The organism is Thermus sp. KWY1 (assembly GCF_057547025.1).
On sequence record NZ_BAAJPG010000035.1, the window covers coordinates 1 to 48,824 of the forward strand.

Annotated in this window: 40 protein-coding genes and 3 pseudogenes; 30 read left to right on the forward strand and 13 right to left on the reverse strand. The window is 65.8% G+C overall.

The window, feature by feature from the left end:
• The 6 genes from AC27GT_RS09640 to AC27GT_RS09665 form a co-directional block, all read left to right on the forward strand.
• Positions 1-7,640, forward strand: a 7,640-nt coding sequence (locus tag AC27GT_RS09640) for a translocation/assembly module TamB domain-containing protein (RefSeq protein WP_487224064.1), incomplete at its 5' end; no start/stop codon positions are given.
• 12 nt (positions 7,641-7,652) lie between these two features.
• Entirely contained in the window at positions 7,653-8,684 is a 1,032-nt protein-coding gene (gene tdh, locus AC27GT_RS09645; RefSeq protein ID WP_015716692.1) for an L-threonine 3-dehydrogenase, read from the forward strand.
• A gap of 81 nt (positions 8,685-8,765) precedes the next feature.
• Positions 8,766-9,827, forward strand: coding sequence for a PQQ-dependent sugar dehydrogenase (locus AC27GT_RS09650; RefSeq protein ID WP_487224065.1), 1,062 nt, complete (start codon positions 8,766-8,768; stop codon positions 9,825-9,827).
• Between the two features lie 9 nt (positions 9,828-9,836).
• Positions 9,837-10,829: an S-methyl-5-thioribose-1-phosphate isomerase gene (gene mtnA, locus AC27GT_RS09655; RefSeq protein ID WP_487224066.1), complete on the forward strand. Its 993-nt coding sequence runs from the start codon at positions 9,837-9,839 to the stop codon at positions 10,827-10,829.
• Positions 10,810-11,424 (forward strand): ComF family protein, encoded by a 615-nt coding sequence (locus AC27GT_RS09660; protein ID WP_487224082.1) that lies wholly within the window; start codon positions 10,810-10,812, stop codon positions 11,422-11,424. Before mtnA ends, AC27GT_RS09660 begins: the two co-directional genes overlap by 20 nt.
• 56 nt (positions 11,425-11,480) lie before the next feature.
• Positions 11,481-11,879 carry a DUF4258 domain-containing protein gene (locus tag AC27GT_RS09665; protein WP_015716696.1) on the forward strand — a complete coding sequence of 133 codons (399 nt, stop codon included), beginning with the start codon at positions 11,481-11,483 and terminating at the stop codon, positions 11,877-11,879.
• On the opposite strand, the gene AC27GT_RS09670 is transcribed toward AC27GT_RS09665, so the two are convergent.
• A complete protein-coding gene (locus AC27GT_RS09670) occupies positions 11,876-12,244 on the reverse strand; it encodes a zinc uptake transcriptional regulator (protein WP_019551417.1) in 369 nt (122 codons plus the stop codon). The genes AC27GT_RS09665 and AC27GT_RS09670 overlap by 4 nt on opposite strands.
• A 57-nt stretch (positions 12,245-12,301) precedes the next feature.
• Between AC27GT_RS09670 and AC27GT_RS09675 the strand changes: the two genes are divergently transcribed.
• From AC27GT_RS09675 to AC27GT_RS09695, 5 genes are all read left to right on the forward strand, one after another.
• Complete coding sequence (locus AC27GT_RS09675; RefSeq protein WP_487224067.1) at positions 12,302-13,318, forward strand: YibE/F family protein; 1,017 nt, start codon at positions 12,302-12,304, stop codon at positions 13,316-13,318.
• A 33-nt stretch (positions 13,319-13,351) separates the two neighbouring features.
• On the forward strand, positions 13,352-14,476 hold the full coding sequence (locus AC27GT_RS09680; RefSeq protein WP_487224068.1) for a metallophosphoesterase family protein: 1,125 nt from the start codon (positions 13,352-13,354) through the stop codon (positions 14,474-14,476).
• Complete coding sequence (locus AC27GT_RS09685) at positions 14,451-17,384, forward strand: AAA family ATPase (protein WP_487224069.1); 2,934 nt, start codon at positions 14,451-14,453, stop codon at positions 17,382-17,384. The genes AC27GT_RS09680 and AC27GT_RS09685 overlap by 26 nt, the downstream gene beginning before the upstream one ends.
• A 131-nt stretch (positions 17,385-17,515) precedes the next feature.
• A complete protein-coding gene (locus tag AC27GT_RS09690) occupies positions 17,516-17,893 on the forward strand; it encodes a CBS domain-containing protein (protein ID WP_126186927.1) in 378 nt (125 codons plus the stop codon).
• Positions 17,894-17,981: 88 nt separating this feature from the next.
• The gene (locus AC27GT_RS09695; RefSeq protein ID WP_487224070.1) at positions 17,982-18,971 is read left to right on the forward strand and encodes a pectin acetylesterase-family hydrolase; all 990 of its coding nucleotides are present in this window, start codon (positions 17,982-17,984) and stop codon (positions 18,969-18,971) included.
• On the opposite strand, the gene AC27GT_RS09700 is transcribed toward AC27GT_RS09695, so the two are convergent.
• Both AC27GT_RS09700 and recG read right to left on the reverse strand, forming a co-directional pair.
• Positions 18,955-19,701, reverse strand: a complete 747-nt coding sequence (locus AC27GT_RS09700) for a hypothetical protein (RefSeq protein WP_487224071.1) — start codon at positions 19,699-19,701, stop codon at positions 18,955-18,957. The genes AC27GT_RS09695 and AC27GT_RS09700 overlap by 17 nt on opposite strands.
• Positions 19,702-19,764: 63 nt before the next feature.
• Complete coding sequence (gene recG / locus AC27GT_RS09705; RefSeq protein WP_487224072.1) at positions 19,765-22,092, reverse strand: ATP-dependent DNA helicase RecG; 2,328 nt, start codon at positions 22,090-22,092, stop codon at positions 19,765-19,767.
• A 15-nt stretch (positions 22,093-22,107) separates the two neighbouring features.
• Between recG and AC27GT_RS09710 the strand changes: the two genes are divergently transcribed.
• The 5 genes from AC27GT_RS09710 (at position 22,108) to malQ (ending at position 27,865) form a co-directional block, all read left to right on the forward strand.
• Positions 22,108-23,322 (forward strand): M16 family metallopeptidase, encoded by a 1,215-nt coding sequence (locus AC27GT_RS09710; protein WP_487224073.1) that lies wholly within the window; start codon positions 22,108-22,110, stop codon positions 23,320-23,322.
• Positions 23,312-24,532 (forward strand): M16 family metallopeptidase, encoded by a 1,221-nt coding sequence (locus AC27GT_RS09715; protein WP_487224074.1) that lies wholly within the window; start codon positions 23,312-23,314, stop codon positions 24,530-24,532. The genes AC27GT_RS09710 and AC27GT_RS09715 overlap by 11 nt, the downstream gene beginning before the upstream one ends.
• Positions 24,522-25,382 (forward strand): DMT family transporter, encoded by an 861-nt coding sequence (locus AC27GT_RS09720; RefSeq protein ID WP_487224075.1) that lies wholly within the window; start codon positions 24,522-24,524, stop codon positions 25,380-25,382. The genes AC27GT_RS09715 and AC27GT_RS09720 overlap by 11 nt, the downstream gene beginning before the upstream one ends.
• Before the next feature lie 16 nt (positions 25,383-25,398).
• A complete protein-coding gene (locus AC27GT_RS09725) occupies positions 25,399-26,271 on the forward strand; it encodes a 3-hydroxybutyryl-CoA dehydrogenase (protein ID WP_015716710.1) in 873 nt (290 codons plus the stop codon).
• Between the two features lie 91 nt (positions 26,272-26,362).
• Positions 26,363-27,865 carry a 4-alpha-glucanotransferase gene (gene malQ, locus AC27GT_RS09730; protein WP_038030496.1) on the forward strand — a complete coding sequence of 501 codons (1,503 nt, stop codon included), beginning with the start codon at positions 26,363-26,365 and terminating at the stop codon, positions 27,863-27,865.
• A gap of 45 nt (positions 27,866-27,910) precedes the next feature.
• On the opposite strand, the gene sucD is transcribed toward malQ, so the two are convergent.
• The 5 genes from sucD to AC27GT_RS09755 all read right to left on the reverse strand — a co-directional run bounded on the left by sucD (position 27,911) and on the right by AC27GT_RS09755 (position 34,547).
• Entirely contained in the window at positions 27,911-28,777 is an 867-nt protein-coding gene (sucD, locus tag AC27GT_RS09735) for a succinate--CoA ligase subunit alpha (RefSeq protein WP_015716712.1), read from the reverse strand.
• The gene (gene sucC, locus AC27GT_RS09740; RefSeq protein WP_015716713.1) at positions 28,774-29,910 is read right to left on the reverse strand and encodes an ADP-forming succinate--CoA ligase subunit beta; all 1,137 of its coding nucleotides are present in this window, start codon (positions 29,908-29,910) and stop codon (positions 28,774-28,776) included. The genes sucD and sucC overlap by 4 nt, the downstream gene beginning before the upstream one ends.
• A 62-nt stretch (positions 29,911-29,972) precedes the next feature.
• The gene (locus tag AC27GT_RS09745) at positions 29,973-30,986 is read right to left on the reverse strand and encodes a PIN/TRAM domain-containing protein (RefSeq protein WP_015716714.1); all 1,014 of its coding nucleotides are present in this window, start codon (positions 30,984-30,986) and stop codon (positions 29,973-29,975) included.
• Positions 30,983-32,260, reverse strand: a complete 1,278-nt coding sequence (gene radA, locus AC27GT_RS09750; RefSeq protein WP_487224076.1) for a DNA repair protein RadA — start codon at positions 32,258-32,260, stop codon at positions 30,983-30,985. The genes AC27GT_RS09745 and radA overlap by 4 nt, the downstream gene beginning before the upstream one ends.
• Positions 32,261-32,336: 76 nt before the next feature.
• Positions 32,337-34,547 (reverse strand): ATP-dependent Clp protease ATP-binding subunit, encoded by a 2,211-nt coding sequence (locus AC27GT_RS09755; RefSeq protein ID WP_038030500.1) that lies wholly within the window; start codon positions 34,545-34,547, stop codon positions 32,337-32,339.
• A 170-nt stretch (positions 34,548-34,717) separates the two neighbouring features.
• On the opposite strand from AC27GT_RS09755, the gene AC27GT_RS09760 reads away from it, so the two are divergent.
• The 4 genes from AC27GT_RS09760 to AC27GT_RS09775 all read left to right on the forward strand — a co-directional run bounded on the left by AC27GT_RS09760 (position 34,718) and on the right by AC27GT_RS09775 (position 37,869).
• Positions 34,718-36,238: a glycine--tRNA ligase gene (locus AC27GT_RS09760; protein WP_487224077.1), complete on the forward strand. Its 1,521-nt coding sequence runs from the start codon at positions 34,718-34,720 to the stop codon at positions 36,236-36,238.
• Positions 36,239-36,256: 18 nt separating this feature from the next.
• Positions 36,257-36,583: a DUF6883 domain-containing protein gene (locus AC27GT_RS09765; RefSeq protein WP_038030504.1), complete on the forward strand. Its 327-nt coding sequence runs from the start codon at positions 36,257-36,259 to the stop codon at positions 36,581-36,583.
• Positions 36,580-36,801: a DUF4926 domain-containing protein gene (locus tag AC27GT_RS09770; RefSeq protein WP_015716720.1), complete on the forward strand. Its 222-nt coding sequence runs from the start codon at positions 36,580-36,582 to the stop codon at positions 36,799-36,801. Before AC27GT_RS09765 ends, AC27GT_RS09770 begins: the two co-directional genes overlap by 4 nt.
• Before the next feature lie 72 nt (positions 36,802-36,873).
• Positions 36,874-37,869, forward strand: a complete 996-nt coding sequence (locus AC27GT_RS09775) for an aspartate-semialdehyde dehydrogenase (RefSeq protein WP_038030506.1) — start codon at positions 36,874-36,876, stop codon at positions 37,867-37,869.
• On the opposite strand, the gene AC27GT_RS09780 is transcribed toward AC27GT_RS09775, so the two are convergent.
• Entirely contained in the window at positions 37,856-38,563 is a 708-nt protein-coding gene (locus AC27GT_RS09780; protein WP_487224078.1) for a TlyA family RNA methyltransferase, read from the reverse strand. The genes AC27GT_RS09775 and AC27GT_RS09780 overlap by 14 nt on opposite strands.
• A 20-nt stretch (positions 38,564-38,583) precedes the next feature.
• Here AC27GT_RS09780 and AC27GT_RS09785 point away from each other — a divergent pair, with 20 nt between their 5' ends.
• Both AC27GT_RS09785 and AC27GT_RS09790 read left to right on the forward strand, forming a co-directional pair.
• Positions 38,584-38,889 carry a DUF3234 domain-containing protein gene (locus AC27GT_RS09785; protein WP_487224079.1) on the forward strand — a complete coding sequence of 102 codons (306 nt, stop codon included), beginning with the start codon at positions 38,584-38,586 and terminating at the stop codon, positions 38,887-38,889.
• The gene (locus tag AC27GT_RS09790) at positions 38,882-39,310 is read left to right on the forward strand and encodes a hypothetical protein (protein WP_126170855.1); all 429 of its coding nucleotides are present in this window, start codon (positions 38,882-38,884) and stop codon (positions 39,308-39,310) included. Before AC27GT_RS09785 ends, AC27GT_RS09790 begins: the two co-directional genes overlap by 8 nt.
• Positions 39,311-39,315: 5 nt before the next feature.
• Here the strand turns inward: AC27GT_RS09790 and AC27GT_RS09795 are convergent, their stop codons facing one another.
• Positions 39,316-40,965, reverse strand: coding sequence for a glutamine--tRNA ligase/YqeY domain fusion protein (locus AC27GT_RS09795; protein WP_487224080.1), 1,650 nt, complete (start codon positions 40,963-40,965; stop codon positions 39,316-39,318).
• Between the two features lie 61 nt (positions 40,966-41,026).
• Positions 41,027-41,788 carry an enoyl-CoA hydratase/isomerase family protein gene (locus tag AC27GT_RS09800; RefSeq protein ID WP_370534269.1) on the reverse strand — a complete coding sequence of 254 codons (762 nt, stop codon included), beginning with the start codon at positions 41,786-41,788 and terminating at the stop codon, positions 41,027-41,029.
• Positions 41,789-41,879: 91 nt separating this feature from the next.
• On the opposite strand from AC27GT_RS09800, the gene infC reads away from it, so the two are divergent.
• The 6 genes from infC (at position 41,880) to mqnB (ending at position 45,954) form a co-directional block, all read left to right on the forward strand.
• Positions 41,880-42,395 (forward strand): translation initiation factor IF-3, encoded by a 516-nt coding sequence (infC, locus tag AC27GT_RS09805; protein ID WP_081454909.1) that lies wholly within the window; start codon positions 41,880-41,882, stop codon positions 42,393-42,395.
• Positions 42,396-42,520: 125 nt separating this feature from the next.
• Positions 42,521-42,718, forward strand: a complete 198-nt coding sequence (gene rpmI, locus AC27GT_RS09810) for a 50S ribosomal protein L35 (RefSeq protein ID WP_028493146.1) — start codon at positions 42,521-42,523, stop codon at positions 42,716-42,718.
• Positions 42,719-42,729: 11 nt separating this feature from the next.
• A complete protein-coding gene (gene rplT, locus AC27GT_RS09815) occupies positions 42,730-43,086 on the forward strand; it encodes a 50S ribosomal protein L20 (protein WP_015716736.1) in 357 nt (118 codons plus the stop codon).
• Positions 43,087-43,154: 68 nt separating this feature from the next.
• Positions 43,155-43,619, forward strand: a complete 465-nt coding sequence (locus AC27GT_RS09820; protein WP_038029553.1) for a COG2426 family protein — start codon at positions 43,155-43,157, stop codon at positions 43,617-43,619.
• Complete coding sequence (locus AC27GT_RS09825) at positions 43,616-45,277, forward strand: glycerol-3-phosphate acyltransferase (RefSeq protein WP_487224081.1); 1,662 nt, start codon at positions 43,616-43,618, stop codon at positions 45,275-45,277. Before AC27GT_RS09820 ends, AC27GT_RS09825 begins: the two co-directional genes overlap by 4 nt.
• Entirely contained in the window at positions 45,277-45,954 is a 678-nt protein-coding gene (gene mqnB / locus AC27GT_RS09830; protein WP_015716739.1) for a futalosine hydrolase, read from the forward strand. Before AC27GT_RS09825 ends, mqnB begins: the two co-directional genes overlap by 1 nt.
• A gap of 158 nt (positions 45,955-46,112) precedes the next feature.
• On the opposite strand, the gene AC27GT_RS09835 is transcribed toward mqnB, so the two are convergent.
• Positions 46,113-46,727, reverse strand: coding sequence for a superoxide dismutase (locus AC27GT_RS09835; RefSeq protein ID WP_126205410.1), 615 nt, complete (start codon positions 46,725-46,727; stop codon positions 46,113-46,115).
• Positions 46,728-46,762: 35 nt separating this feature from the next.
• Positions 46,763-47,669 (reverse strand): annotated as a pseudogene (locus AC27GT_RS09840) (transposase).
• Between the two features lie 219 nt (positions 47,670-47,888).
• Here AC27GT_RS09840 and AC27GT_RS09845 point away from each other — a divergent pair.
• Both AC27GT_RS09845 and AC27GT_RS09850 read left to right on the forward strand, forming a co-directional pair.
• A pseudogene (locus AC27GT_RS09845) lies at positions 47,889-48,190 on the forward strand (transposase); the annotation flags it as partial.
• Positions 48,191-48,506: 316 nt separating this feature from the next.
• A pseudogene (locus AC27GT_RS09850) lies at positions 48,507-48,824 on the forward strand (helix-turn-helix domain-containing protein); the annotation flags it as partial.

Consider the following 48,824-nt stretch of genomic DNA (forward strand, 5'->3'; position numbering starts at 1 on the left):
ACCCCTATACCTTCGTGGCCCGGCTCCCCGGGGGGAGCTTCCAGGGGGAGGCCAGGGCCCTGGCCCCGGACCTCTCCGCCTGGGAGGTGCGCTACCAGGGAGAGGTGCGGGGGCTTTCCTTCTTCTACGAGGGGCTGAAAGGGGGCAGGCTCTGGGGGAGCTGGCGCCTTGGGCCCGGAGGACTGGAGGGGGAGAACCGGGTAGAGGGCGGGGTGGTGGAGCTGGTGGGCTTCCTCCTCACCGGGGTCAAGGGGGAGGTGGCCTTCCGGGAGGACCGGGTGGAGGCCAGGCTTCAGGGGGTGGGCCTCGAGGGGCCCCTTTCCGCAAGGGCCGAGGTGGACCTGAAGGCGGAACGCTACCGCTTCTTTCTCACGGGCCGGCCCCGGCTTCCCGCCCTGGCCCGGCACTACCGCCTTTCCCTGCCGGTGGAGGGGGATGGGGAGCTTCGGCTTGAGGGGGAAGGCTGGGACCGGATCCGGGTCAAGGGGAGGTTTTGGGGGGAGGGGCGGTTTCTCTCCGAGCCCTTCCGCCACCGGGGAACCCTTTCCTTCGACCGGGTCTTCTCCCTGAAGGCCGAGGCGGAGGGCAGGCTTTTTGACCGCACCTACCGGCTGGGCTTTGGCCTGATGGGCCAGGGCTACCAGGCGAGCCTGGAGGACTCCTTGGGAAGCAGGGTTGTCCTCAAGGGCCAGGGAAACCGCACGGAAGCCCAGGGCCAGGTGGCCTGGCCCAGGCCCCTAGAGGGATGGGCCCAGGTGGCCTTTGAAAGCGACGGAAGCCAGTGGCAGGCCCGGGTGCAAAGCCCTGGGGTGCACCTTCCCTTCTTCCGGCCCCTGGATCTTTCGGGGGAGGTGGCGGGGGAAGGGGACCGGGTTTCGGGAAGGCTTGGTCCTCTGGCCCTTGGGGGGAGCTGGGGCCAGCTTGGGCTAAAGCTTTCCCCCACGCCCTTGCAGGTGGGGAGCCTGGAAGGGGAGGGAAGGCTTTTAGGGGGAAGGCTTCAGGCCCACCTGCGCTACGCTTCCCCTTACACGGGCTTTCCTCTATGGGTGTGGCAGGAAGGTGGGGCCTACCGTTTCCAAACCCCTCACGGGGAGGGGGAGTACCGGGGTGGGATCCTGGCCCTGCGCCTGCGGGACCTGCCCATCCACGCCCTGGACGAGTTCCGTCTTTCCGGGCAAGCCCTGTACCGGGATGGCGAGCTTTCGGGAAGGCTTGCCCTGAAGGGCCGTTATCTGGAGGCGGAAGGGAACCTGCGCCGCCTGGGGGCGGAGATCCAGGGAAGGTTCATGACCCCCTGGGGAAGCCTCCCCTTTGCTGGGGCTTACGGCCCAAAGCCGGGCCTCACCTTGAAGGCCCAGGACCTTCTCCTGCGCTATCAAGGGGGCTTAAGCCTGAGGGGAAGGGCGCGGCTGGGACCCTTGGTCCTTGGGGCCGACCTCCTCTATGATGGGGGCTTCCAGGGCTGGGCCCGGGTGGAAACCCCTTGGCTGGCAGGGGTTTTGCAGGGGGAGAGTGGAAGGCTGGTCCTGGCGGGGCTAAAGGGGTACGCCCAGGGGGAAGGGGAGGTCTACCCGGAGCTGCGGATTGCGGGTAGGTTCCTCCCTCCCCTGCCGGAGGGCCTCGAGGTGCCTCCTTTGGCCTTCCGTCTGGACCGGAAAGGTTTGGAAGTGCTGGGGGTGGGGAGGCTGGAGTTCGCCGGGCGGTATCCCTTCCACCTGGCCCTTCCTTGGAGGTACCGAGGGGTTTCCGGCCGCTTCCAGGCGGAGGGTACCCTGGAACGAGGCCAGCTTAGCCTTTCCTCTCCCTATGGCCGCGTGGAGGCTCAGGGAGGCTGGCGGGATCTAAGGGTAAGGGGGCAGGGGGAGGTTCCCTATGTGGGTCCGGTGCGGATGGCAGGGAAGCTGGACCTCCTGGGGCTTGCCTACCAGGCCCAGGCCCACCTGGAGAAGCTGGACCTAAGGCTCGGCCTGGTGGGGCGGGGGGCGGGCTTCCGCTTCCAGGGCCAGGCTCCGGGTCTTCGTCTCCTGGGAGGGTACGAGGAGGAGCTAAGCCTTCTGCTCCAGGCGGAGGCCTTTGACCTCTCCCCTTGGGGGCTTCCCGCACGGGCCAGCGGCACCTGGGGCACCCGGGGTGGAAGGCTTAGGCTGGAAAGCCCCTATGGGGAGGTCCTTTTCACCGGGGAGGAACTTCTTTCCGCCCAGGCAAGGCTTTCTGGGCCCTACTTCCAGGGAGAGGGCCAGGTTTCCCCGGAAGGGCTTTCCTTGGCGGTGCGGGGAGAGTACGAGAAAAACGGGCTAGGAGTGCGCCTAAAGGCGGAAGGGGAAGGGCCCTGGCGGGCCTTCCGCCTGGGGCTTTCCGGGGAGACTCGGCTTCCCTACTTTGGCGGCCTGCCCCTTTCGGGCCAGGTGTGGACCGAGGAGGGAGGTCTTCGCTACCGGTTGCAAGGTCCCTTGTCCCTCGAGGGGGAGGGACCTAGCTATAGGGGTAGCCTGGCCTTGCCCTTTGCTGCCCTGGGAAGGGAGGGAAGGATTGCGGGGAGTTTCCAGGGCCAGGGGCTTCAGGTGGCGGGGAAGGGGGAGGGGAACTTTGCCGGCCTGCCCTTCACCTTCCAGGGGGAATACCAGGGTAAGCCCTTCCTGGCCCTAAGGTGGGAGGGCGGCGAGGCGGCGCTAACGGGGGAGGAGGTGAGGTTTTCCCTGGAGGAGGTGGCCCCTTTGGCCCGGGCCCTGGGCCTTTCCCTTGCGGGAAGGGCGGGGGGAAGGCTGACCCTTTCTGGCGAAGGGGAGGCCTGGGCGCGGGTGCGCTATGGAGCGGAATCCCTGGTCCTGGACTACCGGGAAGGGATTCTCCGCCTCCTCCTCGCCGATCGGGATGCGGGTTTGGCCTGGGCTCCCAAGGAGGGGAGGCTCTGGGGGCTAGGGGAGGTGTCCGGGGAGGGTAGGTTCCACCTGGGGCCCGGGCTTCAAGGGGAGGTGGAGGGGAGTTTCCGCTACGGTCCTGTGGGGCTTGGGCTTAGAGGTTCCTTGGAGGGTGTAGCCCTGGAAGCCCGCTACCAGCAAGAGGGGCTTGGGTGGACGGAGCTTGCGGGCCGGGTAAACCTCTTGGCCTTGAGGGGGGAGGGTACCCTGCGCCATGCCTCCCCGTATGGGGAAGGGGAGGTGGCGTGGGCCTTTGAGGGAAGCCGCTACCGGGGGGAGGGAAGGTTTAAGAGCCTCCGCTACCTGGAGCAGGAAGGGCCCTTGCGCCTAGAGGGGGAGGGAACCCGGGCGGAGGTTTCCTGGGAGGCGCCCTTGGCCTTGATGGCCCGGTACGACGGGGCCTGGCACCTTTCGGCGCAGGGCGAGGGCAAGGTGGAGGGAATGGTCCTTCGGTTGGATCTTTCCTGGGGCCCGGAGGGGTATCGGGGAAGGCTTTGGGGGGAGGGGCATGGGCTTCTCCTAAAGGGGGAGGGGGAAGGGCCTTTGCACCTTACCCTAAAGGGCAAGGACCTTCCGGGGGAGGTGGCGGCGGAAGCAACCCTGGAGGACCTTTTCCTTTCCGGAAAGGCCCAATACCGCCTGGAGCTGGGCCAGGCCCGGCTGGAAGCCCAGGGGAGTTTTCAAGCGGGGTGGCCTGGGTTTTCCGGGGGTCAGACCTTGGGCCACCTCGAGGGCCAGGGAAGCCTCTTGGGGAACGGGGAGGTTTTGCCCTTCCGCTTTGCCTACCGCTACCGGGGCGGGCCCTTAGGGGTGGAGGCCCTTTCCCTGGTGGGGGAGGCGGAGGGTTTCCGCTTGAGGCTTGCGGAGGGGCATCTGGTCCTGGACTTGGACCGGGACCTCGCCCCCTTTGGCCTTCCCGTGCGGGTTAAGGCGGAGGCGGATGGGCCCTGGCAGGAGGCCCTTCAGGTAAGCCTGGAGCGTCCGGAGGGACGGCTATCCGGGAAGGCCTGGCTCTGGCCTCTTGGGGCGGAGCTTCTGGGGGAGGTGCTTGGGGAGAAGGTGGGGGTGAGGTACCGGGATGGGGAGGTGGTGGGGAGCTTCCAGGGGCCGGGGCTTATGGGGGAAGCCCGCTACCGGAAGGGGCTTTCCGGCCTCCTCACCCTCCGCTACCTCCTGCCCCAGGGGGGGCTTGCTGGAAGGGTGGACCTCGGGGCGGGCTTGTTCCAGCTCCAGGGGGAGGGGGCCTGGCAGGGCCTATGGGAGGGAGGGTTCTGCCTGCCTTTGCCCTTGGGGAGGTGCCCGGGCCTCGAGGCCTGGGCTTCAGGGAGCCTGGCGTACCAGGGCGTGGCCTTCCAGGGCCAGTACCGCTACCTGGCGGAAAAGGGGTACCCGGGAAGGGTTACGGGGGAGGGCAGGCTTTCCACTCCCTATGGAGCGGTCCTGGCCCGGGGAGAGGGGCTGGGCCTGGATCTTTTGGGAGAGGGGCTTCCCCTTTCCGGGCGGCTGGATCTTTCCCCCTTCCGCCTGGCCTACCGCTACGCCGGGGCCCTGCCCCGGGGCCTGGGGGAGCTTTGGGCCCATGGGGTTTATCCCGGGGAGTGGCTTAAGGGCCAGTACCGCTACGGGGAGGTGGCGCTTTCCCTTAAGGGGCTTCAGGGCTTCCAGGTGGGGGTTTCCGGGGCGGGGGTTTCCGGCGAGGTGGGGCCTAAGGGCGTGGCCTTCCAGTTTGAGGGGTTCCGCTATGGTCCCTTGACCCTTTCCGGCAGAATGGAGGGTCCCTGGCGGGAAGTGGGGTTGAACCTGGCCCTCCTGGCCTGGGGCCGGAGGGCTGAGGTGGAAGGGCGGTACGGAAGGGAAGGGCTCACCCTGGGGTTCCACGGGGACCTCGAGGGGCAGGTGGCCTGGCAGGAGGCCTGGAAGGGAAAGGTGGCCTTTAAGGAGGGAAGCCTGGAGCTTTCCGGCAAACAGGTTCCCGAACTCCAGGGGGAGGTTTTGGGGGAAAGGGTGCGCCTGGCCTGGCCTCGTCTGGAGGTGGGGGAAGTGCGCCTGGACCTGGCGGCCCGCCAGGCGGAAGGGGAGGGCAGGATCCTTAAAGCCCTGTTGCCCGGAGGCCTTGGGGTTTTGGGGCAGGGGGATAGGCTTCTTCTGGAGTACCGGGTGCCCGGGGTGGGCCTGCCCCTGGAGGGCAGCGTGAACCTGAAGGATCTGTCCCTGACCCTGACCAGCCCCCAAGGGGAAGGGGCCTTGGCCTATGCCGGGGGCCAGGTGGAGGGGGCCTTGGCCTTGGACCTTTCCGGCTTCCGCTTGCGCCTGGAAGGGGCGAAGGACCGGGTGCGCCTCTTGGGGGAGCATCCTGCCTTTTCCTGGTGGGCGGCGGGGGCGGGGAGGCTTCAGGGAGAGGTGGATCTTGGAGGGGCCTACCGGGTTTCCTACCGGGCGGGGGAACAGGCCCTGGAGGTGGAGGGGAGGCTTTTGGAAGCCAGGCTCCGGGCGGAGGGTCCCTACCTTGCCGGCGAGCTTACCTATCCCCCTGCCGGGGAGGTTCGGGTGGACCTTCCCCTTCCCCCCCTGGAAAGCCGCTTCCGGGGCCGGGTTTTTGGGGAAGGATACCAGGTGGAGGGGGCGTTGGAGGGAGCGGTGGGCCGGATCACCGCCAAAGGAAGGCTTCTTCCCCTTAGCGGCAGGCTTCGCCTGGAGGGAGCGGCCTTGGAGGATCTCGTGGGCCGCTACGCTCCGTATCTGAAGGGGGTGGTTTCCGGGGAGCTGGCCCTGGAGGGTACCCGGGCCCAGGGCCGGCTGGAGGGGGAGGCGGAGGTGGCGGGAAGCCGCCTGCCCTTCCTCTTCGCGGGAGCTTTGGGTCCTGGGTTGGTGCAGGGGGAGGGGCAGCTTGGGCAAAGTCCCTTCCAAGTGGCCCTCGAGGGGGATCGGCTGGACCTTTCCGCTTCCCTCCGGGGCTTTCCCCTCCATCTCCTCCTCATGGCGGTGGCGGGGCCCCTGGAGGGGGAGGCCTACTGGACGGGGGCGGTGCGGCTCCGCCTTCCCCTTTCCCACCCCTTGCGGGGCGAGGGGGTCCTGGTGGGGGAGGCCTTGCGCTTCGTGGGGGCTGGGGATGAGCTTAAGGGCCAGGCGGTCTTCCGCCTGGAAGGAGGCCGGGTCCTGGTGGACCGGCTCCGCCTTCTGGGCCGGGGAAGCTGGGAGGGCGGGGGGTACTGGAGCCCGGAGGGAAGCGACCTTTACCTAAGCCTCAAGGACACGGTCTTCACCCCGGTGCTCCAGGTGGTGCCCCCCTTAAAGCCGTACCGGCCCGAGGGTTCGGGAAGCCTCCTCCTGAGGCTTAAGGGGGAGGGTTTCCAGGTGGAGTTCAAGGACTTCCGCTTCCGCTTGGGGCCGGTGGCGGGATACCTTCCCCAGGGGCTACTCTCCTTGAACGGGGGGGCGCGGGCGGAGGGGGAGCTCACCCTTTTGGCTCCCTTCCCCGGGAAGGCCAGGCTGGGCCTCGAGGGCAGATTGGAGGAATTTCAAGTTAGCGCCAAGGGCGTGGTTACCCTGCCCGGGCTGAAGGAGGAAACCCCGGCGGAGGTAGCCTTCCGCTACCCGGGCTACGGGGTGGAGATCCGCCTTGGGGAGGCCCAGGCCCAGGGAACCCTCTTTCCCTTGCGCCTTGCCGGCTACGGCCGCCTTCCCCTTTACTATCCCCGGTACTACCTGCAAGAGGGCCTTCTGGACGTGAAGAGCTTCTTCCTCTACGAGGAGAAGGGCACCTACCACCTCACGGGCAACGCCGAGGTCCTTCGGGCCAGGCTGGCCCTGCCGGAGGCAAGGGCCAAGGAGCTGACCCAGGGGGGGGTGGAGCTGGGGGGAAGCGGGGCGGGAAAGCCCACCCCCGTGCCCCTGGTCTTCGAGGGGGTGCGGGTGTATGCGGAAAGGGGAGTCCTGGTGCAGGAAAGCCTGGCCCAGGGGGAGCTCAAGGGGGAGGTGTTTCTGGGGGGAAGCTACACCGACCCCTACCTGTCGGGACAGGTGGAGGCCCTGTGGGGTAACTTCCGCCTCTGGGATTCCCTCTTTACCCTGGATTCCACGGCAAGCTTCCTGCGCTTTTTCCCGGACCGGGGCATCCTCCCCGAGTTTCGCCTTAAGGCCCAGACGGAAACCCGGGGCCACAAGGTCTTCCTGGAGGCCACGGGGGAGTTTTTGCGGGAAAACGGCCGGGTGAAGGTGCGCCTCGAGCCCCACTTCACCTCGGATCCCGCCCTCAGTGAGCCCGAGATCTACGCTCTCCTCACCCTGGGTACCCCCGATGTCACCCGGCTGGCGGAAACCCTTCCCCAGGTGGCCCTGGGGGCCGCTTTGGAGAACCTGGTGCTGGGCCAGCTGGAGCGGGAGCTCGCCCGTTCCTTGGGCCTTGACCGCTTCCAGGTGCAGCTTCCCCTTCTCCAGGGGGGAGATCTGGAGGAAACCCGCTTTTCCGTGGGCAAGTACCTGAGCCCCGAGCTCTTCTTGGGCTACGAGCTGGACCTCAGGGGGGAGCAGACCCTGAGCGCCCAGTACCGCCGGGATGGCCTCACCTTTTCCCTGGGCTCCACCTTCCTGCCAGGGGATGGCAGGCTTGCCCGCTTCACCTTCACCCTGGGGTACGACCTTACCCCGGCGTTGGGCTTGAGCTTTAGCCTCGAGGCGGCGGACACCACCCGCTTTGGCGTGGGTGCCCTTTACCGGTGGTAGCATGGCCCAGGTATGCGCGCTTTGGCCAAGCTGGCCCCGGAAGAGGGCCTAACCCTGGTGGAACGCCCCGTGCCCGAGCCGGGCCCGGGGGAGATCCTGGTGCGGGTGGAGGCTGCCAGCATCTGCGGCACCGACCTCCACATCTGGCGGTGGGACCATTGGGCGAGGGGCCGGATCAAGCCTCCCCTCATCACCGGCCACGAGTTCAGCGGGGTGGTGGAACGGGTGGGGCCCGGAGTGAAAAGGCCCCAGGTGGGGGACCACGTGAGCCTGGAAAGCCATGTTGTTTGCCATGCCTGCCCCGCCTGCCGCACGGGCAACTACCATGTCTGCCTCAACACCCAGATCCTGGGGGTGGACCGGGACGGCGGGTTTGCCGAGTACGTGGTGGTGCCGGCGGAAAACGCCTGGGTGAACCCCAAGGACCTGCCCTTTGAGGTGGGGGCCATCCTGGAGCCCTTCGGCAATGCGGTGCATACCGTGTACGCGGGAAGCGGGGTTTCCGGGAAAAGCGTCCTCATCACCGGGGCGGGGCCCATCGGCCTGATGGCGGCCATGGTGGCCCGGGCCAGCGGGGCCGGGCCTATCCTGGTATCCGACCCCAACCCCTACCGCCTGAACTTCGCCAGGCCCTACGCCGACCGGCTCGTGAACCCCCTGGAGGAGGATCTCCTTGCCGTGGTGGAGGAGGTGACGGGAAGCGGGGTGGAGGTCCTCCTGGAGTTTTCCGGGAATGAGGTGGCCATCCACCAGGGGCTTAAGGCCTTGATCCCGGGGGGGGAGGCCAGGATCCTGGGCATTCCCTCGGACCCCATTCGCTTTGACCTGGCGGGGGAGCTGGTCATGCGGGGGATCACCGCCTACGGCATCGCGGGAAGAAGGCTCTGGCAGACCTGGATGCAGGGCACCGCCTTGGTCTACTCGGGCCGGGTGGACCTTACCCCCCTCATCACCCACCGCCTGCCCATGAGCCAGTACCGGGAGGCCTTTGGCCTCTTGGCCTCGGGGCAGGCGGTGAAGGTGATTTTGGATCCCAAGGCCTAGGTTCCCCTGGCCTCCAGGGGTGTGCGGGGTACACCCTGGGTGCCAGGTTCGTGTGTTAGGCTTCCCCCAAAGGGGGTGGGCATGGTTTCCCGCAGGCGGGTGCTCCTGGGTTTTTTGGGGCTTTCCCTGGTTCGGGCGCAGGGGATTCGGGTGGAGGAGGTGGTGGGGGGCCTCGAGGTGCCCTGGGCCTTGGCCTTTTTACCCGACAGGAGCTTCCTGGTCTCCGAACGGCCGGGGCGGATTCAGTGGGTGCAGGGGGGAAGGGCCTCGCTTTACGCGGAGCTTCCCGTTTACCACCGGGGGGAGTCGGGGCTTCTTGGCCTCGCCCTCCATCCCCAGTTTCCCCGGGTGCCCTACCTCTACGCCTACCGCACGGTGGAGGAAGGAGGCCTCAGGAACCAGGTGGTGCGCCTGAGGCACCAAGGGAATAGGGGCGTGCTGGACCGGGTGGTCCTGGACGGCATTCCCGCCCGCTTTCACGGCCTGCACTCCGGGGGACGGCTCGCCTTCGGTCCCGATGGGATGCTGTACGTGACCACAGGGGAGGTGTACGAGCGGGAGCTGGCCCAGGACCTGTCCTCCTTGGGGGGTAAGGTTCTCAGGATCACCCCGGAAGGCAAGCCGGCACCGGGGAACCCCTTCCTGAACCGTCCCGGAGCCAGGCCCGAGATCTATAGCTATGGCCACCGCAACCCCCAGGGCCTGGCCTGGCACCCGAGGACCGGGGAGCTTTTTGCCAGCGAGCACGGGCCCAGCGGGGAACAGGGCTTCGGCTATGACGAGGTGAATGTGATCGTGGCGGGGGGCAACTACGGCTGGCCCCGGGTGGTGGGACGGGGGGACGACCCCCGCTACCGCGACCCTCTTCACTTCTGGCCCGAGGGTTTCCCTCCCGGAAACCTGGCCTTCTGGAGGGGGGACCTGTACGTGGCGGGCCTCAGGGGGCAGGCCCTCTTGCGGCTGGTACTGGACGGGGACAAGGGCCACTGGCGGGTGGCGCGGGTGGAAACGGCCCTTTCGGGTTTTGGCCGCCTGAGGGAGGTGCAGGTGGGTCCCGATGAAGCCCTTTACGTCACCACCTCCAACCGCGATGGCCGGGGCCAGGTGCGCCCCAACGACGACAAGGTGTTAAGGCTGCGTTAGGCTTTAGGGGTGGAAAGGATCCTGCCCTTTCGCTTTGATGAGAAGGAAAGGGTCTTCTGGCTTCTGGACCAGAGGAAGCTTCCCCTCGAGGAGATCTGGGTTCCCGTGCGCACCGCCAAGGAGATGGCGGAAGCCATCCGGGCCATGGTGGTGCGGGGGGCCCCGGCCATCGGGGTCTCCGCCGCCTATGGCATGGTGCTGGCCCACCTGAGCGGGGAGGACCCTGAGGGGGCGGACCGCCTTCTAAGGCAGAGCCGGCCCACGGCGGTGAACCTCTTCTACGCCCTGGATCGGATGCGCCCGCACTGGGGGAACCTGGCGGGAAGCCTTAAGGAGGCCCAGGCCATCTGGCGGGAGGTGGAGGAAACGGAAAGGGCCATAAGCCTAAATGGGGCCAAGGTGCTAAGGGGCCAGGTCCTCACCCACTGCAACACCGGCCCCCTGGCCACGGGGGGGTACGGCACCGCCTTGGGGGCTATTGTGGAGGCTCACCGCCAGGGGCGGGTTTCCCATGTCTGGGTGGATGAAACCCGGCCCTACCTGCAAGGGGCCAGGCTCACCGCCTACGAGCTAAAGAAGGCTGGGGTTCCCGCCACCTTGATCGCGGACAACATGGCGGGCTTCCTCATGACCCAGGGCCGGGTGGATGCGGTCATCGTGGGAGTGGACCGCATGGCCCTGAACGGGGACTTTGCCAACAAAATCGGCACCTATACCCTGGCGGTTCTCGCCCACCACCACGGGATTCCCTTCTATGCCGCCCTGCCCCTTTCCTCCGTGGACCCAAGCCTGGAAAGTGGGCAGGGGATCCCCATAGAGGAACGCTCCCCCGAGGAGGTCTTGGAGCTAAGGGGAGTGCGCCTCGCCCCCTTGGGGGTGGCTGCCTACCATCCTGCCTTTGACATTACCCCTCATCGCTACCTTACGGGCATCATCACGGAGAAGGGGATCCTCTACCCACCCTTTGACGAAGCCTTACGGGATGCTTTGGGGATTTCTTGAGGGCCTATTGGGCCATGCCTGCCCGGGATGTGGGGGGAAGTTGGATGCACCCCTTCTTTGCTCCGCCTGCCGCCAGGGCCTTAAGGCCTTTGCCGCGGGGGAGATGGTTTACCTGGGCCTTTACGGGCGGGTGGGAGGGATGGTGCGGGCCTTGAAGTACGGCAGGCGGTTCGGCCTTGCCCCCCTCCTGGCCGAACCCTTGGCGGAGGCGGTCTTGGCCCAGGGCTGGGGGCTTTCCGGGGTCACCGCCGTCCCCACCCTGCTTCCCCGGTTGGTTGTTAGGGGCTACAATCCCCCAGAGCTCCTGGGACGGATCCTGGCAGCCCGCCTTGGGCTTCCCTACCTCCGGGTTTTGCGGCGGGCGCGCTACACTCCAAGCCAGCCCACCCGGGGCCGGGCCCGGCGCCGCCTGCCCGAGGATCTATTTGTTCCCGTGCTGCGGGTGGAGGGAAGCTGGCTTCTCGTGGACGACGTCCTCACCAGCGGGACCACCTTCTTAAGGGCCAAGGAAGCCCTCCTTAAGGCAGGGGCAAGCCGGGTCTACGGGGCCTTTTTAGCGGTGCGGGACCCTGGGGCCCTGGGTCCTTACCGCTAAAGCCCACACTTTTCCCTATGCCTGGCCCTAGACTGAGGCAAAGGGGGTGGGTTTGCGTGAGGAAGTTTCGCAGGTTAACGGACCTTCTCCCCCACCTCCGGGAAGGCCGCTACCGCCTGGGGCCCCATGTGGCCAAGCACATGCTTCAGGAGGGCTTCACCGAGCTGGATGTGCTCAGGGCCTTGGAATGGGGCAGGGAGCTGGCCATCTACCCCGAGGACCAAAGGATGCTGGTCTTGGGCTACATGATCTTTCCTCCCCGGTTGAAGCTTCCCCTGCATGTGGTGCTGGAGTACGCCACCCCGCGGCACGTGGACATCGTGACCGCCTTCATCCCCAAGGAACCCTACCGGGTGTACTCCCGGGCCCGGCTGGCGGCCATCCTGCGCTTTGACGGGGCCTTGGAGGAGGTGCGTTGGAGTAGGCCCAAGGAGGCCTACCCCGCGTGGGACTAGGTGCACTCCGGGCAGCGGCCGTAGACCATGACCTCGTGCCCCTCGGCCAGGAAGCCCGGGGGCAGGGGGCCCTCCAAAGCCAGGTCGCAGCCCAAAAGCTCATACACCCTTCCGCAAAGGCGGCAGAGAAAGTGGTGGTGGTGCCCCTTTCCTGCGGGTTCGTAGCGGGAGGGTTCACCGGGAAGGGCCACCGGGGTGAGGAATCCCTCCTCCACCAGCCCCTTCAGGGTGCGGTACACGGTGGCGAGGCCCAAGGAGGGCACCTTCTTCCGGGCGAGCTCCAGGACCTCCTGGGGGGAAAGGGGACGGCCCGCCTCCAAAAAGGCCTCCCGGATGGCCCGCCGTTGCCGGGTGGAGCGCTCCATGGCCTTAGGATAGCAAGTTGAGAAGAAGTTTTCATCGTGGCCGGGTAGAGTGGGGGTATGCGCCCTTGGATACTTTTGGGGCTCCTTCTTTTTCCCGCCTTAGCCCAGGGGGATGGAAGGTATCTGGTGGGAAGGATCCTGGCCCTCGAGGCCCAACGGGGTGTGGCCCTGGTGGAGGTGGAGGGCGGGAGGCTGGAAGCCCTTCTACCCGTGGACGGGGGCGGGTACCGGGTGGGCCAGCGGGTGGTCCTCTACCAGGAGGGCGGTAAAACCTACGTGGCCGAGCCGGATCGCATGCCCTGGCTCCTTGGCCTTTTGGGCCTATTTGCCTTTCTGGCAGCCCTTTTGGGCCGGGGGAAGGGGGTTAGGGGGCTTCTAGGCACCTTCCTGAGCCTTTTGGTGGTGGTCTACCTCGTGGTTCCCAGGGTGGCGGCGGGTGGGAATCCCCTTCTCTACGCCTTTTTGGGAAGCGTGGGGGTGCTTCTTCTCACCGTCTACCTGGTCCACGGGGTAAACCGCAAGACCACCGCTGCCCTGTTGGGCACCCTGGCCTCGGTGGCCTTCGTGTTGTTCCTGGCCCTCTTCTTCACCCGAAGCATGGGGTTTACAGGCCTGGCCTCGGAGGAAGCCCTGCTCCTCAGGCAATGGGGGGGTGTGGACCTCCTCTCCCTCTTCCTGGCGGGGGTGGTGGTGGGTACGCTGGGGGCCTTGACCGACGTGAGCGTGACCCAGGCGGCGGTGGTCCAGGCCCTAGCCCACGCCAACCCCCGCTTTGGCCTTGGAGAGCTTTACCGTAGGGGCATGGAGGTGGGCTACGACCACATCGGCAGCCTGGTGAACACCCTGGTCTTGGCCTACGCCGCAGGTTCCTTGCCCCTTTTTCTTCTCCTCACCCGGGATCCCACCCCCTTGCGCTTCCTCCTGAACACCGAGCCCTTTGCCGCGGAGATCGCCTCCATGGTGCTGGGTTCCTTGGGGCTTCTTCTGGCGGTGCCCCTCACCACCCTGATGGCGGCCTGGTTCTTTCAGGGGGGAAGGGGTGGGCCTCCCGAGGACCATGGCCACACCCATTAAGGCGGAAGACCGGTGGCTGGCATAATGGAAGCCGTGCGCCTATTGCACACCGCGGACTGGCATCTGGGCAAGGTATTAAAGGGTGTGGACCGCACCCCCGAGATCGGGGAGGCGTTGAAAATCCTTCTGGAGATGGTGGCCAAGGAGGGGGTGGACCTGGTGGTGGTTTCCGGGGATCTCTTTGACCGCCCCCAGGTTTCCGCCGAGGCCGAGGCCATGGCGGTGGAGTTTTTCCTGCGCCTTAGGGAGCTTGGGGTGCCCGCCTTGGTCATCGCCGGCAACCACGATCCCAAGGAGCGCCTCGAGGCCCTTGCCCCCCTCTTCGCCCTGGCGGGGGCGGCGGTGCGGGGAAGGCCCCTTTTCCGGGAGGAAGGGGGGGTGGTGGAGGTGGGAGGGCTCAGGGCGGCCCTTCTCCCCTTTGTATCCGAGCGTATCCTGGTGAAAAAGGTTCTGCAGGAGGCCGAGGAGCGCCACCGCACCTACGCGGAGGCCATGCGGCGGATCCTCGCCAACCTGGAAAGCCCTCTTATGCTGGGGCACTTTGCCCTGGAGGGGGTTCGCCCGGGGGCGGGGGAGTTCGTCTTCCACCTTACGGGAAGCTACGCTGTTCCCCCTTCCACCTTGCCCCTGGGAGCCCGCTACGTGGCCTTGGGCCACATCCACCGCCAGCAACAGGTTTCCGAGGCCCCTGTGGCCTGGTATGCGGGAAGCCTCATCCAGCTGGACTTCGGCGAAGGGGAGGAGGCGGAGCGGGGGGCTTTGCTGGTGGAGGTGCCCGAGAGGGGGCCCGTCCGGGTCCACCCCATAAGGGAGCGCTGGGGGAAGCCCCTTAAAACCCTCCGCCTGAAGCCCGAGGAGCTGGACGGCAGGCTTCCCGAGCTGGAGCGCTTTCCCGGGTACCTCAGGGTGGTGGTGGAGGGCCGGCTTTCCCCGGCGGTGAAGGAGAGGCTCTTCCAGGGGCTTCCCCATCTCCTGGCGGTGGAAACCGCAGGAGGGCCTGAGGATGGGGGGAATGGGACCTTGGCCCCGGAGCTGGGTTTGGTGGAGGCCTACGACCGCTACCTGAAGGAACGGGGGCGGGAGGAGGAAGGGCTTCTGGAGCGGTTTAACCAGGTGCTCAAGGAGGTGGAGCTTGAGGCCCTTGCGCCTGGAGCTTGAGGGGTTTGGCCCCTACCGGGAGCGGCAGGGGGTGGACTTCTCCGATGTGGAGCTTTTCGCCATCACCGGGCCCACGGGGAGCGGGAAGAGCACCCTCCTGGACGCCATGGCCTTTGCCCTCTATGGGGTGGTGCCCCGGGTGGGGCGGAACGTGGGGAGCCTGGTCCACCCGGGTGCCAGCGAGGCCCGGGTGCGCCTCACCTTCCAGGTGGGGGGAAGGGTCTACAGGGTGGAGCGGGTGCGGGGGAAGCGGAGCGACGGGCGGCTCTTCGAGCTAGGCCCGGTGGGGGAGCGGCTTTTACCCTTGGAGACCCTGGACGCCTTGAACCGGGCCTTGGAGGAGCTTTTGGGCCTCACCTACGAGGCCTTTACCCGGGCCCTCCTCCTTCCCCAGGGGGAGTTTGACCGCTTCCTTAAGGGGGAGGCCAAGGAGAGGCGCAGGATTCTCCTGGATCTCTTTGAGCTTACCCGGCTGGAAAGGGCCAGGGAAAAGGCGGCTTCCCGCAAGGCGGCCCTGATGGAGGAGAAGGGCCGGCTGGAGGGGGAACTTGCGGGGCTTCTTGGGGTGAGCCTCGAGGCCAAGGAGAACTTGGAAAGGGCCCTGGCGGACCTAACCCGGGAGATCGCCCGCCTTCAGAACGAGAAAAGGCGCCTGGAGGAGGGGGTTTTGGAGCTCAAAGGCCTTCAGGCGCTTCTCCTTCGCAAAGGGGAGCTGGAAGGCCGCCTGGGCCGCCTCAGGGCCGAGGCTTCCCGCATGGCGGAGGTGGAGGAAAGGCTCAAGAAGGCATTGGAGGCGGAGGCCGCCCTGCCTTTGTGGCAGGACTTGAGAAGGAAGGAGGAGGCCCTGGCGGCCACAGCGCAGGAGCTCCAAAGGGTGCGCGCCCGGCTTTTCCAGCTGGAAGGGGACCGCCGAGCCCTGGCCTTTGACCCCGAGGCCCTAAAGGAGGCGCAAAGGGCTCTTCTGCAGGCGGAGGGGCTAAGGGCCCTCGAGGCCCTTTGGCGGCGGGTGGGAGTGAAGGAGCACCTGGCTCCCAGGCTGGGCCTGGCTCCCGAGGCCTACGCGGAGGCCCTGGAATCCCTCCTCCAGGAGGAAGCCCTTTTGGCGGAGAGGGAGCGGGAGCTATCCCGCCTGGTGGAAGAGCAAGGGCGGCTAAGGGAGAAGGAAGAAGCCCTGAACCGGGTTAGGGAGGCCCTGAAGGCCTTGGTGGAGGAGGGAGGGCAGGCCCGAGCCCAGGTGGAGGCTCTGGAGAAGGCTCTTAGGGGTGCGGAAGCCCACCGGCTTCGGCAGGAGCTGGAGGAGCTAAGGAGGAGGCGGGAGTTTTTGGAGGAGGAAAAAAGGCGCCTGGAGGCGGAGCTTGCCCAGCTGGCCAAGGAGGAAAGGCGCCTGGGGCTTCTCGCCTACCGCGATCTTTTGCAGCCGGGGGAGCCCTGTCCCTTGTGTGGGGGTGTGGTGCATGTCCTTCCCCATTCCCAAGAGAACCGAGGGCTTTCGGACCTGAGGAGGAGGCGGGAGGAAGGGGAGAAGGCCCTTAAGGAGCTCCTGACCCAGCTTGGGGCCGTGGCGGAGGAGGAAAGGGCCAAGCGGGAGGCCCTGGAAACCCTGGGCGTGGAGCCCATCCACGGGGATCCCAAGGAGCTGGAAGGGAAGCTTCAGGAAGCGCAGGCGAGGCTTCAGGAGCTAAGGGAAAAGTACCGGGAAAAACAGGGGGAGGCCCGGGCCCTCGAGGAGGAGGTGAAGCGGCTATCCCAGGAGAAGGAGCGTTTGCGCCAGGGGTTTTCCCGCCTGGAGGAGGAGGCGGAAATGGCCTGGGAAAAGACCCGGGAAGCCCTGGCCTCCCTGCGCCAGGAGAAGGAGGCCCTGGCGGCCGGGCTTTACCGCCTGCTTTGGGAGAGGACGGGGGGCAGGCCGGTGCCGGAGTACATCGGGACCCTTTCCCGGAGGGTGGAGGAGCTGGAGAAAAAGGAAAAACTGGACCGCGATCTCGCCCGGGCCTGGGAGGAAGCCTCCCGGACCCTGGCGGGGCTTTTGGCCCAGGAGGAGGAGCAGCGAAAGGCCCTCGAGGAGGCCAAGGGCCGGGTGGTGGGGCTGATGCCCGAGGAGGAGGCCAAGGCCCTTTACCTTCCACCCAAGGAGCGGGAGGCCCTGGCGGAGAGGATCCGGGCCCACCGGGAGGAGCTTGCCCAGGTGGAAGCCCTCCTGGAGGAGGTGGAGCGGGAGGCCAGGGCTCGCTTTCCCGGTTCCCTTCCCCCTTTGGCGGAGGTGGAGGCCCGCTTGCGGCGGGAAGAGGAAAGGCTTTCTGAGGTACAGGGGAGCCTCGAGGCCAGGATGGGAGAAAGGGCTGTTTTGGAGGAGCGGCTTAAGGAGATGGGGGAAAGGTTAAAGCGCCGCCGGGAGCTGGAAGCCCGCCTGGCGGAGGTGGTGCGGGAGATGGACCTCTGGGAGAAGCTGGCCTTTGACCTCCAGCAGAACAACTTTCCCGCCTACCTCCTGGGCCTTAGGCAGAGGAACCTGGTGGAGCGGGCGGATGAGCTCATGGCTACCCTTTCCTCCGGGCGCTACCGCCTGCGTTCCAAGGAGGACGAGTACCAGGTCCTGGACCTCTGGACCGAGGCGGTGCGCCCGGTTAAGACCCTTTCCGGGGGAGAAAGCTTCCTGGCAAGCCTCTCCTTAGCCCTGGCCCTTTCCGAGGAGCTTTCCCGGGGGCGGCTTGGGGCTTTGTTTTTGGACGAGGGCTTCGGTACCCTGGACCCGGAAACCCTGGAGGTGGTGGCGGGGGTGCTGGAGGCGCTTCCCACCCGGGGGCGGCTGGTGGGCATCGTCACCCACGTGGAGGCCCTGGCGGAAAGGCTTCCCGCCAGGCTCGTGGTGCGCAAGCATCCCTCGGGGAGCCGGGTGGAGTGGGCCTAGGGCTTATGAGTGGAATTTACTAGATAAGTGGAAAGGGTCTTTTGTCCCTGGTCAAGAAGATACCCAAGGGGGTATTGTGCGAAGTGCCCGGATCCCATAAAGCCCCGTCCAACCGGGCGTGGAGGTGTGCCATGAAAAAGGCCAGGGACATCATGTCCACCGAGGTGGTGAAGATCCAGGGTTCGGCCACGGTGAAGGAGGCCATCAACCTCATGAAGGAAACCGGCCTCCGGGCCCTCATCGTGGACCGTAGGAGCGAGGAGGATGCCTACGGCATCCTTACGGAAACCGACATCGTGTACAAGGTGATCGCCTACGGAAAGGATCCCGCCACGGTGCAGGTGCACGAGATCATGACCAAGCCGGTGATCACGGTAAACCCCGACCTGGGCGTGGAGTACGTGGCCCGGCTCTTCGCCAACACCGGCATCCGCCGGGCTCCCGTGATCCAGGGCGAGGTGATCGGGATCGTTTCCGTGACGGATATCCTGCGCAAGGCGGTGTTCTAGAGTAGATTTTGCCCTTGGGGCGGCCGGGAAGGCTGCCCTTTCTTGACTTGGTTCAAGACTCCTTATACACTGCGGGCGGAGGTGAACAATGCGGCGGTTTCTAGCCTTGCTTTTGCTCCTGGGTTTGGCCCTGGCCCAGGGCCTCGAGGCTGTTTGGAAGGCAGTGGAGGTTCCAGGTGGCGTATGCTCGGATGGTTCCCCCTACCGGTTCTACGTGAGCCCGGGGGATCCCAAAAAGGTGGTCATCGACTTCCAGGGGGGTGGGGCCTGCTGGGACGCCGCCACCTGCGGCCCGCAAAGCCAGACCTACCGCAAGCGGGTGGATGTGCAGGAGCTTCTTCTGGCCCAGGGCATCTACAACCGCCTGAGCGTGGCCAATCCCTTCTACGGCTGGACCCATGTCTTCGTGCCCTACTGCACGGGGGATCTCCACGTGGGCCGGGCCACGGTGGACTACGGGGGCTTCAAGGTCCACCACCAGGGAGCCAGGAACGCCCTGGCGGCCTTGGAGTACGTTTTCCGCAACCACACGGACCCGGAAAAGGTCTTCGTGACCGGTTGCTCCGCCGGGGCCTACGGGGCGGTCTTCTGGGCGGATAAGGTGCTTTCCACCTACAAAAACGCCCGCGTGGCCGTCTGCGGGGACGCCGGGGTGGGGGTGCGCACCCCGGACTTCCCGGGGTTTGGCGTGTGGAACCCGCGCCTGCCGGAGCTTCCCGGCTTGTCCCCGAACCCCCAGGTGGCCGAGATCTACCTGGCCCTGGCCAAGGCCTTCCCCAAGGCCCAAATCGCCCAGTACACCACCCTTTTGGACGGCACCCAGATCTTCTTCTACGGGCTCATGAAGGGGGAGCGGACGCCCTCCGAGGCCACGGCCCGGGAGTGGGCGGAAGGCGCCATGAGGGCAGTCCTGGCCCCGGCCCAGGCGGAAAACTACACCTTCTATTTGGCCCCGGGTGGCCAGCACTGCATCCTGCCCCGGCCGGAGCTCTACACCTTGAAGGTGGGGGAGGTTTCCTTCCTGGAGTGGCTTAGGGCCCTGGCGGAGGGGAAGGCGGCGCCTAGGGTGCGCCCCTGAGGCCGAAGGCGGCGAACCATGCCTTAAGCTCCGGGTCCTGCTCCAGCAGGATCGCGTGCCCCTTTTTCCGGTCCAGGGGGGCGGCCTCGAGGAAGGCCAGGAGGAGGCCGTCCCCCTTCCTTTCCAGGATTTCCCGGGACTTCAGCGTGAACTGGGCCTGGAACCAGAGGGCGCTTTTCAGGTCCCCCCGCCTCCTCTCGTAGGCGGAAAGGCTTCGCCTGTCCGGTTCCAGGCGGCTCAGGTAGCGGCTAAAGGCCAGGAGGGATTCCGCTAGGTCCGGCCTGGCCTTGGCCAAGCCCAAGAGGAAGAGGTAGTTGGCGAAGAACTCGTCCAGCCACCTTACCCCCGTCCTCAGGCGCCAGGCCACCTGCAGGGCGTGGGCGTACTCGTGGCCCAGGTTCAGGTCCAAGAAGGCGGGGATTTCCATGGGAGGAGGCCCTAGGGGAAGCAGGACCTCCCGGAAACGGTGGAGGAGCCTTTCGGGGTAGGTGAGGGGAGCAAAGAGGGAAAGCCTTCCCCCCTCGCTTCGCTGGAAGGCCAGGCCGTAGGGGTAGGGCACCAGGGCCCGCCAGTCCCCCTCGGAGAGCACGTAAAGGGTCACGGAGGGTACCGGGGCGTAGGCGGTGTAGGCCTCCCGCAGCTCAAGAAGATAGCTTCGGAGGCCTTCGGCCCGCAGGATCCCTCCTTCAGAGGCGAAGGCGGGGATATGGGGATGGGGCAAGGCCCTCATCCCAGTGCTTCCCACCTCCCCTGGGCCGTTTCCAAAAGTCCGTTTCCTTCCTCAGGCATCCTTCTAGATAACCTCCCGGAAGCCGATGCGCTCCGCCTGGGCCCGGAGCTCCTCCTTAAGAGCCTGGTGCTGGGGCAGGGAAAGGTCGGGGTCCATCTCCAGGATGCGCTTGGCCAGGGCCCGGGCTTGCTCGATGACCTCGGTGTCCTGGGAGAGGTCCCCGAGCTTCAGCTCCGGGTACCCGGACTGCCGGGTGCCCCTGAGTTCTCCAGGACCCCTTAGCTTCAGGTCCATCTCGGCGATGTAGAAGCCGTCCCCCGATTCCTCCAGGACCTTAAGGCGCTTTAGGGTCTTCTGGCTGGCTTCCCCGGCGATGAGGATGGCGTAGCTTTCGAGCCCCCCTCGCCCCACCCGGCCCCTAAGCTGGTGGAGCTGGGCCAGACCGAAGCGCTCGGCGTTTTCCACGATGATGAGGCTGGCCCTGGGGATGTCCACCCCCACCTCCACCACGGTGGTGGACACCAGGAGGTCGAACTCCCCCTTTCGGAAGGCCTCCATGACGCTATCCTTCTCCCGTGCGGGCATCCTGCCGTGGAGAAGGGCCATGCGCACCTCGGGGAGCAGGCCCTTTAGCTCCTCGTAGAGGGCGGTGGCTGCCTTTAGGTCCAGCTCCTCGGATTCCTCGATGGCCGGGGCCACCACGAAGACCTGGTGCCCCTTTCTCACCTCCTCCCGGGCGAAGGCGTAGGCCTGGAGGCGGAGGCGGTGGGGGAGGACCTTGGTCTTGACGGGCTTCCTCCCCGGGGGCATCTCGTCCAGGATGCTGACCTCGAGGTCCCCGTAAAGGGTCAGGGCCAGGGAGCGGGGGATGGGGGTGGCGGACATCACCAGCACATCGGGGGGCACCTTGGCCAGCTTCAGGAGGGCCCGCCGCTGCAACACGCCGAAGCGGTGCTCCTCGTCCACCACCGCCAGGCCCAGGTCCTTGAACCCTACCCCCTCCTGGATCAGGGCGTGGGTGCCCACCGCCACCTGGGCCTCCCCGGAAAGAAGCCTCTCGATAACCCCCTCCCGCTCCTTGGGGGTCATGGAGCCCAGAAGGAGCTCCACCCGCACCCCCAGGGGGAAGAGGTAGCGGGTGAGGTTCTGGAAGTGCTGCTTGGCCAGGATCTCCGTGGGGGCCATAAGGGCTCCCTGGGCCCCGTTCAGGGCGGCGAGATAGAGGGCGTAGGCGGCCACCACGGTTTTACCCGAGCCCACGTCCCCCTGGAGGAGGCGGGCCATCTGCCTGGGGTTTTGCATGTCCTGGGCGATCTCCGCCATAACCCTTTCCTGGGCCCGGGTCAGGGGGAAGGGAAGGGTTTTCTTGAAGGTTTCCGTCCAGGTTTCCTCCACCTTAAAGCTTCGGCCCAGGACCAGCCCCCCGGCGTCCAGGAGGGCCTTTAGCTCCAAGAGCACGTACTCGTCAAACTTAAGGCGGAGGAGGGCCCTCTTGAGGGCCTCCTCGTCCTCGGGGAAGTGGATCTGGCGAAGGGCGTCGGAGTAGGGAAGAAGGCGGTGCTCCTCCCGGTAAGGCTCCAGGGGGTCGGGGAGGGGGAGGGCCGTTTCCAGGGCCCGGTGGACGGCGCGGCGCAAAAAGGCCTGTCCGATGCCCTCCTTGGCAGGGTAGATGGGCACGATCCGGCCCGTGGAGAGGGACTCGGTGCCCTCGTTCTCAAAGTGCTCCACGTAAAGCTGCACCCCGTTTCGCCTCTGTACCCTTCCCGTGACGATGAGGGTCTCGCCCTCCTGGATCTGGGAAAGGACCCAGGTCTGGTTGAACCAGACCAGGGTGATGCGGAATCCCCAGGCGTCCTGGACCCGCACCTGCACCAGCTGCATCCCCTTCTTGGGGGTTTTCACCAGCTCCTTGCTGAGGACCTTCACGGAGAGGGTGGCCTTCTGGCCGTCCTCCAGGAAGCGCACTCCGGGGAGGGTCCTGCGGTCCTCGTAGCGGCGGGGGTAGTAGTGGAGGAGGTCCCGCACCGTGTGGAGGGAAAGCTCCGCAAGCTTCTTCCGGCTTTGCGGGGGAACCAGGAGGTGGGCGGGGTCCTGTGGGGTAAGGCGGCGGGATGGGGAAGGGATGGAGGCCGCCTGTGCCCTTGGGGGAGCGGCCGTCAGGCCGTCTTTAAGGAAGCGGATGGCCTCCAAGAGGATCTCCTTTCGTTCCTCCGGGGTTTTTCCCCCATACCCCTGGAAGAGGCTCTGGAGCCTGGGGAAGGGTTTGGCCAGGTTCTGGATGAGGTTTTCCAGGCCCCCCACCACCACCTGGTCCCTGGCTCCATCCTTCAGCTCCCGCAATAGGGGCCTGAGGAGCCTTTCCCGAAGTTCCCCTTCCCTCACGCCCTCCATGATACCCTTAGGCCTGTGAGCCGCGTGGAGCGACTACCGAATGGGCTTGTTCTGGCCCTCGAGGAGCGGGACTACCCCGGGGTGGCCTTCCAGCTACTGGTGCCCGCCGGGGCGGTGAACGAGCCCGAGGGGCTTCTGGGGGCCAGTACCCTCATTGAGGGCTGGTTGTGGAAGGGGGCCGGGGAGCTGGATGCCCGGGGCCTGGCCCAGGCCCTGGACTCCCTGGGGGTCAGGCGGCAAAGCGGGGCGGGGCTGGAGTACACCCTTTTTGCCGCCGCCTTTTTGCCGGAGGTGCTGGAGGAGGTTTTCCGACTCTATGCCCTTCTTCTCCTGAATCCCCGGCTTCCCGAGGAGGGCTTTGAAGCGGTGAGAAGCGTGGCCCTGCAGGCCCTTCTTTCCCAGGAGGACCAGCCCGCCAGGAAGCTTTTCTCCGAGCACCGGAAAAGGGTCTTCCTCTCCCCCCACGGCCGGGACCCCTTGGGGGAGGAGGAAAGCTTGAAGCGGGCTACCCCTGAGGCGGTGCGGGAGGACTATCGGCGCCGCTACACCCCTAAGGGGGCCATCCTGGCGGTGGCGGGAGGGGTTTCCTGGGAGAGGCTTCTTGGGGCGGTGGAGCCCCTTTTGGCCTGGGAGGGGGAGGAGGCCTCCTACCCAAGCCCTCTTCTTTCGGAGCCCCATTCCTTTACCCTCAAGCGACCCACGGCCCAGGTGCAGATTGGCCTGGCCTATTCCGACGTGGGGCCGGAGGACCCCCGGTTTTACGCGGCCAGGCTGGCCTTGGAGGTGCTTTCGGGAGGTATGAGCAGCCGCCTTTTCACCGAGGTGCGGGAGAAAAGGGGCCTGGTCTATGCGGTGAGCGCCTTCCCCGCCGGGGTTAAGGGCCAGGGCCTCCTCATGGCCTACGGGGGCACCACCAAGGAGAGGGCCAGGGAAACCCTAAGGGTCATGCTGGCCGAGATGGAGCGCCTGGCGGAGGGCGTCACGGAGGAGGAGCTTTCCCGGGCCAAGGTGGGGCTGAAGACCGCCTTGGTGATGGCGGATGAATCCATCCGTAGCCGGGCGGGTTCCATGGCCCGGGACCTCTACATGCTGGGGCGGATCCGGCCCCTTTCCGAGATCGAGGGGGCCATAGAGGCCACGGGCCTCGAGGCGGTGAACGCCTTCTTGCGGGCGCATCCCTACCGCAACCCCTGGGTGGGGCTTTTGGGCGAGGTGGACGATGTTTCGTGAAGCGGAGCTAAGGAATGGCCTGAGGGTCATCGCTGAGGTGGTTCCTGGGGCCCGCAGCGTGGCCTTGGGGTATTTCGTAAGGACCGGGGCCCGGGACGAGGCCCCTGAGGAGAGCGGGGTAAGCCATTTCCTGGAGCACATGGTCTTCAAGGGCCCCGAGGGGATGGACGCCCTTTCGGTGAACCTGGCCTTTGACCGCCTGGGGGCCCAGTACAACGCCTTCACCTCCGAGGAGGCCACGGTCTTCTACGGGGCCGTGTTGCCGGAGTTCGCCTTTCCCCTTCTGGAACTCTTTTCCAGGCTCATGCGCCCCGCTTTGCGCCAGGAGGACTTTGACACCGAGAAGAAGGTGATCCTGGAGGAGATCGCCCGCTACCAGGACCGCCCCGGCTTCATGGCCTACGACTGGGCCCGGGCCCGGTTTTTCGCCGGCCACCCCTTGGGGAATAGCGTGCTGGGGACGGTGGAAAGCATCACGGCCCTCACCCGGGACCAGATGGCCCAGTACCACGCAAGGCGCTACCTTCCGGGGAACATGGTCCTGGCCGCCACGGGAAAGGTGGACTTTGAGGCCCTGGTGGCCGAGGCGGAAAGGCTTACGAAGGATTGGCCTTTGGGGGAGGCGGGAAGGGCCTACCCGCCCTTAAGCCCCGCTCAGGGGGTGGAGGAGCACCCCTACGAGAAGGCCCGGGCCCTCTATTTGGTGGGCCTTTTCCCCGGGGTAGGCTACCAGGAGGAGGAACGCTTTGCCGCCCAGGTGCTGGCCCATCTTCTGGGGGAGGAGGGCTCGGGGCGGCTCCATTTCGCCCTGGTGGATACGGGCCTCGCCGAAGCGGCTTCCTTTGGCCACGAGGAGGCGGATCGGGCAGGTTTCTTCCACGCTTACGTGCAGGCGGACCCGACGAACAAGGAGGCGGTGCTGGCCGTCCTTCAAGAGGAGATTGGCCGGATCGCCCGCGAGGGCGTGCGGGAGGAGGAGGTGGAGAGGGCCAAGACGCCCCTGGCCACGGCGTTGGTGTTTGCGGGGGAAACCCCCATGGGGAGGCTTTTCCACCTGGGGATGGAATACCTTTACACGGGGCGCTACCTTTCCCTTTCCGCGGTCAAGGAGCGGGTGAGCCAGGTGGGGGCTAAGGAGGTGAACGCCCTTTTGGAGAGGGGTTTTTTGCACCAGGGCCTCTACTATCTGGTGGGTCCTTATGGAACCTAAGGCCCTGGCAGCCGCCTTCCTTACCGTCCTCCTCTGGGCCAGCGCCTTTGCGGGCATCCGCGCGGGGTTGCAGGGCCTGAGTCCAGGCCACCTGGTCCTCCTGCGCTTTTTGGTGGCCAGCGCCCTTCTCCTCCTCTATGCCCGTTTTCAGGGCCTCCACCCCCCCAGGAGAGAGGACCTTCCCCGGCTTTTCCTCCTGGGGGTTTTGGGCATCACCGTGTACCACACCGCCTTGGTTTATGGGGAGCTAACGGTGAGCGCCGGGGCGGCGAGCCTCCTTATGGCGACGGGGCCGGTGTTTATTGCGCTTTTGTCTCGCTTCTTCCTGGGGGAACGCCTTAAGCCCCTGGGGCTTCTGGGATTTGCCCTGGCCTTCTTGGGTTCCTTGTTCATCGCCTTTGGCGAGGGGGGTGGGGTATCTTTGAGCCCGGGGGCTTTTTTGATCCTGCTCTCCGCCCTTTCCTCCTCCTTTTACTTCGTCTGGCAGAAGCCCCTTTTTGTCCGTTACGGTAGCCGGGAGATGACGGTCTACACCATGGTGTTAGGTACGATTCCCCTTTTCGTCTTCTTTCCCGGCCTGGCGGAGGCCCTTTCCACCGCACCTCGCCCGGCCCTTCTCAGTACTCTCTATTTGGGGATTTTCCCTGGTGCCTTGGCCTACCTTACCTGGACCTATGCCCTTTCCCGCACCCCGGCCTCCCGTTTGTCCAGCTTTTTGTACCTTGCCCCGGTCCTGGCCATCCTGATCGCCTACCTTTGGCTGGGCGAGGTGCCTTCCCCCTTATCCCTGGTGGGCGGGACCCTGGCCCTGGCGGGCGTCCTTTTGGTGAACCTTAAGGGCGTAAAATAGCCCCCGAGGTGCCGTTATGGAGGTAAGGAAAATCGGCGTGGTGGGCGCAGGGCAGATGGGAAGCGGGATTGCCCAGGTGGCGGCCCAGGCGGGTTTTGAGGTGGTGCTGGTGGACGTGGCCGAAAGCTTCCTGGAAAGGGGCCTGAAGGCCATCCAGCGTTCCCTAGGCAGGTTCGTGGAGAAGGGGCGGATTGCCCCGCAGGACCTCGAGGCCACCTTAGGGCGGATCCGCACCACCGTGGTCCTGGGGGACCTGGCGGAGGCGGACCTGATCGTGGAGGCCATCGTGGAGGACGAGGGGGAAAAACGCCGCCTCTTTGAGCGCCTGGGAAGCCTGGTGAAACCCGAGGCGATTCTCGCCAGCAACACCTCTTCCATTCCCATCACCGCCTTGGCCCGCTACTCGGGTAGGCCCGAGCGTTTCATCGGCATGCACTTCTTTAACCCCGTGCCCCTCATGCAGCTGGTGGAGGTGATCCGGGGGGAGCTTACCTCCGAGGAAACCCGGGATGTGGTGGTGGAGGTGGCGAGGCGGATGGGGAAGACCCCCCTCGAGGTCCAGGACTACCCCGGCTTCGTCTCCAACCGCCTCCTCATGCCCATGATCAACGAGGCCATCGAGGCCCTGAGGGAAGGGGTGGCCACCAAGGAGGCCATCGACGGGGTCATGCGCCTGGGGATGAACCACCCCATGGGTCCCCTGGAGCTGGCTGACCTTATCGGCCTGGATACCTGTTTGGCCATCATGGAGGTGTTGCACCGGGGATTTGGCGACGACAAGTACCGGCCTTCCCCCCTTCTCCGCCGCATGGTGCAGGCGGGGCTTCTGGGCCGCAAGACCGGCCGAGGGTTTTACACCTACGACGAGAAGGGGAATAAGGTGGGCTAGACAGGGGCTTGCCCGATTTCCTGGTGGACCCAAACCCCCTAGGCCCTGTCAGCCTCTGGAAGGGTTTCCAAACCTGGGGTAAACTGGGTCCATGGAGCTTCCGCGCGCCTACGGCCTGCTTCTCCACCCCACCAGCCTTCCCGGACCCTATGGGATTGGCGTTCTTGGGGAGGAGGCTTTTGCCTTCCTCCGATTCCTGGGGGAGTCTGGGGCCCGCTACTGGCAGGTTTTGCCCTTAGGGCCCACAGGATACGGCGACTCCCCCTACCAGTCCTTCAGCGCCTTTGCCGGGAACCCCTACCTCATCGACCTCCGCCCTTTGGCGGAGGCGGGGTACCTCCGCCTGGAGGACCCCGGTTTTCCCGAGGGCCGGGTGGATTACGGCTGGCTCTACGCCTGGAAGTGGCCGGCGCTTAGGGAAGCCTTCCGGGGTTTCCAGGAGCGGGCTGGCCGGGAGGAAAAGGAGGCCTTCCAGGCCTTTTGGGACCGGGAAAGGAGCTGGTTGGATGACTACGCCCTCTTCATGGCCTTGAAGGCCCACCACGGAGGCCTTCCCTGGAACCGCTGGCCCCTGCCCCTACGCCTGAGGGAGGAAAGGGCTTTAAGGGAAGCGTCTTTGGCCCTCTCCCAGGAGGTGGCCTTCCACGCCTGGACCCAGTGGTTTTTCTTCCGGCAGTGGCAGGCCCTGAGGGAGGAGGCGGAGGCCTTGGGCCTCTCCTTGATCGGCGATATGCCCATCTTCGTGGCCGAGGACTCCGCGGAGGTCTGGGCCCACCCCGAGTGGTTCCACCTGGATGAGGAGGGAAGGCCCACGGTGGTGGCGGGGGTGCCGCCGGATTACTTTTCGGAAACGGGCCAGCGCTGGGGGAATCCCCTGTACCGGTGGGAGGTGCTGGAAAGGGAGGGGTTCTCTTTCTGGATTGATCGCTTAAGGAAGGCCTTGGAGCTTTTCCACCTGGTGCGCATCGACCACTTCCGGGGCTTTGAAGCCTACTGGGAGATCCCTGCCTCCTGCCCCACGGCGGTGGAGGGACGCTGGGTGAAGGCCCCGGGGGAGAAGCTCTTTCGGAAGATTCAGGAAACCTTTGGCCGGGTGCCCATCCTGGCGGAGGACCTGGGGGTGATCACCCCCGAGGTGGAGGCCCTGAGGGACCGGTTTGGCCTTCCGGGGATGAAGGTCCTGCAGTTCGCCTTTGACGGGGGGATGGAAAACCCCTTCCTGCCCCACAACTACCCCTCCCACGGCCGGGTGGTGGTCTACACCGGCACCCACGACAACGACACCACCCTGGGCTGGTACCGCACCGCTACCCCCCACGAGCGGGCTTTCCTTGGGCGCTACCTGGCGGAGTGGGGGATTGGGTTCCACGGGGAAGAGGAGATCCCCTGGGCCCTCATGCACCTGGGGATGAAGTCGGTGGCCAAGCTGGCCGTCTATCCCGTGCAGGATGTGTTGGCGTTGGGAAGCGAGGCCCGGATGAACTACCCCGGGCGCCCCTCGGGCAACTGGGCTTGGCGGCTTAGGCCCGGCCAGCTCCTGCCCGAGCACGGGGAACGGCTTCGCTGGATGGCCGAGGCCACGGGCAGGGTGTGAAAACACCCCACCCTGGCCGAGCCAGGGTGGGAGGCTTAAGGGCTTTTAGCCCAAGGCCTTTTTCACCAGCTCCACGATCTCGTCGATGGTGTCGGCCACGGGGATACCTGCCTCGGCGAAGGCCTTCAGCTTGGACTCCGGGGTGCCCACGTTCCCCATGATGATGGCTCCGGCGTGGCCCATGCGCTTGCCCTTGGGGGCGCTACGGCCACCGATGAAGCCCACCACGGGCTTTTTCATGTTCTCCTTGATCCAGGCTGCGGCCTCCTCCTCGTCGGATCCTCCGATCTCCCCGATGAGGACCACGGCCTCGGTCTCGGGGTCCTGGTTGAAGAGGGGGAGGAGGTCCTTAAAGGTGGTGCCGATCACCGGGTCGCCTCCAATGCCCACCGTGGTGGTGGTGCCCAGGCCCGCCTGGGAAAGGGCGGCGGCGGCCTCGTAGGTGAGGGTGCCGGAGCGGCTTATGAGCCCCACCTTCCCCCGCTTGAACACGTGGCCGGGCATGATGCCGATCTTGCTCTCCTCGGCGCTGATGATGCCCGGGCAGTTGCCCCCGATGAGGCGGCTTCCCAGGGCCTTGATCTCCTCCACCGCCTTCACCATGTCCAGGGTGGGGATGCCCTCGGTGATGAGGACGATGAGGGGGATGCCGGCGTGGGCCGCCTCGAGGGCCGCATCCGCTGCGGCAGGCGCTGGCACGAAGATGATGGAGGCGTCGATAGCGTGGTGGGCTACGGCTTCCTTTACCGTGTCGTACACGGGAAGACCCAGGACCTCGCTGCCCCCTTTGCCCGGGGTCACGCCGGCCACCACCTTGGTGCCGTATTCCAGCATCTGCCGGGTGTGGAACTGCCCCTCCCGGCCGGTGATGCCCTGGACCAGGACGCGGGTTTCACGGTTGATCAGGATCACGCCGCACCTCCCACCATGGCCACGATGGCCTTGGCCGCCTCGATGGACGTGGGGTACATGTAGATGGGCCTGCCCTCCAGGAGCCTTTTGGCCTCTTCCTCGGCGGTTCCCGCCACCCGCATGACCACGGGCTTGGTGAGAAGCCCCTCCTCCAGGGCCCGGATCACCCCCTTGGCCACCTCGTCCGCCCGGGTGATGCCGCCGAAGATGTTGATGAACACCCCCTTTACGTCGGGGTCCTTAAGGACCACCTTGAGGGCGTTGTAGACCACCTCCGCCTTGGCCCCACCCCCGATGTCCAGGAAGTTGGCGGGTCTGCCGCCCACCCGGTTCACCAGGTCCAGGGTGTACATGACCAGGCCGGCCCCGTTGCCGATGATGCCGATGTTCCCCTGAAGCTTCACGTAGGCGAAGCCGTAGTTGCTGGCCTCCACCTCCAGGGGATGCTCGGCCTCGATCTCCCTCAGCTCCATCAGCTCGGGGTGCCGGAAGAGGGCGTTATCGTCCAGGACGATCTTGGCGTCGGCGGCCACGATCTGGCCGTCGGTGGTGACCACCAGGGGGTTGATCTCGGCGATGGAGGCATCCACGCCCTCGTAGGCCTGGTAGAGGGCCACCAGCACCTGGGCCAGCTTGTTGAGGTTGCCCTCGAGGCCCGCTTGTTTCACCATCTCCCGGGCCTCAAAAGCCCGAAAGCCCTTGTGGGGGTCGATCCAGAACTTGTGGATGGCCTCGGGGCGCTCCGCCGCCACTTCCTCGATGTCCACCCCCCCTTCCTTGGAGAGCATGAGGACCACCCGTTTTTGGGCGCGGTCCAGGATGAGGCCGGCGTAGTACTCCTTGGCGATGTCCACCGCCTCGGCCACCAGGACCTTCTTCACCGTGAGGCCCTTGATGTTCATCCCCAGGATGGCCTGGGCCTTCTCGTAGGCTTCCTGGGGGGTGTCCGCCAGCTTCACGCCCCCGGCCTTACCTCTCCCGCCCACGTGCACCTGGGCCTTGATCACCACCCGCTTGCCCAGCTCCTCCGCGATCCTTTTGGCCTCGTCGGGGGTGTAGGCCACCTTGCCGGGCGGCACCGGTACCCCATAACGGGCCAGGATCTCCTTGGCTTGATACTCGTGCAGGTTCAAGCTTTCCACCTCCTTGGCCGGCCAAGGCCGTTAGGCATTATAAGCTACCGGGCTTTCGGCCATTAGCTTTGCGCTTCGGCGGCAGGCTGGGCGAAGAAGAGGCGGCCCACCTGGGTCTGGATGGCCTGGGTGATGACCACCTCCACCTCCTGGCCCCGGTAGCGGATCCCCCCATCCACCACCACCATGGAGCCATCCTCCAGGTAGCCCACCCCCTGGTGGGGCTCCTTGCCTTCCTTGAGGATGAGAAGCTTCAGGGTGTCCCCCACCTTGAGCTGGGGCCGGAGGGCCTGGGCCAGGGCCTGGACGGAAAGGGCCTTTACCCCGTAGATCCTGGCCATTTGCAAAAGGGCCAGATCGTTGGTTACCAGGGCGGCTTTTAGGTCCCGGGCCAGGAAGAGGAGCTTCTCGTCCACGCTCTCCCCCTTGGGGATGTCCTCCAGCACCTCGAGGCGGGCTACCTCCTTAAGCCTATCCAGGGTTTCCAGCCCCCGCCTCCCCTTGGCCCGCCTGAGGGGATCGGGGCTATCGGCGAAGTGCTGGAGTTCTTTTAACACGAAGTGGGGCACAAAAAGGGGACCTTCTAAGAAGCCCGTGGCCGCCACCTCGGCCACGCGCCCGTCCACCAGGACGCTGGTGTCCAACACCTTGCCCCCGATGGGGCGGGAGGGTTTTTGGGGAAGGCGCAGGTAGTCCTTGTACCCCAGGGCCAGGTAGCTGAAAAGCCCCACCAGGAACAGGGCCAGAAGGAGGCTATGGTAAGGGGAAAACCCGGGGATCTGGGAAAGGAGGCTGGTGAGGAGCACGGTAAAAAGAAGCCCCAGGGTGGCTCCCAGGGTCAGGGCCACCGGCACTTCCGGGGGAAGCTCCCTGAGGTGCCCAAGCCGTCTTTCCCAGAGGCTTTCGAGCCTTGGGGCTAGGAGAACCCCGGTCAGCAGGCCCGCCAGGGTCAGATAGAGGCGGTTGAGGGAAAGTAGGCCGGCCGAGTGGGGAAGGAGGCCCAGGCCCTCCAGGGCCGCCGCCAGCTGGTAGCCCAGGAAGGCGAAAAGTAGATAGAAAAGGAGGCGAGGGCTCATCCCAGGTACTGCTCCACCGCTTTCCCCAAGGAGCGGGTGTTCCCCGGATGCACAAAGCGGGAAAACCCCGCCCGCTCCCCTTCCCTAAGCCGCCTTTCCAATCCCATGACGCTCCTCACCTCGCCTAGAAGCCCCACCTCCCCCACCACTGCCAGGTCCGGGGGCAGGGCCTTGCCCACCACCGCAGAATACACCGCCAAGGCCACCGCCAGATCCAGGCCCGGGTCCTGCACCTTAAGCCCTCCTGCCAGGTTCACGTAGATGTCCAGGTTCCCTAAGGGAAGGCCAAGCCGCCTTTCCAGGACCGCCAGGACCATGTCCACTCGCCTGGCATCCAGGCCCTGGACCACCCGCCTGGGGGCGGGGAAGGGGGTTTTGGCGGCCAGGGCCTGGACCTCGAGGGCCAAGGCTCTTTCCCCCGCCAGGGCCAGGGCGATGGCGCTTCCTGGAACCCCGAGGGGCCTTTCCAGAAGGAAGGCCTCCGAGGGATTCTGCACCTCCACCAGGCCCTCCTCCATGCGGAAGACCCCGAGTTCCCCCACGGGGCCGAAGCGGTTCTTGGCGCTTCGCAAGACCCGGTAGACCCCGGCGCTTTCCAGGTAGAGGGTGGCGTCCACCGCATGCTCTATGCTCTTGGGCCCGGCCACCACCCCTTCCTTGGTCACGTGGCCCACCAAAAGGGTGGTGATGCCCTCCTCCTTGGCCAGGCGCACGAAGGCGTGGGTGGCCTCCCGCACCGCCACCAGGCTACCTGGGCTTCCCCCCGCCTCAATCGTCTGTATGGAATCCACGAAAAGCACCTCAGGGGGGTCCCGCTCCAGGAGGGAAAGAAGGGGTTCCAGGCGGGTTTCCTTTAGGAGAAGGAGCTCCCTTACCCCAAGCCTCTTCGCCCTCAGCTTGATCTGGGCCGGGGATTCCTCTCCGGCCAGGTAGTAGACCTTCTTGGTGAGGTGCTTGGCCAGCTCCAGAAGAAGGGTACTCTTGCCCACCCCGGGTTCTCCCCCCAGGAGGACCACCTCCCCCGGCACGAACCCTCCGCCCAAGACCCGGTCCACCTCGGAAAGACCCGAGGAGAAGCGCTTCTCCTCGGCCTCGTTCACCTGGGAAAGGGGAATCGGTGAGGGGGCTTCCAGGTGGGCTTGGCGGGATGGGGCACGGGCGGGGGAGGGGGCTACCTCCTGGAAGCTCTCCCAGGCACCGCAGGCCGGGCACCGCCCCAGGGGCTTGGGGGTGCGGTAACCGCATTCCACGCAGGTGTAGGAGGTCTTGGCCATGGGTTCAGGCCTCGAGGGGCCCAAGAAAAAGCGGCCCCCTCGGGAGGAGGAGTGGCCTTGGGATTCCTGGCAACATCTAGACCAAAAGCTCCTCGCCCTCCACCTCGTGGAAGGCCAGGTGCCCATCCTCCACGTTCACGTAGAGGTGGCCGGTGGGCTTTTTGAGGAGGGCCAGGGAGAGGGGATCTTCGATGCGTTCCCGGATGATGCTCCGGATGGCCCGGGCGCTCCCCGTCTTGGGGGCCTGCTCCACCACGAACCGGGCCACCTCGGGGGCAAAGCGCACGGTGATGTCCCGGGATTGCAGCTCCTTCTGGATGTCGTCCAGCATCATCCGGGCCACCTGCACCAGCTCCTCCTCGGTGAGGGGGCGGAAGCGGATCACCTCGTCCAGCCGGTCCAGGAACTCGGGGGTAAAGAGGGACTTGAGGGGGGATTCCGTGTCCACTTCCTTACTGGTGAAGCCGATGGCCGGGCCCACGTTGTAGCCGGTGTTGGAGGTCATGATGAGGATGACCCGGCGGAAGTCCACGGTCCGCCCCATGCCGTCCGTGAGGCGGCCCTCGTCCAGCACCTGCAGGAAGGTGTTGTACACGTCGGGGTGGGCCTTCTCGATCTCGTCCAGAAGCACCACGCTGAAGGGCTGGCGGCGCACCGCCTCCGTGAGCCGGCCCCCCTGCTCGTAGCCCACGTAGCCCGGAGGGGCCCCGATCAGCTTGGAAACGGAGTGGGGCTCCTGGAACTCGGACATGTCAAAGCGGATGAGGGCCCGCTCGGAGCCGAAGAGCACCTCGGCCAGGGCCTTGGCCAGCTGGGTCTTGCCCACCCCGCTTTGGCCCACGAAGAGGAAGCTGGCCGCCACCCGGGTCCGGCCTCCCAGACCCACCCGGGCCCGCCTAAGGGCGCTGGCCAGGGCGCGGATGGCCTCCTCCTGGCCCACCACCCGCTTTCTAAGCTCGTCCTCGAGGCGCATGAGCTTCTCGTCGTCCTTGTCGTCCACGTAGATCCCACCCCAGGAGTCCACCACTGCCTCGATGTCCTCCCGGGTCACCACGGGGGTCCCGTCCTCCTCCTCGGCCACGGGCAGGCCCAGGGAGGCGTTCAGGCGAACCCGGCTCGCCGCCTCGTCGATGAGGTCGATGGCCTTGTCGGGGAAGTTGCGCCCGGGAAGGGAACGGATCCCGATCTTGACCGCAAGCTCCAGGATCTCGTCGGGGATGATGACCCCGTGGTGGGCCTCGTAGCGGGGACGGAGGCCCTTCAAGATCTCCAGGGTTTCGTCCGGGGAGGGCTCCAGGACGATCACCGGCTGGAAGCGCCGCTCCAGGGCCGCGTCCTTCTCGATGTAGCGGTGGTACTCCCCGGTGGTGGTGGCCCCGATCACCTGGATCTCCCCCCGGGCCAGGGCGGGCTTCAGGATGTTGGCGGCGTCCAGGGTACCCTCAGCCCCCCCGGCCCCGATCAGGGTGTGGAGCTCATCGATGAAGGCGATGACCTTGGCATTTTTTAGCTCCTCGATGATCTGGCGGAGGCGTTCCTCAAACTCCCCCCGGTACTTGGTGCCCGCCACCACCCCCGCCAGGTCCAGGGCCACCACCCGGGCACCCTTGAGGATGGGGGGCACCCGGCCCTCCACGATGGCCTGGGCCAGGCCCTCCACGATGGCGGTCTTGCCCACCCCGGGGTCCCCGATGAGGACGGGGTTGTTTTTGGTGCGCCGGGCCAGGATCTGGATCACCCGGTTGATCTCCTCCTGCCGGCCGATCACGGGGTCCAGCTTGCCCTCCCGGGCTTCCTTGGTGAGGTCGCGGCCATACTCATCCAGGAAGGGCGTGTTCACCGGCTTTTCCCGTTCCCGGCCCTCGGCCATGGAGAGGATACGCCAGCGAATGGCGTCCACATCCTTGGCGAAGTGGGAGAGGATGCGGTAGGCGATCCCGTCACCCTCTCGGATGATGCCCAGGAGGATGTGCTCGGTGCCGATCACCGGGGCCCCCATGTTGCGGGCCTCGGCGCTGGCCAGCTCCATGACCCGCCTGGCCCTGGGCGTAATGGCAGGGGGTTCTCCGGTGCGGCTCCCCTCGCCGCGGCCCACCAGCTCCTCCACCATGCGGCGCATGGCCTCGAGGCTTGCCCCGTACTCCTGGAGGATGCGGGCCGCTGTACCCCCCTCGCGCATCAGGCCCAGGAGGAGGTGCTCTGGGCCGATCATGGAGTGGCCTAAGCGGCTCCCCTCCTCCCTTGCGTAGTGGAAAACCAGCCTGGCGCGATCGTCGTACCTGTTCATGCTCCCCTCTTCCCACATTCTAGCCTAAAGGAGGCCGCGGCGGGGGTTTGCGCCTGGGATTACCTTGGCCTTGGGGAAGGCTCTTGGCCGGGGCTTCTAGGAGCAAAAAGGGCCCGGCATCCGGTAAGATGCCCTCTAACCGGGGGCCAAGCCCCCTTTCGGGAGGGACGATGCCGGCGAGCAGCCTTGACGAACTGGTGGCGCTTTGCAAACGCAGGGGGTTTATCTTTCAGGGCTCCGAGATCTACGGGGGCCTCCAGGGGACCTACGACTACGGTCCTTTGGGGGTGGAGCTCAAGAACAACCTGAAGCAGGCCTGGTGGCGAAGGAACGTCTACGAGCGGGACGACATGGAGGGGTTGGATGCCAGCGTCCTCACCCACCGCTTGGTCCTGTACTATTCCGGCCACGAGGCCACCTTTGCCGATCCCATGGTGGATAACCGCATCACCAAGAAGCGCTACCGCCTGGATCACCTCCTCAAGGAGCAGCCGGAAGAGGTGCTGGGGAGGCTCTACCGGGCCATGGAGGTGGAGGAGGGCAATCTTCATGCCCTGGTCCAGGCCATGATGCAGGCCCCGGAAAGGGCTGGGGGGGCCATGACCGCAGCCGGGGTGCTGGATCCCGCCACCGCTGAGCCCGGGGACTGGACCCCACCCCGTTACTTCAGCATGATGTTCAAGACCTACGTGGGCCCGGTGGAGGACGAGGCTTCCCTGGCCTACTTGCGCCCGGAGACCGCCCAGGGCATCTTCGTCAACTTCAAGAACGTCCTGGACAGCACGAGCCGGAAGCTTCCCTTCGGCATCGCCCAGATCGGCAAGGCCTTCCGCAACGAGATCACCCCCAGGAACTTCATCTTCCGGGTGCGGGAGTTCGAGCAGATGGAGATCGAGTACTTCGTCCGCCCGGGGGAGGACGAGTACTGGCACCGTTACTGGGTGGAGGAGAGGCTTCGGTGGTGGCAGGAAATGGGGCTAAGCCGAGATAACCTGGTCCCCTACGAGCAGCCCCCCGAGGAGCTGGCCCACTACGCCAAGGCCACGGTGGACATCCTCTACCGCTTTCCCCATGGCCTCGAGGAGCTGGAGGGGATCGCCAACCGCACGGACTTTGACCTGGGAAGCCACACCAAGGACCAGGAGGAGCTTGGCATCACCGCCCGGGTGCTTAAAAACGAGCACTCCACCGCCCGCCTGGCTTACCGCGATCCCGATACCGGCAAGTGGTTTGTCCCCTACGTGATCGAGCCCTCGGCCGGGGTGGACCGGGGGGTCTTGGCCCTCCTGTCGGAGGCCTTCACCCGGGAGGAGCTCCCGAATGGGGAGGAACGCATCGTCCTAAAGCTTAAGCCCCAGCTCGCCCCCATCAAGGTGGCGGTCATCCCCCTGGTCAAGAACCGCCCGGAGATCACCGAGTACGCCAAGCGCTTGAAGGCCCGGCTCCAGGCCCTGGGGTTGGGCCGGATCCTCTACGAGGACACCGGCAACATCGGCAAAGCCTACCGCCGCCACGACGAGGTGGGCACCCCCTTCGCCATCACCGTGGACTACGACACCATCGGGCAGAGCAAGGATGGGACCACCCGGCTCAAGGACACGGTCACCGTGCGGGACCGGGACACCATGGAGCAGATCCGACTTCACGTGGACGAGCTGGAGGGGTTTTTGCGGGAGAAGCTCAGGTGGTAGGGGAGGGCACCGGCAGGAATGGGTTTTCTCGTGCCCCGGTCCAAGCTGACGGAGTACCTGCTTAACCCTAGGCATCCGGAAGGGGGGAGCAAGGCGCGGTTTTTTCTGTCCAGGGGTTTTCCCGTGGATGCACCGGAGGTGCTGGAGGCCGCGCTTTTGGCGCATACCCAGGCGGCTCAGGAAGTCCAAAGGCGCCCGGGGCTATACGGGGATGGGGAGGTCTTGATCCTAAGGGGCCCTTTGGTCTGCCCCACGGGTCCGGTTCTCCTGCAAAGCGTTTGGTATCGTGGGGAGGGAGAGGATACCTTTCGCTTGGTGACCGCCTACCCGTGGAGGGAGAAATGATCCGCGAGCACGATCTGGTGGTTCTTAAGCGCGACCACAGGGAAGTGGGCCTCGAGGCGGGGGATGTGGGTACGGTGGTCCTGGTCTATCCCAAGGGTGGCTACATGGTCGAGTTTGTGGACCATGAGGGAAACACCTTGGCTTTGCTGGATCTAAAGGAGGACGAGGTCCTTCCCCTGCGGGGTCCAGCCCTTCTGCGGGCCAAGGTGCTGGGGTAGCCCTTTGGGTGAAGAAGGTCTGGGAGGCGAGAGCATGGTGGGCTTCTGGGTAGCCAGCAAGGAGGAGAGAAGGTGAGGGTAGCCGTGGTAGGGGCCACGGGGGCCGTGGGGCAGGAGATGCTGAAGGTCCTCGAGGCCAGAAACTTTCCCTTGAGTGAACTTAGGCTATACGCTTCCCCCCGCTCTGCGGGCAAGACCATGGCCTTCCGGGGGGAAGCCATTCCGGTGGAGCCCCTTCCCGAGGGGCCTCTGCCCGTGGACCTGGTGCTGGCCAGCGCCGGAGGGTCCCTTTCCAAGGCCCTGGCCCCCGTTTGGGCCCAAGGGGGAGCCTTGGTGATCGACAACTCCAGCGCCTGGCGCTACGAGCCCCATGTGCCCCTGGTGGTGCCAGAGGTGAACCGGGAGCGAATATTCCAGCACCAGGGCATCATTGCCAACCCCAACTGCACCACGGCCATCCTGGCCATGGCCCTTTGGCCCCTGCACCGGGCCTTTCGGGCGAAGCGGGTCATCGTGGCCACCTACCAGGCGGCCAGCGGGGCCGGGGCCAAGGGGATGGAGGAGCTCCTCAGGGAAACCCACCGCCAGCTGCATGGGGAAACCCCCGTGGCCGAGGTCTTCGCTCACCCCCTGCCCTTCAACGTCATCCCCCACATAGATGCCTTCCAGGAAAACGGCTACACCCGCGAGGAGATGAAAGTGGTGTGGGAAACCCACAAGATTTTCGGGGATAGCTCCATCCGCATCAGCGCCACCGCGGTCCGGGTTCCCACCTTGAGGGCCCATGCCGAGGCGGTGAGCGTGGAGTTTGAAAGGCCCGTCTCCCCGGAGGCGGCCCGGGAGGTGCTGGCCCAGGCCCCCGGGGTGGAGGTGGTGGACGAGCCCCAGGCCAAGCGCTACCCCATGCCCCTCACGGCCAGCGGAAAGTGGAATGTGGAGGTGGGAAGGATCCGTCAGAGTCTGGCCTTTGACAATGGCCTGGACTTTTTCGTGGTGGGGGACCAGCTCTTAAAGGGAGCCGCCTTAAACGCTGTGCAGATCGCGGAGGAATGGCTTAAGGGACCTTAAGCCAAAGCCAGAACTCCCGGTTTCCCTCCTTCCCCGGCAAGGGGCTTTCCCTTTCCCCCAGCACCTGAAAGCCCAGCTCCCGGGCCTTCTCCCGCACCCGGGCCAGGGCCTTTTGCCGGAGGCCTTCCTCCCGCACCACGCCCTTGTGCACCCCGGGGCCCAGCTCAAACTGGGGCTTCACCAGGATGAGGGCCTCGCCTCCCGGCTTAAGGAGCTCCTTTACCTTGGAAAGAAGCAGGGTGGAGGAGATGAAGGACACGTCCATCACCACCAGGTCCACGGGCTCGGGAAGAAGAAGGCTCCTGGCGTCCTGCTCCTCGATGCTCACCACCCGGGAATCCTCCCTTAGGCGGGGGTGGAGCTGATCCCTGCCCACGTCCACCGCATAGACCCGCCTGGCACCCCTTTCCAGGAGCACCTGCGTGAACCCGCCGGTGCTGGCCCCGATGTCCGCGGCCACCTTGCCCTTCACCTCTAGGGAGAAGGCCTCGAGGGCACCCAGGAGCTTGTAGGCCCCCCGGCTCACGTACCGTTCCGGGGAGAGGACCTCCACCTGGGCTCCTTCCGGCACCCTGTGGGCGGGCTTGGTCACCACCTGCCCGGCCACCTTGACCTGGCCGGATTGGATGAGCCTCTGGGCTTTCTCCCGGCTTTCCGCCAGGCCCCTTTCCACCAGGTAGCGGTCCAGCCTCACGAGGGGTATTATGCCGGGGGATGGATCTCTCGGGGCCCTGGTACATCCTGGAGGGGGAGCCTGGGGAGCACCTGGTTTTGGAGGTCTTGGGGCAGAGGCTTTCCGGCATCTGGACCTCCGAGGCCCTGGCCCAGGGCTTCCTGGCCCGGCATCCTGAGCTAGGGATGCGGGTGAGCGCCCTAGAGACCCGGGCCTTGAAGGAGGCCTTCCTCAGGGCCCTGGGGATGCTCAAGGTGGATGGGGTCCTGGTGGATTACGAACCCGGGGCCCACCAGGCCCGGATGGCCCGGGTGGAAGTGCTTTTGGAGGAGGTTCGGCATGCGTAGGTGGCTTGCGGCGATTGTGGTGGTTTTGGCCTTGGGTCTGGCCCAGCGGGCTGAGGTGAGCGGGGGAAGCCCCTTTGGAGTGCAGGGGGGGTTGCGCTTTCCCCTGGTGCCCCTCCTGCTGGATGGGCGGGTGTATGGGGGCGTGGGCCTCGAGGCTATGGGAGGTGGGGTGGACCTGCTTCTTAAGCTTCCCCTCACCGACCTCTACCTGGGCCTTGGGGGGTTTTATGGCACGGGGCCGGCCCTTACCCTGCCCCAGGATGCCCGGGGCCATGCGGGCCTACGGGCGGTCTTGGGCACCTGGCTGAACCTGCCCCTGCCTCTTCTCGGGGTGTACGTGGAAGTGCACCCCACCCTTTACCTGGTCCCGAACACGGGCTTCGGGGTAGGGGGAGCGGTGGGGGTTAGCGTGGGGCTTTAGCCCCCCTACTGAGGCCGGTAGCCCTCCTTGAGGGGCACGATGCGGTTCATCACCAGCCGCCCGGGGCGGGAGTCCACCGGGTCCTGCCAGAAGTAGCCCAGCCTCTCCAGCTGGTAGCGGGTGTCCGGTGGATCCTGGGCCACGCTGGGTTCGATGAAGCCCTGCTTGACCTCGAGGGCCCTTGGGTTCAGGTTCTTCAGGAAATCCCCACCCTCCTCGGGGTCCTCGGTCAGGAATAGCCTGTCGTAAAGCCTGAACTCCACGGGCAGGGCGTGCCGGGCGGAAACCCAGTGGATGACCCCTTTGGGCTTGATGCCGTCCTCGGGGTTGGCCCCCAGGGTGCCGGGAACGATGCGGGCCTTAAGAAGCTTCACCTCGCCGTTTTCCTCCACCACGTCTTCCAGCTCCATCACGTAGGCGTGCCGCAGGCGCACCCTTTGCCCCGGGGCGAGGCGCTTCCAGCCCTTGGGGGGATTGAGGCTGAAGTCGGACCGCTCTATGTAAATCTCCTGGGAGAAGGGTAGGGGTCTACTCCCCTCCTTACCGATGTCCCGGGGCCAGTAAGGGGCATCCACCCACTCCTCCCCCTGGTAGTTGGTGAGGACCACCCTTAAGGGTTCCAAAATCCCCAAGACCCTGGGGGCGATGGGGTTCAGATCGTCCCGCACCACCTCCTCAAAGAGCTCCATCTCGATGCGGGCCTCGTTGCGGGAGATGCCGGTGCGCCGCACGAACTCCCTGATGGCCTCGGGGCGCACCCCCCGCCGCCTTAGGGCCCTCAGGGTGGGAAGCCTGGGGTCGTCCCAGCCCGAGACGAAGCCCCCTTCCACCAGCTTGATGAGCTTCCGCTTGGAGAGCACCGTATGGGTGAGGTCCAGGCGGGCGAACTCGTACTGGTAGGGCCTGGGGGAGAGGGGCAGGCCGCACTTCCCCTTCAGGTTCTCGATCACCCAGTCGTAGATGGCCCGGTTGTTCTCGAACTCCAGGGTGCAAAGGGAGTGGCTGACGCCTTCGATGAAGTCCTCCAGGGGATGAGCGTAGTCGTAGAGGGGATAGATCACCCAGCGGTCCCCCGCATGGTAGTGGGGGGCGTGGACGATGCGGTAGAGCACGGGGTCCCGCAGCTTGAAGTTGGGATGGGCAGGGTCGATCTTGGCCCTTAGGACCCGGCTCCCCGTGGGGAACTCCCCCCGGCGCATCCTTTCAAAGAGTTCCAGGTTTTCCTCCACACTCCGGTTCCGGTAGGGGCTTGGCTTTCCCTGGGCCCTGAGCTCGCTCATCTCCTCTTCCGAGAGGTCGTCCACGTAGGCCTTACCCTCCCGGATCAGCTCGAGGGCGCACTGGTACATGGTTTCAAAGTAGTCGGAGGCGTAGAGGACCCTATCGGGGGTGAAGCCCAGCCAGCGCACGTCCTCCTCTATGGCCCGGGCGTACTCCTCCTTTTCCGTTTCCGGGTTGGTGTCGTCGTAGCGCAGGTTGCACTCGCCTCCATAGTCCAGGGCCAGGCCGAAGTTCAGCACGATGCTCCGGGCGTGGCCGATGTGCAAATAGCCGTTGGGCTCCGGAGGAAAGCGGGTAAGGAGCTTTTTGTACTTCCCTTCCCGCAGGTCCTTTTCCACGATTTCGGTGATGAAGCAAGGGGGAACGAGGCCCATAAGGGGAGTATAGCCCTTGCCAGCTGCTCAGAACCTTCCTAAGGCCCCAAGGCTATGCTTTTCAAAACCTAGGCGACCGTTTCTCGAAGAAGGCCCGGATGCCCTCCTTAAGGTCCCCGGTTTCCCGGACCCAAGCGTTGGCCAAGGCCGCCAGGCGGAAGCCATCCTCGAGGCCCATCCCCGGCAAGGCCAGGAGAAGCTCCTTGGTGAGGCGCAAGGAGGTGGGGGCGTTCTTGGCTAGCTCCTCCGCCAGGGCTAGGGCTTCCTCCAAGGCCTTGCCCGGTGGGGCTACCCGGTTGGCCAGGCCCAACGCCTTGGCCTCCTCTGCCCCCACCAGGCGGCCCGTGAGGAGGAGGTCCTTGGCCACCTTTTCTCCCACGGCCCGCACCAGGATCACGGAAACCAAAGCGGCCACAAAGCCGATCTTCACCTCGGTGTAGCCCAGCTTGGCCTCCTGGTCCATGACCAAAAGGTCGCAGGCGGTGGCCAAACCTGCCCCGCCCGCCACCGCCGGCCCGTTCACCGCGGCCACCGTGGGCTTGGGGAAGGTGTAGAGGCGGTGGAAGAGGCGCATGAGGGAAAGGGAGTGGCGGTAGTTCTCCTCGGCTCCAAGCTCCGTCACCTTCTCCAGAAAGGCCAGGTCGGCCCCGGCGCTGAAGGCGCTTCCCCTGCCCGAAAGGACCAGGACCCGGGCCTCGGGATCCTTCTCCGCTTCCTCGAGGGCCTGCAAAAGCCCCTCCACCATCTCGGGGGAAAGGGGGTTTCGCCGCTTTGGATCGTTGAGGAAAACCCGATAGATCCGACCTCTCTCCACCTGAACCATGCCCCCATTGTAGGCGCTGGGGTTTTCCTGCTACACTCCCCTTAGCCCGCAAGCCATGCAGGGAGAGCCCGCGGGCTAGGAGGTGGTGTAGATAAAGGAGTATCTGGTTAACGAACGCATTCGCGCACGGCAGGTGCGGGTGATCGGGGCCGATGGGCAGCAGCTGGGCATCATGGACACCCGGGAGGCCTTGCGCCTGGCCCAGGAGCAGGACCTGGACCTGGTGCTGGTGGGCCCCACCGCCGATCCTCCCGTGGCCCGCATCATGGACTACTCCAAGTGGCGCTACGAGCAGCAGGTGGCGGAGAAGGAGGCCCGCAAGAAGGCCAAGCGCACCGAGGTGAAGTCCATCAAGTTCCGGGTCAAGATCGACGACCACGACTATCAGACCAAGCTGAACCATATCAAGCGCTTTCTGGCCGAAGGCCACAAGGTCAAGGTCACCATCATGTTCCGCGGACGGGAGATGTCCCATCCCGAGCTGGGGGAGAGGCTTCTTGAGCGGGTGGCCGAGGACCTGAAGGGCCTGGCCGTGGTGGAGATGAAGCCCGAGCTTTTGGGCCGGGATATGAACATGCTCCTGGCCCCGGCCAAGGTATCCGCCTAGGCCAGTCCCATGGGGGCTAAAGGGCGTAAGCCTAGACCTTTTTGTTCCCCTTTGGTATAGTGTGAGGGCTTTGGGGAGCCCGCAAGACCCCGTTTGGGGCGCTTCCCAGGGCTTGGAGGAAGGGTATGCCGAAGATGAAGACCCACAAGGGCGCCAAGAAGCGGGTGAAGGTGACCGCTTCGGGCAAGGTGATGGCCATGAAGACGGGAAAGCGGCACCTCAACTGGCACAAGTCCGGGAAGACCATCCGTCAGAAGGGGCGGAAGTTCGCCCTGGCCCAGGCGGAGGCGGAGCGGGTAAAGCTCCTCCTGCCCTACGAGTGAGGAGGTAGAGGATGCCGCGCGCCAAAACCGGTGTCGTTCGCCGCAGGAAGCACAAGAAGATCCTCAAGCTGGCCAAGGGCTACTGGGGCCTCCGCTCCAAGAGCGTCCGCAAGGCCCGGGAGACCCTTTTCGCTGCGGGCAACTACGCTTATGCCCACCGCAAGCGCAAGAAGCGGGATTTCCGCAAGCTCTGGATCGTGCGCATCAACGCTGCATGCCGCCAGCACGGCCTGAACTACTCCAGCTTTATCCACGGCCTGAAGAAGGCGGGGGTGGAGCTGGACCGCAAGGTGCTGGCCGACTTGGCGGTGCGGGAGCCCCAGGCCTTTGCCGAGCTGGTGGAGAAGGCCAAGGCGGCCCGCGCCTAAGGCATTGTTTCCCGTGACCCGCCGTCCGGATCCCGTCCCGATCTGGCGGCGGGCTTCCTTTTGTGAGCATGCCTCCTGAACTCTACGTGATCCTGGTGGCCGCCCTGCCGGTGGTGGAGCTGAGGGGAGCCATTCCCCTGGGGGTGGCCCTGGGGCTTTCCCCAGGAGAGGCTTTTCTGCTTGCCCTCCTGGGCAACCTGCTGGTGGCCCCGGTGGCCCTCTTCCTTTTGCCTTGGGCGGTGGCGCTTCTGACCCGGGTGCCCTTCCTAGCCAAGCTCTGGGCGGCCCTCGAGGCCCGGGTCCGCCTCAAGGGGGAGGAGCAGGTGCAGCGCCTGGGGGCCCTGGGCCTTTTCCTCTTCGTGGCCGTGCCCTTGCCGGGCACCGGGGCCTGGAGCGGGGCGGTGCTGGCGGTGGTCTTGGGTCTAAAAAGGCGCTACGCCCTCCTGGCCATCTCCCTGGGGGTGCTGGCTGCTGGGCTTATCGTTCTCCTCCTTACGGGTGGGGCGGTGGCCGGGCTAAACTACCTGCGATGATGTTCGTCCTCTTGCCCCTTTCCTATGCCCTGGGCGCCTTGCCCTTGGGGTACTGGCTGGCCAGGCGGCGGGGGGTGGACCTGCGCACGGCAAGCCCCTACACCCTGGGTTTGGAAACGGCCTTGAGGCGGCTTGGGCCGGGCCTGACCCTTTTGGCCTTCCTCCTGGACTTCGCCAAGGGGTACTTGCCCCTGGCCCTGGGGAGGGGCTTGGGGCTTGGCGTGGAGGAGCTTCTGGCCCTGGGGGTGGCGGTCTACCTGGGCCACCTTTATCCTTTCTTCTTCCGGGATCCCTGGCCCCTTCGGGCCAAGGGGGCGGGGGTTCTTTTGGGGGTGCTGGCGGGGCTACCCCTGGAGCCAGCCTGGGGCATGGTCCCCGTGGCCTTGGGCCTTGCCCTTTACGCCCTCACGGGCTATGCCTCCTTGGGGGCCCTGGGGCTTCCCCTGGGCCTCTTTGGCGTCCTCCTTTTCGGTGGGTTTCCCCTTGGAGCCAAGGTCCTTGGGGGCTTGCTTTTTCTCCTGGCCCTTTGGCGCTACAAGGAGAACCTGGGCCGAATCCTGGAAGGCACCGAGCCCAGGCTGGGTAGCCCCCTGCCCCTGCCCTCGGAAAGGCAGGTGGTTTGCGCCTTTCTCATCCATCCCCTCACGGTGGAGGATTTCTGGCAAAGCCCCCGTTTCCGCTGGGCCCGGCCCCTGGTGCGCCTGGGACTTCTGAAGCAGGCCTGGATAGAACGCTTGGCGGAGCTTTTCCGTCCCATGAAGGTGGGGGAGGTGAGGGGGGTGAGGACGGCGGATGGCCGGGAGGTCCTGTGCCACCTCATCTCCGCTCCCCTTCTGCCCCACCAGATCAAGGCCAAGCCGGAGCTGGCGGTAAGGCGGGCCATCCAAGGGGCCAGGCTCGCCAAGGAGCTTGGGGCCACGGTGGTGGGCCTGGGGGCCTTTTGGAGCGTGGTGGGGGAGAAGGGCAAGAGGGTACAGGAGGCGGTGCCGGATATAGAGGTGACGAACGGGGGGGCCTACACCGCGGGCACCGTCAAAGCGGCCATTCCCGGCATCCTGGCCCACTTTGCCCAAAGCGGCAAGGACCTGAGAAACACCACGGCGGCGGTGGTGGGAGCGAACGGGGTGGTGGCCTTCGGCATCGCCCGGCAGATCGCTCCCTTGGTGGGGCGGCTTATCCTGGTGGGCCGGGACCGGGAGCGCCTGGAGAAGTCGGCGGAAAGCCTTCGGAAAAACCTGGAGCGAAAGGGGAAAGCGCCCGAGATCCAGGTGACCACCGAGGTGGCCGCCATCCGGGAGGCGGACCTGGTCTTCACCGCCACCAGCGACCCGAACCCGGTGATCTACCCTGAACACGTGAAGCCGGGAGCCTGGATCTACGACGAGGGCGTGCCCCCCGACGTGCATCCCTCCGTTAGAGAGGTACCTGGGGTCAGGGTCATCCCCGGGGGCGTGGTGCGGCTTCCCGGGAGGGCAAAGGCCACCTTAGACCTTCACTTTGGTGCTCCCGACCAGGTGCCCGCCTGCCTGGCGGAGACCATGATCCTGGCGGCGGAGGAAGCCTTCGATCGCAAGAGCCTGGGGGGCGAGGTGAAGGCGGAGAACATCCAGTTCTTCGTGGAGCGGGCGGAGGCCTTGGGGTTTAAGGTGGTGGAGTGATGTGGCTCCTCCTCTCCCCCACGGCCCTCGAGGCCTCCTTTCTCCAGGGCGAACCCTTCTCCTTCCTGGGGAGGAAGGGGCTTAGGGGAGAGGGATTTGTCTGGCTGGAAACCGGGATCGGCAAGGTGAACGTGGCCCTTACCCTGGCTGCCTGGGCCGGCCGAAACCCGGTGGAGAAGGCCTTGCTTTTCGGCATCGCCGGGGCCTACCCGGGCTCGAGCCTCCTTCTTGGGGATGTGGTCCTGGTGGGGGATGAGGTGGAGGCGGACCTGGGTACCCAGGAGGGCCTTAAGCCCTTGGGCTTTCCCGCCTTGGAGGTGGAGGGAAAGGCCTACTACAACCGATTTCCCCTGGATTCAGGCCTTACCAGGGCTTTGGCCCGGGTGCTGGGCCTCCAGGTGGTGGTGGGGCTCACCCGGGACCGGGTTTCGGAAACCCCGGGGGAGGCGGAGGCTTTGGCCTCGCGCTGGGGGGCCCAGGTGGAGAGCATGGAGGGAGCTGCCTTTGCCCGGGCTTGCCTGGCCCTGGGCTTCCCGGGGGTGGAGGTCCGGGCTATTTCCAATCCTGCGGGGGTGCGGGACAAGGGGGCGTGGAGGATTCCCTTGGCGGTGAGGGCCTTGGAGGGAACCCTGGCCCCCATCCTTGGGGGAGCCTTCCCGGCGGGACTCCAAGGATAATCCCGTTGTTGGTTCCCTAGCCGAAAGCAAGGTTGGCTTTGAAGGGAAGCTTGTCCAGGGTGCTCACCTGCTAGGAAACCCTGGGCGGACGGCGGAACCGGGGGAGAAGACAAACCCCCACCCGAGGGGTCCGGGTGGGGGACTATAGGGGATTTCCCTTAGCCCTTCCGGAAGAAGGCTTCCGCCTTGTCCCAGTTCAGTACGTTCCAGATAGCCTGGAGGTAGTCGGCCCGGCGGTTTTGGTACTTGAGGTAGTAGGCGTGCTCCCACACGTCGATGCCCACGATGGGGGTGAACCCCTCCATGACGGGGTTGTCCTGGTTGGGGGTGGAGATGACGTGGAGCTTGCCGAAGGGATCCTTGACCAGCCAAGCCCAGCCGGAGCCGAAGCGGGCCATGGCCGCCTGGGTGAGCTTCTCCTTCAGGGCGGCGAAGCCCCCAAGCTGCTCGTCGATGGCCTTCTTAAGTTCCCCCACCGGCTCCTTGGCTCCCCCGGGGGTTAGGAGCTCCCAGAAGAGGCTATGGTTCAGGTGCCCACCCCCGTTGTTGCGCACCGCGGTCTGGATGTCCGCGGGCAGGGCGGCCAGGTGGCGCAGGAGCACCTCCACCTCCGCCCCGTGCAGGTAGGGGTACTTCTCCAGGGCGGCGTTCAGGTTGTTCACGTAGGCCCCGTGGTGCTTCTGGTGGTGGATCTCCATGGTCTTGGCGTCGATGTGGGGCTCGAGGGCCTCGTACGGGTAACCCAGTTCCGGTAGCGTAAACGGATACGGCATACCTCACCTCCCAAACCTTACTATAACCCAAGTTGCTACCCAAGCATTTGTTGAGCCAAGAGATTTAGGTTGTGGGCCAAGATGAAGGAGAGCACCTTGATCACAAAACCCTCCTGGGTCACCGCATGGATGCGCCGCGGGAAGAGGGCATGGAGCATACTGCCCATCGTCTCCACCACCCCCTAGGTGTTTCCCTCACGGGAAAGCAGCCGCCCCACAATGGCCAGGTACTGCAACCAAGGCACATACCGCCGGCTGTTCCTTCTACGGATGACCATGGGCACAATCCCCCCCGCCTCCCGGAGGAGGTCTCCAAGGTAGCCCTTCGGGCTGACCATAGAAGTGGCTTTCGTACCCCCGGTCCAGGTAGAGCTCCGCCCCCTCGGGAAGGTCCAGGGGAAGAAGGAGCAAAGAGCTCAGATCATGTAGGCTTCCCGGGGTCAGGCTCACTTCATGGATAAACTTCCCGTCGTCCACCAGGAGGTGGAGCTTGGGGCCGTGGAAGTAGACCCGTTTGCTGGGGATGAAGCCGCGGTAGGCCTTGTCTGGGAAAAGGCGGGAGCGGGGGGCGCGGATATTCTCGCAGGCGGGGAGGGGGAAGGTGTCCAAGGCGTAGGCCTGGGCCTGGTGGAGGTTTTTCCAGGCCTGGGCTAGGAGGTGGGTCAGCCCCGAAGGGGCTATCTTGCGAAGGGGGAGGAAGAAGGGGTATAGGGCGTGGAGTCTGCGGTTGAAGCGACTTGGGGAGGGGACGTAGGTAAAGAGGCGCAGGTCTTTGGCGAGGGCCAGGGCCTTGTTGTGCTTGCCGCCCAGTTCCATGGCGGCCAGGATGGCGAGGGTCAGGATGGCGGAGGCTGGGGTCTTGGCTTGGGGGTCGTCTTTGTAGCCCAGGGCCTGGAGGGCATCGTCTATAATGCAAAAGGCCGCTATGATGCGCGACAGCATAGCGGCCACTATTTTTTCAGGCCTCGGGATAGGTAGCAACTTGGGTTATTATAACCCGCTTCGTGTGCTACTTGATCTGGCCCCCTAGGGTATGAAAAAAGAGGGGGTGCGAGGCACGACCGCGAGCACCCCCTTTACCCCCTTGACGCAGAGACCCTTATCGTGGCTACCTACATCGGGGTGGGTCACGGGCGTAGCCCGGAGCTTGCTGACCAACTTAAAGCCCTCGTAGCTCGCCCTGCCCTTCTCCCCGGGAAGGCCCGGGAGACCTGGGAAGGGAGCTTCGGGACAGGATACGCTGACGCGTGACCCGGTGGGTCCAGGGGGTCAAGACCCCTCCCTACCGGTTTAGGGGAGGGTACGTAAGCGGATTGAGACCCGGTTTAGCGTGAGGGTACGCTCTGGGGCTGCACCGGATAGAGCTTATGGGGTCTGGTGGCCCGGGTGAACCTCATCCTGTGGGTCCACGACCCCAGCAAGGTAGCCGGGTGCTCCTGAAGAGGGTTGGGGAGGAGCTATGAGGTAGCACACGAAGGGATGGGTTCAAAGATCGAAGGGAACCATCAGGGGGACGGTATGCGCATCGGGTTGTCGGAACAAGGCCTTGATCGAGGAGGCACGGGGGATCATCCGGCGACGCTTTCGGGAAGGCTGGCATCATATCGGCTCTGCCCCGCCGGGCGACGCAGCGTGTAGGGCCGGGGAGGAGCCAGGGTAGGCTTCGGGAATGGGAGCGGGAGCGAGGCCAGGCGCAGGGCGCTGAACCCGGCCAGACACATGTGAGACTGGACGAGTAAAAATGTGGGGACCACTCCAAGAGAGAGGGGGTCCCCACGGATGCAGCTTACCACGGTTGGCAAAGAGGTTTTGCGGGGAGCGCGGGTCAGCCCGAAGGGCTACCTTGAAGGCCCGGGAACTCCAAGGTCAGCCCGAAGGGCTACCTTGCGGCCGGGGCCGGCGATCCCACGGTTCAGGACCGCTTACGGAAGCTCAAACAGGTGGAGGCGCTCAGGAAATACCGGGTGGGCTGGCCCGAGATCCAGGAGCTTTTGGGGATCAGCCGGGCCACCTATTACCGCTGGCGGAAACGCCTCAAGGAAGAGGGCCTTGCCGGTCTTAAGCCTCGGTCAAGACGTCCGCTTTGGGGCCCCTACC

What these genes read in the sequence shown, in the direction of transcription:
- AC27GT_RS09715 (WP_487224074.1), top strand. Translation starts at nt 23,312, where the DNA reads ATGTTTCGTGAAGCGGAGCTAAGGAATGGCCTGAGGGTCATCGCTGAG.
- rplT (WP_015716736.1), top strand. Translation starts at nt 42,730, where the DNA reads ATGCCGCGCGCCAAAACCGGTGTCGTTCGCCGCAGGAAGCACAAGAAG.
- AC27GT_RS09695 (WP_487224070.1), top strand. Translation starts at nt 17,982, where the DNA reads ATGCGGCGGTTTCTAGCCTTGCTTTTGCTCCTGGGTTTGGCCCTGGCC.
- AC27GT_RS09835 (WP_126205410.1), bottom strand. Translation starts at nt 46,727, where the DNA reads ATGCCGTATCCGTTTACGCTACCGGAACTGGGTTACCCGTACGAGGCC.
- rpmI (WP_028493146.1), top strand. Translation starts at nt 42,521, where the DNA reads ATGCCGAAGATGAAGACCCACAAGGGCGCCAAGAAGCGGGTGAAGGTG.
- radA (WP_487224076.1), bottom strand. Translation starts at nt 32,260, where the DNA reads ATGGCCAAGACCTCCTACACCTGCGTGGAATGCGGTTACCGCACCCCC.
- mqnB (WP_015716739.1), top strand. Translation starts at nt 45,277, where the DNA reads ATGTGGCTCCTCCTCTCCCCCACGGCCCTCGAGGCCTCCTTTCTCCAG.
- AC27GT_RS09785 (WP_487224079.1), top strand. Translation starts at nt 38,584, where the DNA reads ATGGATCTCTCGGGGCCCTGGTACATCCTGGAGGGGGAGCCTGGGGAG.
- AC27GT_RS09745 (WP_015716714.1), bottom strand. Translation starts at nt 30,986, where the DNA reads ATGAGCCCTCGCCTCCTTTTCTATCTACTTTTCGCCTTCCTGGGCTAC.
- AC27GT_RS09790 (WP_126170855.1), top strand. Translation starts at nt 38,882, where the DNA reads ATGCGTAGGTGGCTTGCGGCGATTGTGGTGGTTTTGGCCTTGGGTCTG.
- AC27GT_RS09755 (WP_038030500.1), bottom strand. Translation starts at nt 34,547, where the DNA reads ATGAACAGGTACGACGATCGCGCCAGGCTGGTTTTCCACTACGCAAGG.
- tdh (WP_015716692.1), top strand. Translation starts at nt 7,653, where the DNA reads ATGCGCGCTTTGGCCAAGCTGGCCCCGGAAGAGGGCCTAACCCTGGTG.
- AC27GT_RS09690 (WP_126186927.1), top strand. Translation starts at nt 17,516, where the DNA reads ATGAAAAAGGCCAGGGACATCATGTCCACCGAGGTGGTGAAGATCCAG.
- AC27GT_RS09770 (WP_015716720.1), top strand. Translation starts at nt 36,580, where the DNA reads ATGATCCGCGAGCACGATCTGGTGGTTCTTAAGCGCGACCACAGGGAA.
- AC27GT_RS09675 (WP_487224067.1), top strand. Translation starts at nt 12,302, where the DNA reads ATGCGCCCTTGGATACTTTTGGGGCTCCTTCTTTTTCCCGCCTTAGCC.
- AC27GT_RS09760 (WP_487224077.1), top strand. Translation starts at nt 34,718, where the DNA reads ATGCCGGCGAGCAGCCTTGACGAACTGGTGGCGCTTTGCAAACGCAGG.
- AC27GT_RS09825 (WP_487224081.1), top strand. Translation starts at nt 43,616, where the DNA reads ATGATGTTCGTCCTCTTGCCCCTTTCCTATGCCCTGGGCGCCTTGCCC.
- AC27GT_RS09800 (WP_370534269.1), bottom strand. Translation starts at nt 41,788, where the DNA reads ATGGTTCAGGTGGAGAGAGGTCGGATCTATCGGGTTTTCCTCAACGAT.
- malQ (WP_038030496.1), top strand. Translation starts at nt 26,363, where the DNA reads ATGGAGCTTCCGCGCGCCTACGGCCTGCTTCTCCACCCCACCAGCCTT.
- AC27GT_RS09650 (WP_487224065.1), top strand. Translation starts at nt 8,766, where the DNA reads ATGGTTTCCCGCAGGCGGGTGCTCCTGGGTTTTTTGGGGCTTTCCCTG.
- AC27GT_RS09820 (WP_038029553.1), top strand. Translation starts at nt 43,155, where the DNA reads ATGCCTCCTGAACTCTACGTGATCCTGGTGGCCGCCCTGCCGGTGGTG.
- AC27GT_RS09670 (WP_019551417.1), bottom strand. Translation starts at nt 12,244, where the DNA reads ATGGAGCGCTCCACCCGGCAACGGCGGGCCATCCGGGAGGCCTTTTTG.
- recG (WP_487224072.1), bottom strand. Translation starts at nt 22,092, where the DNA reads ATGGAGGGCGTGAGGGAAGGGGAACTTCGGGAAAGGCTCCTCAGGCCC.
- AC27GT_RS09700 (WP_487224071.1), bottom strand. Translation starts at nt 19,701, where the DNA reads ATGAGGGCCTTGCCCCATCCCCATATCCCCGCCTTCGCCTCTGAAGGA.
- AC27GT_RS09795 (WP_487224080.1), bottom strand. Translation starts at nt 40,965, where the DNA reads ATGGGCCTCGTTCCCCCTTGCTTCATCACCGAAATCGTGGAAAAGGAC.
- AC27GT_RS09660 (WP_487224082.1), top strand. Translation starts at nt 10,810, where the DNA reads ATGCTTTGGGGATTTCTTGAGGGCCTATTGGGCCATGCCTGCCCGGGA.
- AC27GT_RS09765 (WP_038030504.1), top strand. Translation starts at nt 36,257, where the DNA reads ATGGGTTTTCTCGTGCCCCGGTCCAAGCTGACGGAGTACCTGCTTAAC.
- AC27GT_RS09720 (WP_487224075.1), top strand. Translation starts at nt 24,522, where the DNA reads ATGGAACCTAAGGCCCTGGCAGCCGCCTTCCTTACCGTCCTCCTCTGG.
- AC27GT_RS09725 (WP_015716710.1), top strand. Translation starts at nt 25,399, where the DNA reads ATGGAGGTAAGGAAAATCGGCGTGGTGGGCGCAGGGCAGATGGGAAGC.